At 49.6% G+C, this 57,671-nt stretch carries 52 protein-coding genes and 3 tRNA genes (2 of these 55 only partly in view); 5 read left to right on the forward strand and 50 right to left on the reverse strand.

The window, feature by feature from the left end; all coding sequences use genetic code 11:
- A protein-coding gene (locus ACWAU0_RS21400; RefSeq protein WP_033155185.1) for a GGDEF domain-containing protein crosses the window boundary here: on the forward strand, positions 1–717 show its 3' portion. The gene continues 321 nt to the left of window position 1, outside the view; 717 of the gene's 1,038 nt are visible here — the last part of the coding sequence; its start codon lies beyond the left edge, outside the window; its stop codon occupies positions 715–717.
- Positions 718–730: 13 nt separating this feature from the next.
- Here ACWAU0_RS21400 and ACWAU0_RS21405 read toward each other — a convergent pair whose 3' ends face one another.
- A complete protein-coding gene (locus ACWAU0_RS21405; protein WP_458137875.1) occupies positions 731–1,960 on the reverse strand; it encodes a dicarboxylate/amino acid:cation symporter in 1,230 nt (409 codons plus the stop codon).
- A 165-nt stretch (positions 1,961–2,125) separates the two neighbouring features.
- Between ACWAU0_RS21405 and ACWAU0_RS21410 the strand changes: the two genes are divergently transcribed.
- Positions 2,126–2,620, forward strand: coding sequence for a YchJ family protein (locus ACWAU0_RS21410; protein ID WP_458137876.1), 495 nt, complete (start codon positions 2,126–2,128; stop codon positions 2,618–2,620).
- A gap of 12 nt (positions 2,621–2,632) precedes the next feature.
- On the opposite strand, the gene trmL is transcribed toward ACWAU0_RS21410, so the two are convergent.
- The 3 genes from trmL to secA all read right to left on the reverse strand — a co-directional run bounded on the left by trmL (position 2,633) and on the right by secA (position 8,494).
- On the reverse strand, positions 2,633–3,100 hold the full coding sequence (gene trmL, locus ACWAU0_RS21415; RefSeq protein ID WP_458139246.1) for a tRNA (uridine(34)/cytosine(34)/5-carboxymethylaminomethyluridine(34)-2'-O)-methyltransferase TrmL: 468 nt from the start codon (positions 3,098–3,100) through the stop codon (positions 2,633–2,635).
- 4 nt (positions 3,101–3,104) lie between these two features.
- Positions 3,105–5,609 (reverse strand): glycogen/starch/alpha-glucan phosphorylase, encoded by a 2,505-nt coding sequence (locus ACWAU0_RS21420; RefSeq protein ID WP_101055453.1) that lies wholly within the window; start codon positions 5,607–5,609, stop codon positions 3,105–3,107.
- A 137-nt stretch (positions 5,610–5,746) separates the two neighbouring features.
- The gene (secA, locus tag ACWAU0_RS21425) at positions 5,747–8,494 is read right to left on the reverse strand and encodes a preprotein translocase subunit SecA (RefSeq protein ID WP_458137877.1); all 2,748 of its coding nucleotides are present in this window, start codon (positions 8,492–8,494) and stop codon (positions 5,747–5,749) included.
- Positions 8,495–8,791: 297 nt separating this feature from the next.
- Here secA and trkA point away from each other — a divergent pair, with 297 nt between their 5' ends.
- Entirely contained in the window at positions 8,792–10,147 is a 1,356-nt protein-coding gene (trkA, locus tag ACWAU0_RS21430) for a Trk system potassium transporter TrkA (RefSeq protein WP_033155191.1), read from the forward strand.
- Here trkA and ACWAU0_RS21435 read toward each other — a convergent pair.
- From ACWAU0_RS21435 to ACWAU0_RS21485, 11 genes are all read right to left on the reverse strand, one after another.
- Positions 10,144–10,686: a hypothetical protein gene (locus ACWAU0_RS21435; RefSeq protein ID WP_523070834.1), complete on the reverse strand. Its 543-nt coding sequence runs from the start codon at positions 10,684–10,686 to the stop codon at positions 10,144–10,146. The two genes, trkA and ACWAU0_RS21435, sit on opposite strands and share 4 nt — an antisense overlap.
- Complete coding sequence (locus tag ACWAU0_RS21440; protein WP_458137879.1) at positions 10,673–11,206, reverse strand: hypothetical protein; 534 nt, start codon at positions 11,204–11,206, stop codon at positions 10,673–10,675. Before ACWAU0_RS21440 ends, ACWAU0_RS21435 begins: the two co-directional genes overlap by 14 nt.
- A 5-nt stretch (positions 11,207–11,211) precedes the next feature.
- Positions 11,212–11,586 carry a VOC family protein gene (locus ACWAU0_RS21445; protein ID WP_458137880.1) on the reverse strand — a complete coding sequence of 125 codons (375 nt, stop codon included), beginning with the start codon at positions 11,584–11,586 and terminating at the stop codon, positions 11,212–11,214.
- A gap of 43 nt (positions 11,587–11,629) precedes the next feature.
- Entirely contained in the window at positions 11,630–12,412 is a 783-nt protein-coding gene (locus ACWAU0_RS21450) for a hydroxypyruvate isomerase family protein (protein ID WP_458137881.1), read from the reverse strand.
- The gene (locus ACWAU0_RS21455; protein ID WP_458137882.1) at positions 12,412–13,290 is read right to left on the reverse strand and encodes an NAD(P)-dependent oxidoreductase; all 879 of its coding nucleotides are present in this window, start codon (positions 13,288–13,290) and stop codon (positions 12,412–12,414) included. The genes ACWAU0_RS21450 and ACWAU0_RS21455 overlap by 1 nt, the downstream gene beginning before the upstream one ends.
- A 14-nt stretch (positions 13,291–13,304) precedes the next feature.
- Positions 13,305–13,799, reverse strand: a complete 495-nt coding sequence (locus ACWAU0_RS21460; RefSeq protein ID WP_458137883.1) for a nucleoside triphosphate pyrophosphohydrolase family protein — start codon at positions 13,797–13,799, stop codon at positions 13,305–13,307.
- Positions 13,800–14,000: 201 nt separating this feature from the next.
- Entirely contained in the window at positions 14,001–16,241 is a 2,241-nt protein-coding gene (locus ACWAU0_RS21465) for a TonB-dependent receptor family protein (RefSeq protein WP_458137884.1), read from the reverse strand.
- A gap of 234 nt (positions 16,242–16,475) precedes the next feature.
- Positions 16,476–16,751, reverse strand: a complete 276-nt coding sequence (locus ACWAU0_RS21470; RefSeq protein ID WP_458137885.1) for a GIY-YIG nuclease family protein — start codon at positions 16,749–16,751, stop codon at positions 16,476–16,478.
- Positions 16,752–16,773: 22 nt separating this feature from the next.
- The gene (locus ACWAU0_RS21475; RefSeq protein WP_458137886.1) at positions 16,774–17,055 is read right to left on the reverse strand and encodes a hypothetical protein; all 282 of its coding nucleotides are present in this window, start codon (positions 17,053–17,055) and stop codon (positions 16,774–16,776) included.
- Between the two features lie 23 nt (positions 17,056–17,078).
- Positions 17,079–17,519, reverse strand: a complete 441-nt coding sequence (gene rnhA, locus ACWAU0_RS21480; protein WP_458137887.1) for a ribonuclease HI — start codon at positions 17,517–17,519, stop codon at positions 17,079–17,081.
- Positions 17,512–18,234, reverse strand: a complete 723-nt coding sequence (locus tag ACWAU0_RS21485; protein ID WP_458137888.1) for a class I SAM-dependent methyltransferase — start codon at positions 18,232–18,234, stop codon at positions 17,512–17,514. The genes rnhA and ACWAU0_RS21485 overlap by 8 nt, the downstream gene beginning before the upstream one ends.
- Positions 18,235–18,319: 85 nt before the next feature.
- Here ACWAU0_RS21485 and ACWAU0_RS21490 point away from each other — a divergent pair, with 85 nt between their 5' ends.
- Complete coding sequence (locus ACWAU0_RS21490) at positions 18,320–19,918, forward strand: LysM peptidoglycan-binding domain-containing protein (protein WP_033155204.1); 1,599 nt, start codon at positions 18,320–18,322, stop codon at positions 19,916–19,918.
- A gap of 274 nt (positions 19,919–20,192) precedes the next feature.
- On the opposite strand, the gene ACWAU0_RS21495 is transcribed toward ACWAU0_RS21490, so the two are convergent.
- The 5 genes from ACWAU0_RS21495 to ACWAU0_RS21515 form a co-directional block, all read right to left on the reverse strand.
- Positions 20,193–20,268, reverse strand: a tRNA-Glu gene (locus tag ACWAU0_RS21495).
- A 65-nt stretch (positions 20,269–20,333) separates the two neighbouring features.
- A tRNA-Glu gene (locus ACWAU0_RS21500) sits at positions 20,334–20,409 on the reverse strand.
- A 21-nt stretch (positions 20,410–20,430) separates the two neighbouring features.
- A tRNA-Ala gene (locus tag ACWAU0_RS21505) sits at positions 20,431–20,506 on the reverse strand.
- A 41-nt stretch (positions 20,507–20,547) separates the two neighbouring features.
- A complete protein-coding gene (gene gltX / locus ACWAU0_RS21510) occupies positions 20,548–21,954 on the reverse strand; it encodes a glutamate--tRNA ligase (protein WP_033155205.1) in 1,407 nt (468 codons plus the stop codon).
- A gap of 6 nt (positions 21,955–21,960) precedes the next feature.
- Positions 21,961–22,404 carry a tetratricopeptide repeat protein gene (locus tag ACWAU0_RS21515; protein ID WP_458137889.1) on the reverse strand — a complete coding sequence of 148 codons (444 nt, stop codon included), beginning with the start codon at positions 22,402–22,404 and terminating at the stop codon, positions 21,961–21,963.
- A 168-nt stretch (positions 22,405–22,572) separates the two neighbouring features.
- Here ACWAU0_RS21515 and ACWAU0_RS21520 point away from each other — a divergent pair, with 168 nt between their 5' ends.
- Entirely contained in the window at positions 22,573–23,757 is a 1,185-nt protein-coding gene (locus tag ACWAU0_RS21520) for an OmpA family protein (protein WP_033155207.1), read from the forward strand.
- A 188-nt stretch (positions 23,758–23,945) separates the two neighbouring features.
- On the opposite strand, the gene dnaE is transcribed toward ACWAU0_RS21520, so the two are convergent.
- From dnaE to ACWAU0_RS21670, 30 genes are all read right to left on the reverse strand, one after another.
- On the reverse strand, positions 23,946–27,434 hold the full coding sequence (gene dnaE / locus ACWAU0_RS21525; RefSeq protein ID WP_458137890.1) for a DNA polymerase III subunit alpha: 3,489 nt from the start codon (positions 27,432–27,434) through the stop codon (positions 23,946–23,948).
- Between the two features lie 6 nt (positions 27,435–27,440).
- Complete coding sequence (gene rnhB / locus ACWAU0_RS21530; RefSeq protein ID WP_458137891.1) at positions 27,441–28,031, reverse strand: ribonuclease HII; 591 nt, start codon at positions 28,029–28,031, stop codon at positions 27,441–27,443.
- The gene (gene lpxA / locus ACWAU0_RS21535; RefSeq protein ID WP_033155209.1) at positions 28,006–28,776 is read right to left on the reverse strand and encodes an acyl-ACP--UDP-N-acetylglucosamine O-acyltransferase; all 771 of its coding nucleotides are present in this window, start codon (positions 28,774–28,776) and stop codon (positions 28,006–28,008) included. The genes rnhB and lpxA overlap by 26 nt, the downstream gene beginning before the upstream one ends.
- The gene (gene fabZ, locus ACWAU0_RS21540) at positions 28,777–29,226 is read right to left on the reverse strand and encodes a 3-hydroxyacyl-ACP dehydratase FabZ (protein WP_033155210.1); all 450 of its coding nucleotides are present in this window, start codon (positions 29,224–29,226) and stop codon (positions 28,777–28,779) included.
- Between the two features lie 105 nt (positions 29,227–29,331).
- A complete protein-coding gene (locus ACWAU0_RS21545; RefSeq protein WP_020485707.1) occupies positions 29,332–29,832 on the reverse strand; it encodes an OmpH/Skp family outer membrane protein in 501 nt (166 codons plus the stop codon).
- 83 nt (positions 29,833–29,915) lie between these two features.
- Positions 29,916–32,252, reverse strand: coding sequence for an outer membrane protein assembly factor BamA (gene bamA / locus ACWAU0_RS21550; protein WP_425257495.1), 2,337 nt, complete (start codon positions 32,250–32,252; stop codon positions 29,916–29,918).
- Between the two features lie 203 nt (positions 32,253–32,455).
- Complete coding sequence (locus ACWAU0_RS21555) at positions 32,456–33,754, reverse strand: FCSD flavin-binding domain-containing protein (RefSeq protein WP_458137892.1); 1,299 nt, start codon at positions 33,752–33,754, stop codon at positions 32,456–32,458.
- Entirely contained in the window at positions 33,754–34,050 is a 297-nt protein-coding gene (locus ACWAU0_RS21560; protein WP_458137893.1) for a c-type cytochrome, read from the reverse strand. The genes ACWAU0_RS21555 and ACWAU0_RS21560 overlap by 1 nt, the downstream gene beginning before the upstream one ends.
- A gap of 5 nt (positions 34,051–34,055) precedes the next feature.
- Entirely contained in the window at positions 34,056–34,799 is a 744-nt protein-coding gene (gene rlmB, locus ACWAU0_RS21565) for a 23S rRNA (guanosine(2251)-2'-O)-methyltransferase RlmB (RefSeq protein ID WP_458137894.1), read from the reverse strand.
- Complete coding sequence (gene rnr, locus ACWAU0_RS21570) at positions 34,796–37,120, reverse strand: ribonuclease R (RefSeq protein WP_458137895.1); 2,325 nt, start codon at positions 37,118–37,120, stop codon at positions 34,796–34,798. The genes rlmB and rnr overlap by 4 nt, the downstream gene beginning before the upstream one ends.
- A gap of 62 nt (positions 37,121–37,182) precedes the next feature.
- Positions 37,183–38,775 carry a cyclic-di-GMP receptor FimW-related protein gene (locus tag ACWAU0_RS21575; protein WP_458137896.1) on the reverse strand — a complete coding sequence of 531 codons (1,593 nt, stop codon included), beginning with the start codon at positions 38,773–38,775 and terminating at the stop codon, positions 37,183–37,185.
- A 110-nt stretch (positions 38,776–38,885) separates the two neighbouring features.
- Positions 38,886–39,209, reverse strand: coding sequence for a hypothetical protein (locus tag ACWAU0_RS21580; protein ID WP_033155216.1), 324 nt, complete (start codon positions 39,207–39,209; stop codon positions 38,886–38,888).
- Between the two features lie 72 nt (positions 39,210–39,281).
- Positions 39,282–39,728: a hypothetical protein gene (locus ACWAU0_RS21585; protein ID WP_026604268.1), complete on the reverse strand. Its 447-nt coding sequence runs from the start codon at positions 39,726–39,728 to the stop codon at positions 39,282–39,284.
- Positions 39,729–39,822: 94 nt separating this feature from the next.
- A complete protein-coding gene (locus ACWAU0_RS21590) occupies positions 39,823–42,765 on the reverse strand; it encodes a DUF748 domain-containing protein (protein ID WP_225892863.1) in 2,943 nt (980 codons plus the stop codon).
- Positions 42,766–42,787: 22 nt separating this feature from the next.
- Positions 42,788–44,578 (reverse strand): hypothetical protein, encoded by a 1,791-nt coding sequence (locus ACWAU0_RS21595; protein WP_033155218.1) that lies wholly within the window; start codon positions 44,576–44,578, stop codon positions 42,788–42,790.
- A 234-nt stretch (positions 44,579–44,812) separates the two neighbouring features.
- A complete protein-coding gene (hslR, locus tag ACWAU0_RS21600) occupies positions 44,813–45,211 on the reverse strand; it encodes an Hsp15 family ribosome-associated heat shock protein (RefSeq protein ID WP_033155219.1) in 399 nt (132 codons plus the stop codon).
- Positions 45,204–45,560 carry a rhodanese-like domain-containing protein gene (locus ACWAU0_RS21605; protein WP_033155220.1) on the reverse strand — a complete coding sequence of 119 codons (357 nt, stop codon included), beginning with the start codon at positions 45,558–45,560 and terminating at the stop codon, positions 45,204–45,206. The genes hslR and ACWAU0_RS21605 overlap by 8 nt, the downstream gene beginning before the upstream one ends.
- A gap of 25 nt (positions 45,561–45,585) precedes the next feature.
- Positions 45,586–46,542, reverse strand: a complete 957-nt coding sequence (gene ispH, locus ACWAU0_RS21610) for a 4-hydroxy-3-methylbut-2-enyl diphosphate reductase (protein ID WP_033155221.1) — start codon at positions 46,540–46,542, stop codon at positions 45,586–45,588.
- Between the two features lie 37 nt (positions 46,543–46,579).
- Positions 46,580–47,065 (reverse strand): ribonuclease E activity regulator RraA, encoded by a 486-nt coding sequence (gene rraA / locus ACWAU0_RS21615; RefSeq protein ID WP_458137897.1) that lies wholly within the window; start codon positions 47,063–47,065, stop codon positions 46,580–46,582.
- A gap of 14 nt (positions 47,066–47,079) precedes the next feature.
- Positions 47,080–48,435: a prephenate-dependent tRNA uridine(34) hydroxylase TrhP gene (gene trhP / locus ACWAU0_RS21620; protein ID WP_458137898.1), complete on the reverse strand. Its 1,356-nt coding sequence runs from the start codon at positions 48,433–48,435 to the stop codon at positions 47,080–47,082.
- A 43-nt stretch (positions 48,436–48,478) separates the two neighbouring features.
- Positions 48,479–49,249, reverse strand: coding sequence for a glycosyltransferase family 2 protein (locus tag ACWAU0_RS21625; RefSeq protein WP_458137899.1), 771 nt, complete (start codon positions 49,247–49,249; stop codon positions 48,479–48,481).
- A 12-nt stretch (positions 49,250–49,261) separates the two neighbouring features.
- Positions 49,262–50,545, reverse strand: a complete 1,284-nt coding sequence (locus tag ACWAU0_RS21630; RefSeq protein WP_523070835.1) for a glycosyltransferase — start codon at positions 50,543–50,545, stop codon at positions 49,262–49,264.
- Positions 50,529–51,269: an FkbM family methyltransferase gene (locus ACWAU0_RS21635; protein ID WP_458137901.1), complete on the reverse strand. Its 741-nt coding sequence runs from the start codon at positions 51,267–51,269 to the stop codon at positions 50,529–50,531. Before ACWAU0_RS21635 ends, ACWAU0_RS21630 begins: the two co-directional genes overlap by 17 nt.
- On the reverse strand, positions 51,266–51,421 hold the full coding sequence (locus ACWAU0_RS21640) for a hypothetical protein (protein ID WP_458137902.1): 156 nt from the start codon (positions 51,419–51,421) through the stop codon (positions 51,266–51,268). The genes ACWAU0_RS21635 and ACWAU0_RS21640 overlap by 4 nt, the downstream gene beginning before the upstream one ends.
- Positions 51,422–52,513 (reverse strand): glycosyltransferase family 4 protein, encoded by a 1,092-nt coding sequence (locus tag ACWAU0_RS21645; protein WP_458137903.1) that lies wholly within the window; start codon positions 52,511–52,513, stop codon positions 51,422–51,424. It abuts the gene before it with no gap.
- The gene (locus ACWAU0_RS21650; protein ID WP_458137904.1) at positions 52,510–53,430 is read right to left on the reverse strand and encodes a glycosyltransferase family 2 protein; all 921 of its coding nucleotides are present in this window, start codon (positions 53,428–53,430) and stop codon (positions 52,510–52,512) included. The genes ACWAU0_RS21645 and ACWAU0_RS21650 overlap by 4 nt, the downstream gene beginning before the upstream one ends.
- A 7-nt stretch (positions 53,431–53,437) precedes the next feature.
- Positions 53,438–54,427 carry an acyltransferase family protein gene (locus ACWAU0_RS21655; RefSeq protein WP_458137905.1) on the reverse strand — a complete coding sequence of 330 codons (990 nt, stop codon included), beginning with the start codon at positions 54,425–54,427 and terminating at the stop codon, positions 53,438–53,440.
- Between the two features lie 2 nt (positions 54,428–54,429).
- Positions 54,430–55,377: a glycosyltransferase family 2 protein gene (locus tag ACWAU0_RS21660; protein ID WP_458137906.1), complete on the reverse strand. Its 948-nt coding sequence runs from the start codon at positions 55,375–55,377 to the stop codon at positions 54,430–54,432.
- Positions 55,378–55,394: 17 nt separating this feature from the next.
- Positions 55,395–56,723 carry a lipopolysaccharide biosynthesis protein gene (locus tag ACWAU0_RS21665; protein WP_458137907.1) on the reverse strand — a complete coding sequence of 443 codons (1,329 nt, stop codon included), beginning with the start codon at positions 56,721–56,723 and terminating at the stop codon, positions 55,395–55,397.
- On the reverse strand, positions 56,723–57,671 hold the 3' portion of the coding sequence (locus ACWAU0_RS21670) for a GDP-mannose 4,6-dehydratase (protein WP_458137908.1). 71 nt of this gene lie beyond the right edge of the window; only the last 949 of its 1,020 coding nucleotides appear in the window; its start codon lies beyond the right edge, outside the window; its stop codon occupies positions 56,723–56,725. Before ACWAU0_RS21670 ends, ACWAU0_RS21665 begins: the two co-directional genes overlap by 1 nt.

Below are 57,671 nucleotides of genomic sequence, written 5' to 3' on the forward strand. Positions count from 1 at the left end.
ATTAACGAAACCTACAACAAGGCCGAAGAAACCAATGACAGCTTTCAGAAAAAATCTGTCATCTTGGAAACTTTCTCCGCTTCAGACGGCTTGAAAACCATCTTGGAAGAAATCATTCAGGAAACCAAAGCGCTGGCGATGACCAGTCAGGCCATGCAAACCAAGCTGACCGAAGCCAACCAAGAAATGGAGCAATTGCGCACCGAGCTGGCTCAAGCCAGACAAATCGCCACCACCGACGGTTTAACCGGCTTGTTGAATCGGCGCGCATTCGACATGACCCTGGCCGAAATCATCGAACAATCCGCACCCGATACCGCGTGCCTGTCGATGCTGGACATAGACCATTTCAAACGCATTAACGACACTTACGGCCACACTATCGGCGACAATGTCATTAAATATGTAGCGAATTTAATGAAGAAACACGCTGAAGAACATCATCACGTTGCGCGTTACGGCGGTGAGGAACTGGCGATTATCATGCCCAACACCAGCCACGAAAAGGCGGTAGAAATCTCCGAAAATATTCGCACCGCGATGGCAGCCAGCCGCTTGCAACGCAAAAACGACAACCAGTCGCTGGGCAAAATCACCTTGTCGATAGGCGTTGCCAGATTGCAATCCGGCGATAATCCGGAAAGCTTTATCGTCCGCGCAGATAACGCCTTGTATAAAGCCAAGCAAAGCGGCCGCAATCGGGTAATCCATTCATAAACCGCAGAAAAAACTAGCGATCCGTCAAGCGCTGTACCACTATGCAACCCACCATATCGCCCTCGACGTTGACCATGGTCCGCACCGTATCCAGTATGCGGTCTATGGGTAACAGTATCGCAATGGCTTCGGTTGGGAGACCAACCGATTGCAACACCATCATCATGGTCACCATGCCGGCGCTGGGGATGCCCGGCGCGCCCATGGCGGCGATCATCGTGGTAAAACACACGATCAATTGTTGCGCCAAATCCAGCTCTATGCCGGCTAAATTCGCGACAAATAACGCAGCGGCAGCTTCGTAGAGCGCGGTGCCGTCCATATTGACCGTGGCACCCAGCGGCACCACGAAACCGGCAATACCGGGTTTGACGTGCAAATGCTGTTCAACGCAACGCAAGGTGACGGGCAATGTGGCAGAGCTGGAACTGGTGGCAAATGCAGTGATTAAGGCTTCCCTGGCGCCCAGGAAAAACTTCAGCGGCGAAACCTTGGCAACTATACCTAACAACAAAGGCAACACGACCAAGCCATGCAGCAAAGTGGTACCAATGACCACCGCGACAAATTCCGCCAAACTGCTTAACAAGGCCAGATTTTGCGTCGCCAGCAACTGCGCCAGCAAAGCCATGATGCCCAGCGGCGCCAGCCGCATGATCCAGCCGACCAAGCGCAGCATCAACTCCAAGCCTTCCTGCAACAGCAGCAAGATATTGCGATAACGATCCCCTCCCACTACCAAAGCAATACCCAACAACAGTGCAAACATCACGATTGCCAGGATATTGGCCTGTGCTAGTGCCGCGAACGGGTTAACGAACAAGCCATGCAGAAAGCTGGCTACAAATTGCGCAAAGCTCATTTGCTTGGCGGCGAAGTTGGGAACAGCGTTATTGAACAAGTCCAGATTCAAACCTTTTCCGGGCTCGAATATATTTGCCGCCGCCACGCCCAGCAGGATAGCCAGAGCCATAGAGACCACAAAAAAAATCAACGTATACAGCCAGACTCGATGCAATTGGCCGTGCATGCGCAAATTCGCCACCCCAACCGCAATGGAGGTAAACACCAAAGGCACCAAGACCATTTTCAACAAATCCATGAATAAAGTACTCAATAGACCGCAAACGTAGATACCTTGTTTGCTAAGCGCGGCGTCCGGCCCCAATTTGGCGAATCCCATGCCCAACGCTACGCCGAATACGGCACCCAGAAAAATTTGTGTGTTTAATGCGACTTTCAATCCGGCCTCCTGAAAATACGCTGATCGTAAAACCCCAAAGCTTAGAGATTTATCATAACAAGCCCAGCCCCCATCATCTAAAAGCTCTGTCAATGCGCGGATACGTTCCGCCGAGAGCGGCTAAGATTGGCTTTTGGCTTGTCTATTTCGGTAAAATCCGCCGTTATGACGACAATCACCGACCCACTAGAAACTTGTTTATGCGGCTCCGGCCTAGATTATGCCGACTGCTGCGGCCGCTATCACAGCGGCGAACACTACCCGCCAACTGCGGAAGCCTTGATGCGCTCGCGTTTTAGTGCCTATGCCCGGCGCGACGTGGATTATTTATTAAATACTTGGGATACCAGCAAACGGCCGGCCGACATCGACTTTTCCAAGGAAACCGCGCAATGGCAAAAACTGACGATAGTCAGCACCAAAAAAGGCAGCGCCCACGACAGCAAGGGCATCGTCGAGTTTAAGGCGTTCTACCGAGAGGACGGCGAAGACTATTTCATGCACGAAATCAGTCGGTTCGTTAAAGCAGAATCCCGTTGGCTTTATCTGGACGGCGTCATCAAAGCCGCAGGCAAAGTCGCGATGAGCACGGATACCGGCAAAAATGCGCCTTGCCCGTGCGGCAGCGGCAAGAAATTTAAACGTTGCTGTGGGCGTTGATCTATCACTAAGTCAACGAGCCGCATCCACAAAATTCAATTGCTTCCAGGCTTCGTAGAGCACTATGGCCACGGTGTTGGATAGATTAAGACTGCGGCTTTCCTTACGCATCGGTAAATACAGTTGCAGCGCGGCCGGGTGTTGATTCAGAAATGCGGCCGGTAAACCGCGTGTTTCCGGACCGAATAATAAGGCATCTCCAGCTTTATAACGCACCTCGCTGTAGCCGGTGTGGCCTTTGGTGGTTAACGCAAATAAACGCTGGGGCTTGGCTTTTTCGACGTAATCGTGCAAGGAACCGTACTGGCGGATGTTCACCCATTCATGATAATCCAACCCGGCGCGACGCAGACGCTTATCGTCCAAATCAAACCCCAAGGGCTGGATTAAATGCAGATGCGCACCGGTGTTAGCGCATAAACGGATTATATTGCCGGTATTGGCCGGTATTTCCGGCTCGAACAAGACAATATCCAGCATTGCTTCAGTATTTTTCCACATCCACCGGCGACAGTTTCCAAATCTCGCGGTTGTATTCGCTAATCGTTCTATCGGTGGAAAACTTGCCGCTGGCCGCTGTATTGAGAATACTCATTTTGGTCCAGCGCTCTTGATCACGCCAAGTTTGCTCGACGCGCTTCTGTGCTTCCAGATAGCTGCGGAAATCGGCGATAGTCATCCAAGGATCGTGCGGACTTTTAATCGAGGCAATGATGTCGTCGAAAATCCCCGGCTCAAACTGATTGAAATGCCCGCATTCCAGCAAGCGCATCACGCCTTGTAAATCGCTGTCCTGATTGATGAACCATTGCGGATCGTAATGCGGCCGCATCGCCTCCACTTCGGTTTCGGTCAAGCCGAACAGGAAGAAATTGTCGGCACCGACCTCTTCACGAATTTCGATGTTGGCACCGTCCAAGGTACCGATGGTCAGCGCGCCGTTCATCATGAACTTCATGTTACCGGTACCGGACGCTTCCTTGCCGGCAGTCGAAATTTGTTCCGACAAATCCGCGCCCGGACAGATTTTTTCCATCGCCGATACGCAGTAATTGGGCATAAACACCAATCTCAGCTTGTTGCCTACTTCCGGATCTTCATTAATGACATTGCCGACATTGTTAATCAGCTTGATGATTTTTTTCGCCATGACATAGCCTGGGGCCGCCTTGCCGCCGATCAAGACGCAACGATCCACCCAGTTTTGCGTATCGCCACGTTTAATCCGATCATAGAGATGAATCACATGCAGCACATTCAAAATTTGCCGTTTGTATTCGTGGATACGTTTAACCTGCACATCAAACAAAGCATCGACATTGATTTCAATGTCATGTTCTTCTTTTTTGTAGTCAACCAAACGTTGTTTACTGGCCCGATTCAAGTCGTACCATTTTTGCCTGAACGCCGCGTCCTCGGCATAAGGCGCTAATTTGGACAGCTGAGATAGGTCGGTAATCCAGCCATCACCAATAGTTGCGGTGATAAACTCGGCCAATTCCGGATTACAGCCGGCCAGCCAGCGTCTGGGGGTCACACCGTTAGTTTTGTTATTAAATTTTTGCGGCCAGAGCTCATAAAAATCTTTAAACAAGCCTTCCTGCAACAACTTGGAATGCAGTTCGGCGACACCGTTGACCGAAAAACTGCCGACGATGGCCAAAAATGCCATCCGAACCTGTTTTTGATAACCCTCTTCGATGATGGACATCCGCGCCATGCGTGGATTGTCGCCAGGCCAACGCGCCGACACTTCAGCCATGAAGTGTGCGTTGATTTCAAAAATAATTTCCATCAAGCGCGGCAGCAAATGCTGCATCAGATTGACCGACCATTTTTCCAAGGCCTCGGGCAACAAGGTATGATTGGTGTAGGCCATCGTTTGCCGCGTGATGTTCCAGGCTTCTTTCCAAGGTAAACCGTGAATATCCATCAACAAGCGCATTAGCTCGGCCACCGCGATGCTGGGATGGGTGTCGTTGAGCTGAAAGCAGTTTTTCTCGGCAAATTTACTGAAATTATTACCGTGGCGCCCCACCCAGTTGGCGATGACGTCCTGCAAACTCGCGGAGGCCAGCAGATATTGCTGTTGCAGGCGCAAGGCTTTGCCGTTTTCGTTGGCATCGTTGGGATACAACACCATCGTAATGTTTTCGGCGGTGTTTTTCTCCGCCACGGCTTCGGCGTAATCACCGGCATTGAATTCCTGCAAATTGAATTCTTCCGTGGCGATGGCTTTCCACAAACGCAACGTATTCACCGTACCGTTTTTATAACCCGGCACCGGCGTGTCGTAAGGCATGGCGATCACATCATGAGTATCCAGCCAGCTGGTGCGCTTGTTGCCTTTTTCGTCGATGTGGGTTTGGGTGTGGCCGCCGAATTTGATGCGGTGCATGTACTCCGGACGTTCTATTTCCCAGACATTGCCCATCCGCAACCAATGATCGGGTTTCTCGACCTGCTCGCCATTGACGATTTGTTGCGAAAACATGCCGTATTCATAACGCAAACCATAGCCCGTGACCGGTAGTTGCAAGGTGGCACAACTATCGATGAAACACGCCGCCAAGCGTCCCAAGCCACCATTACCTAAACCTGCGTCCGGCTCGCTCTCGATAAGCTCCTCGGCTTCCAAACCCAAATCATACAAGGCTTGCGTCACAATATCGTCAACCCCGAGATTCAACATGGCGTTGCTCAAAGAACGCCCCATCAAAAACTCCATCGACAGATAGAAGGCTTTTTTACAATCGGAGTCGCGATAGACGTTGTAGGTTTTCTTCCAGCGCTCGACCAAACGGTCACTGATCGCCAAAGACAAGGCTTCGTAGGCGTAATGCGGAGAACGGCAATTTTCATCGCGCCCGAGCCGATGACTGTAGTAGTGTTTGAAGTCGGCGATGAAATGCTTTTTTTCCATGCCCAATTTGGGGAGCTTGGTAATATCGGCGGCGGGATTACTCTTATTAAAGACTCTATGCGGCATAGTACTTACCCTTGAGGACAGTGAAAATTAAAAGCCGTGGGCCGCTGGTTTTGCAAGGCTGAAAGCGATGCCAAAGGCCCTCTAAATCGAATTGTCGGGCAGCCGCGACGCCCGGTTTGGGGCGCCGCGGTTAAACATTAGTTCAATTTGCCGTGGCATTGCTTGTACTTTTTACCGGAACCGCAGGGGCATGGGTCGTTACGGCCCACTTTGTTGCCGAGTCTGACAAAAGGCTGCTCCGCGTTCTCCGGGTCTGAGTCTGGCTGAGCTGCTGGTGCCACGGGCTCTTCTTCAAAAATGGAGTGGGCCTCCGCGTGTTCATAGTGCATTTCCAACGGTGCTTGGCGTTGTTCATCGATCGCCTGCACGTCTTCTTCACGCGCCACCTGTACCTTGGCGAGTATACCCACCACTTCCTGTTTGATATGCGTCAACAGGCCGGTAAACATTTGGAACGACTCGCGCTTGTATTCCTGCTTGGGGTCCTTTTGCGCATAGCCTCTGAAATGAATACCTTGGCGCAATTGGTCCATCGCCGCCAAATGTTCTTTCCAGCTATTATCCAGCACTTGCAACATCACGGATTTCTCGAAATGCCTTAGCACTTGCACACCTACGGCCTCTTCACGGGCGCGGCTTTCTTGCTCGGCTTTTTCGATTATCAGCCGGCGCAATTTCGCTTCATTCAGGGTACGGTCGTGCTCCAGCATTTCCACTAGCGGCATCTGCAGATTAAATTCTTGCTGCAAATGGGTTTCCAATCCACGCACATCCCATTGCTCTTCCATGGTTTTCGGCGGAATGTATTCGGTGATGACGTCGTTCAACACGTCAGCACGAATCGCGTTGATAATGTCGTTGATGTCTTCGGCAGCCATCAACTCATTGCGCTGCGCGTAAATAACCTTGCGCTGATCGTTGGCTACGTCGTCGTAAGCCAAAATTTCTTTGCGAATATCAAAGTTACGATTCTCGACTTTGCGTTGCGCGCTTTCGATGGAACGAGTCACCCAAGGATGCTCAATCGCTTCGCCTTCTTCCATACCCAGTTTTTGCATCAAGCTGGCGACGCGCTCGGACGCGAAAATCCGCATCAAATCGTCTTCCAGCGACAGGTAAAAACGGGTCGACCCCGGATCCCCCTGCCGACCGGAACGGCCGCGCAACTGGTTATCTATCCGCCGCGACTCGTGGCGTTCCGAACCGATCACATGCAGACCGCCGCTGGCCAAGACTTTTTCATGTCTTTCCTGCCAAGTAGCACGCACCCGCTCTTTATCGGCTTCGCTGGCATCCGGTCCCAAGGCAGCCAGTTCGGCATTCAGATTGCCACCCAACACGATGTCGGTACCGCGACCGGCCATATTCGTAGCAATCGTCACAGCGCCCGGCATACCGGCATTTTCGATAATGTGGGCTTCGCGCTCGTGCTGCTTGGCATTCAAGACTTCATGGCGGATGTTTTGTTGTTGCAGCATCCGGGAAATCAATTCGGAGTTTTCGATCGACGTCGTACCGACCAACACCGGCTGGCCGCGCTGCACGCAATCCTTAATATCTTCGATGACGGCGTTGTATTTTTCCCGCGCGGACAGATAGACCAAATCACCTTTATCTTTGCGAATCATCGGTCTGTGGGTAGGAATAACCACCACTTCCAGGCCGTAGATTTTGTTCAACTCAAACGCTTCGGTATCCGCAGTACCGGTCATACCGGATAATTTGCTGTAAAGGCGGAAATAATTCTGGAAGGTAATCGAAGCCAGCGTTTGGTTTTCGTTTTGAATAGTCACGTTTTCTTTGGCTTCCATCGCTTGATGCAAACCTTCGGACCAGCGCCGACCACTCATCATCCGGCCGGTGAATTCGTCGACGATGATGACCTGACCGTCCTTCACTACATAATCCACGTCTTTTTGGAACAGTACGTGAGCTCGCAGCGATGCGTTCAAATAGTGCATCAAGCGGATGTTGGCGGCTTCGTATAATGTGGAGCCGTCGGCTATTAAGCCGTGCTCTGCCAACAAGCGCTCGACGTGCTCATAACCGGCTTCAGTCAGATGAATCTGCCGGGATTTTTCGTCCACGGCATAGTCGCCGGGCATTTGATCCTGTTTTTCCGGATCGTCGGCTTTTTCCTGTTTGGTCAGGTAGGGAATGATTTGATTGGTCTTCAGGTAAATATCGGTACTGCCTTCCGCCTGGCCGGAGATGATCAAAGGCGTTCTGGCTTCGTCGATCAGAATCGAGTCAACCTCGTCGACGATGGCAAAATTCAGGTCACGCTGGACTTTTTGTTCCAGGCTGAAAGCCATGTTGTCACGCAGATAATCAAAACCAAATTCGTTGTTGGTGCCGTAAGTAATATCCGCCGCATAGGCAACCTGGCGTTGCTCGTGCGTCAAATCGCTGACGATGACACCGGTGGTCAAGCCCAGGAAACCGTATAATTTGCCCATCCATTCCGCGTCGCGGCGGGCCAAGTAATCATTGACGGTCACCACATGCACGCCTTTACCCGGCAAGGCATTCAAGTAGGCGGCCAAGGTCGCCATCAGGGTTTTACCCTCACCGGTTTTCATCTCGGCTATCTTGCCGCTGTGCAAGACCATACCACCGATCAACTGCACGTCGAAATGCCGCATGCCAAATACACGGGTCGAGGCTTCCCGCACGGCGGCAAAGGCTTCTGGGAGTAAATTGTCTAAGTTTTCGCCTTGGGCCAGACGGTCGCGAAATTCCTGCGTCTTGGCTTGTAACGCCGCATCGGATAATTTTTCGTATTCGGCGGCCAGAGCATTGACTTTCTTGACTAGCTTGCGTTTCTTCTTGACCAGCCTGTCGTTGCGGCTGCCAACTACCAATTTAACCAGCTTACCCAGCATGATATTTCCAGAGTGAGAGTGAACCAAAGTTTGCGATTATAAACGCTATGGGGCGGCTGTGACCAGAAAACAAGCCCGGCAAGCTGAGACTATTCACCAGCCGGTTTTTGTAAATCAGCCATTTAAAACAGGATTTTTGCTTGGCAGCCGCAGCCTAACGGCATCATCCGGCGATTTCCAAAGCCGCAAAGTTAGCACTCGCTGGATCATGGACAAGCCTATCGATCAGCGTATAATTCGCCGGCTTCGGCCCTTGTGGCGGCAAGCATTCGACATCATTACTGGCTTTAACAATTTATGAAAATAGTGATTCTCGGTGCCGGTGTGACCGGCTCTTCGGTTGCCGGCGCATTGGCCAGTGAAGAAAACGATATTGTCGTTATCGATAAAAATGCCCACTTGCTCACCGCATTAAAAGGCCGCCTGGATATAGCCACCGTCGAAGGTAACGCTGCCCATCCCAGCGTGCTGGAACAAGCTGGGATTCAGGACGCCGACATGGTGATTGCCGTTACCGACCGCGACGAGACCAATATGCTGGCCTGTCAGGTGATCAACACCCTGTATAGCAAACCCAAAACCATCGCCCGAGTGCGCGCCATCGATTTTCTCAACCATCCGGAATTATTTGCGCCGGGCGGCATTGATATTGTCATCAGCCCTGAGCAGGTTGTCACCGAATCCATCCACAATCTGATCAAATACCCCGGCGCGCTGCATGTGTCCGAGTTTGCCGACGGCTTGGTCAGGCTGTTTTCGATTCGCGTGGTACCGACCGGCTTTCTGACCGGCAAACGCATCCACGCCGTCAAAGAAAAACTGGCCGACAGCATGATCCGGGTCGCGGCGATTTTCCGCGACGGCAAAGCCATCGCGGTAAACGGCGAGGCGGTGATCGCCACCGGCGACGAGGTATTCTTTGTCTGCCCGCGTGACAAGGTCCGTAAAACCCTGGTGGATCTGCATAAGCTGGAATCGCCGATCAAGACCATTATGCTGGCCGGCGGCGGCCATGTCGGCAAGCGGCTGGCAATTGCCTTGGAAAAAAATTACCACGTCAAAGTCATCGAACAAGACATTGAGCGCGCGCGGGAGATCTCTAACGATTTACGTAACACCCTGATTTTGCATGGCGACTGCACCGACGAATCGCTATTGCAAGAAGAAATGATCGAGGACATTGATTTGTTCTGCGCGATTACCAATAACGACGGCATCAACCTGATTGCCGCTGGTCTGGCGAAAAAACTCGGCGCCAAAAAGGCTATCTGCCTGATCAACAATAATTCCTACCTAAAACTATTGGACGGTACCGAAATCGATCTGGCGATTCAACCGAAACTGGAAACCTTGGGCGGCATCCTGAAACACGTGCGCAAAGGCGATGTGGTCGGCGTCAGCTCGGTGTGCGGCGGCAGTGCGGAAGCGATCGAAGCCATTGCTCACCGCAGCAAGAACTCCAGCTCGGTGGTTGGCTTGCGTGTAGATCAGGTCAACTTACCGGACGGCGTGATATTAGGGGCGCTGATTCGCGAAAAGGAAGTGATTCCGGTGCATCACGACACCGTATTCGCGGAAGGTGATCACGTGGTGATGTTTGCGCTGAACAAGAAAATGGTCAGAGACATCGAAGGCTATTTCCAGCCGATCTAGTCCGCCAAATCCGCATCCATAAAGGCTAGCGCCCGCTGCGGCAAACCGTCTTTGCCCTCGCCTTGCAAAGAAGCCTGGCTGTCTTCATGCACCGCTGTCATGAACTGCAACAACTGCATTTCAATTTTCATTTTTTCCTGCGGCTCTTGGGTATCCCACATCCGATTCAATAACTGCTTGGCGTGATGATGAATCGTGAACGCCACCGCTTCCGGCAGATGCGCGTAACTGGTGCGCAAAGACTCCTTCAGCTTATCCAGCGATTGCAGATATTGCTGATAGTCTTTTAAATCCTGCTGACATTGGGTTTTCACCATCGCCAGCTCATTGCTGTTACGGGCTTTGTTGACGGCCAGCTCGTGCGCCAATTGCTGCGACTGTTTTTTCAGTTGCGCCACCAAGGCCTGCTCCGCCAGCGCCTTGGTTTGCCGCAGTTCGGCGACATCTTCGTGCCTGGATAAATGCCATTGCAAATTGTCGTCGCGACTGCGCCGCAAAAACGCCAGTGCTTCGCCCAGCCAACGGCTAATCGACGACATGCAGTTGTTGGCGTAAAGCCAGCATTGCCGCAGCATCGGCTTGTTTACGATAGGTACGCAAGGCTTTGCGCAGATTTTTATATCGAGTGGCCGGCAGTTGCGCCCGCACCGCTTGCAATTCATGGCTAATTGCCGCGGATAAGGCCCAGGCCTGTTTGCGGTTATCGGCTACCAGCAGGCGTTGCCGCTTGAATCTGCTCAGATAGCTCAACTGCCGGCATTCCGCAGCCTGGCGCCGCTCCACATCTTGTCGACGAATCTGCAAAGACACTAGCTGCCGTAACGCCGCCGATTCGCGACTGAAATACCCGCGCAGCTCGCGGTAAACCGCTTTAAATAAGGTCATCACGCCCAGCAAAGCCAGCAGACCCAAAGCCAACAACATCACTTTACTGGCCAACAGATAAAACAGCCCCATCAACAAAACCAAGCCAAACTGCAAACACACAAACCCCAGCACAAACAGCAGCATCGCCAGGCTGCCTATCAGTAGTCCGCCATAAAAAAGCCGTCCGAACATGACTCTCAAGGCCGCTCGATAAACTCCAGCGCATTGCCGTCTCTATCCCGGCAAAACAGCGCCTTGCGGCCGGAGATACTCAGCGTGTAAGCCGTACCGGCCCGCTCCAGATCTTCGCGTAGAGCTTCAACCGAATCGATATGCATCGCCACATGCCGATCACGGCCGCCATGCGCCGGCCTGCCGGTGGTGGGATCTGGATTTTCCAATTCCAGCAAATGAATTTGCTGCGCGCCGATTTGCAGCCAAGCGCCTGGGAACGGTAGACTCGGCCGTTCGGTCTGCTCCATTCCCAACACATCGCGGTAAAAAAGCAGCGATTGCTCGGTATCGGAGACGATCAAACTGGCGTGATGTATCGTGAAATTATGTTTGGACATGGCAATTAACAGGTGAGTAAGGCCAAGCGATTATACCGCCCGATTATTTTATCGAGTAGGTTTTCAACCATTCCAAACTGACAGCGGTCTCAACCGTCGGCCGGTACTCGGCACCCACCCAACCTTGGTAATCCGAGTTTGCGATAACATCGAACAAAATTTTGAAATCTACGGCACCCGTACCCGGCTGGCCGCGGCCTGGAGAGTCGGCAAATTGAATATGCCCGATTCTATCTAAATGTTGGCGCAAAAATCCGGCACAATCTTCGCCCATTCGGCTCATGTGATAAATATCGTATTGCATGTATACGTTCGGATGGCCGATTTGCCTTAGCACATCCAGCATCTTTTCGCCGGTGTCAACGATAAAGCCCGGCATGTCGTGGCTATTGACCGCCTCGAATACGGTTTTGATACCCAACTCGGCAAACGCTGCGGCGGCGTAAGCCAGATTCTCGCAAAAGGTAGTTTGATATTCGCCCAAGCGTTGCGGGTCGAAACAGCGACCCGGTAACACGTTAATATCACGGGGCTTTAATCGTTCGGCATAAGCCAGCGTCTGCTCCACCGCGGCTTTAAATTGCTCGCGTTTTTCCGGAACCGCCGCCAAACCCTCGCCGCCCTGCAGCAAGGTATCGGCATCGACATTGAACAACACCAGCTTTAAGTCCTGTTGAGCTAATAGGTCACCGATTTGTTCGACTCGCAGCGAGTAGGGAAACTGGATTTCCACTGCGTCGAAACCGCACTGTTTAGCAGCCTGAAACCGTTCCGGCAACGGCCGTTCGGTAAACAATAAACTCAGATTGGCGGTAAAGCGCAGCATCAGTCTTGGCTGTAAAGCTTGATCAGTGTCGAGGGGTCTTGGTCCAAAAAGCCGCTACTGCCGTGCAATTGCATGAGTTGCGCAGCCAAGCCCGACATGGGTATCGCACTGCCCTGCTTGCCGGCTAAATCGACGGCCATATTTAAATCTTTCAATAAAGTTTTCACGCGCCACTTTACCGGCTCGAAACGCTTGTCCGCCATTTCCGGTCCGACAATTTGCAGAGGCTTGGAATCGGCAAAGCCGCCGGCCAGCGCTTCGGGAATTTTTGCGGCGTCGACGCCGGCCGAATTGGCCAGCGCCATCATTTCCGCGATTACCAGCACATTGCAACTGACGATCATCTGATTGCAGATTTTAGTGGTCTGCCCACTGCCGACCGGTCCCATATGCGTCAAACGGCTATACAGCGGCCGCAATACTTCACGGGCAATTTGAATGTCTTGTTCCGCACCGCCGGCCATAATCGCCAGACTACCCTGCTCTGCCCCGGCCGTGCCACCGGATACCGGCGCATCGACCCAGCGCATGCCGCAAGCAGCCCGCAATTGAGATGCCATGCGCCGGGTAGCTTCCGGATGAATGCTGGATAAATCAATCAACAGTTTTTCGGCAGCGCCGTTGGCGATAATGTGTTCCGTCACCACCGCTTCAACGGCCATGGTGTCGGCGAGACACAAAATCACTACATCGGAGGCTTTTACCAATTCACCGACACTGCCGCAGACCTTAGCACCGGCACCAGCTACCACAGCCAATTTTGCAGTGGTGCGATTCCAGACATCCACCTGAAAACCCGCCGCCAGAAGCCGCAAGCTTAGCGGTTGCCCCATCAGGCCTATGCCGACGAAGCCCAGCGTATAGCGTTGTTCTGCCATAGTGACGCTCTCTGTTATTCGAATAGCGCCGGACTTAAATCCAAACGCTCGGCATCGCCGCGCCCGCTCATCAGATGTTGATAGACGATTTGAAAAGCTTCGTCGAAATCGGCATTCACGAAACGCTGGGATAAATGCGCACAAATCGCATATAAGCCCGAATAATGCACGGTCTCGCCGGAAGTACATAAATTGATTTTCTCGGACAGCACCCGCATCACTGACAGCACTGAACCATCTTGCCGCCAATTAGCAGACACACTGACCAACTCATCGCCCCGGCTAGCGATAGCCGCCAGCGCATTAAAGGATAAATCCACCAAACCGGCCAAAATTTTGATGAGGTCGCCGCTGGCAATGGCTTTAAAGGTCTCGCTACCGCAATCCAATAATAGCGCTTGGCGCAGCACAATATCCATATCGGACAAGTGCCCAATCTCGCCGTCATCAGGCTGCTTGATCGCGAATTTCCGGTGAAAATCTCTAACTTGTTGTAAATGTTTGTTCATAAATCCCCCGCATGCGCTAATTGTTCGGGCATATTACAGGAGGAAAGAGAAAGCGCAAAGAGAGGTCCTTAAGGCGCTGAAAAACCATTTAGGTTTAACTCAGCGCCCCAGTGATTACATTAAACAAGCAACGGCAATTTCAGAATAATGAATCGCGCATTACCAGTCGTAAGTCCTCGACAACGGAGGCTACCACGGGAATTAAATATCGAAATCCAATTCGAAGCCTCCATAAGCGAAAAGCGGCATACCCGGACGTGGCCCATAAGGCTGACGCGAGACAACATACTCTTCATTTGAGGCGTTTTGCACTCCACCCAAGACTTTTACGCCTTTCGCAACTTTATAATAGGCCGACACATCCATAATCACGTACTCGTCAGTGACACCAAAGCGCGAGTCTTTCCTGGCCACAGGGGTGTTTCCATCCAATTGCTGTTCCGTGTTGTTAGCACTCGTGAAGGTCTCGCTGACATAGTTAGCAGACACTTCCATACCCCAGCTTTGAAAATGCAACCCACTGCCAAAATTAAGTGTGTATTCAGGAATATAAGGCACTTTATTACCTTTGCGTCCGTAACTGAAGATCGACTCAGAGTTACTGGATCGGGCGTTGCTGGTTTGCTCAGCATTGGTGTAAGTGAAAGCCAAGAAGTACGGATTGCGAAAGCCCCAGGCAAATGCTTCGCCGGCGTCGAAATTCATCGCCAACTCAACCCCGCGACTGTCGACGCTGCCAAAGTTCTCCGCAGGACCGCCGCCACCGCCGATGTTGTTGACTACCAGCAAATTGTTGAACTGCGTATAAAAACCCGTCAGCTCTGCGTTGAATGCTCCATGCGTATAGCGTCCGCCCAACTCGTAAGCATCACTTGTCTCCTCTCCGTAATTGTTGACTATTGCGCTTTCGGGATTAGGCGGCGAAAATCCTCGATGAGCACCGGCAAATACCATAACATCGTCGTTAAAACGATAATCGACACTGCCGCCGCCCGCATAAATATCCAGCCCGGAACTCGCCAATCGTCTTGAAGCAGGTCTGCGATCCTCGTAGACTTGGTTCAAATGCTCGTAGCGTAGACCCGGTGTGAAGCCAAACTTACCCAGTTCGATCCTATCTTTCAAGAAGAATGCATAGGCTTGAGTAAACCCGGTCCGGTCGTCTTGACTACCTGGCGCACCCACTACCTTGTTGGTTATTGCGCCACTCGGATTCTGGGTGTAGGTGGTATCGTGCTGGAAGCGCGTTTCGGCGTCTTCATGGTATCGGAAACCGCCGTTCAACTCGTGATGAGTGGGTCCTAGATTGAAGCGGTAAATTGCGGCAGTTTCGACACCCGCCGAGTAATACGTACGATTATTGTCCCGAACGTTAAAACTGCAAGCTCTAGTGCCTTTGAGACAGGCGAGATCATTCAAGTTATTCCCTGCTAACGCACGAGACCATTGCTCACCGTCCAACTTACTCCAATTACGATCAAACTCCCGGTAATAGGCCGTGGTGACAATATCAAGATTATCGGTCGGTGCGATCAAATAGCGTGCATAACCGCCGATTTGCGTGGTATCGATATTGTCAAAGCGCGAAGCCGCGTAACGACGATAAGGAGTATTCCGAAAATCTTCCTCGGTAAGCCCTAAGTAGGTTTCGTCGGCATCCATAGATGAATAACCAAATTTAACGTCCAGCTTTTGGTACATCGCGGTATTAGGTTCCCAGGACATACGCAACATAGGTTCAACTTGCTGGAAACCTGTTTGATCACCATTTTTAAAGTCCGGGGTACTATCGATGGTTTTAAAACCATCGGAGCCGCGATAAAAACCTTCTAGCAAATAGCCCACTTTACCGTGTGTGGTATCTAGCGTATCACCGACAAATCCGTGCGAGCGGAACTCACCGTAACTACCATAAATGGTTTTTAAATAGGCCTTCCCCTTCGTAGGGATGGGCGTAGAAAGATAGTTCATCACGCCACCGGTAATGTGGGGGCCGTATTTTATTTGACTACCACCTTTCAAAACCTCGACGCCACTCATACGCCCGCCAGCGGGATTAAAATAGGCCGCTGGGGCAGAATATGGCGCCGGCGCAATCATTATACCGTCCTCCATAACTGTAATCTTGGCACTACGAGTGGTATCAACCCCACGAAAGCTAATATTCGGGAACAAGCCAAAACCGTCTTCTTCTCGAATATTCACCCCAGGCGCTTTGCGCAAAATTCGGTTTACATCACTGTAACTTTGATCGCGAATGTCCTCAGTTCTTATATACGTAGCGGAAGCAGGCAAATCTTTAACATCCGCCGGATCGCCCAACACACTCACCACATCCAAAACATCTTCTTCAGCTTTTTCCGCAGCTTTCAGGAGAGACATAGTCCCCATCGAAAGACAAACGAGCGATATAGCTCGAACAAGTGGCTTTATTTCAAACATGACTTCACCCCTGGATATTGACTATATTTTACGAAATGTAAAATCTTGTAAAAGATGGGGGTATGTTACACTTGATATTAATGAGAATCTATATCATTTTTAATGAACTAACCGTGCCATACCGTGGCACTATTTTTGGATTCAGACGATTAGCTTTAATCACAATGAACAATAGAAATTCCGTTTACACAAAATTCAGGACACCCTCTGACTTGGACAATTACGCATATTCGTTTAGCGTTTTTCCACCTTTATACGAGTAGCGATCAGTTTAAAATCCTCACCCGCAATCAACTCCATCTTTTGAACTCTTGACAACTTTTTTATTACAGACTCTCTTCGACTAGCACTGGCGCGGCTATGACCAACTTCCGTATAAATTAATTCTTTTGGTCGCTTAGCTCTAAAATATTTCGCCCCTCGTCCTTCTATGTGTTGTTTAAAACGTCGCTCAACATCTGTGCTGATTCCGGTATACAGACTGCCGTCATCACACTGAATGATATACACCGACCAATTCGACACTGGCGCACTATTCAGAGTCGGTGGATTTATTCAACCAACTGTTCAACAAAATCGCTACCAATACGCCAAACCCGATATAGGCATAGCGAACGATGAAGATCAGTGCGGCGCTTTGGCTGTGACTTGCAGCATCTTTGACACTTGGCGTGATAGCCAAAGTCCAGAGCAGCGCCGCCAAAAAATAGACCACCACACCCGAGACCGCCCATGAAACAGCCGGACGACCTGATCGTGCCGCAGTGTTGTAAAACCAGATGCCGACTAATGCGGCTGCTATCGAACCTAACATGTGTTTCCCTGATTTTAAGTGGTTTAACGGCGAGACAATTGCTCGATTCCTAGATTGGCCAGCTGATCAGCACGCTCGTTACCTACATCTCCGGCATGTCCTTTCACCCATATCCAATCGATGTTGTGACGCTGGATAGCAGCATCCAAACGTCGCCATAAATCTTCGTTTTTCACTGGTTTATTTGCCGCGGTTTTCCATGCCCGCTTTTTCCAATTAGCCATCCATTCGGTAATACCTTGCAAAACATATTTAGAGTCAGTGTGCAATTTGACGCTACACGGTTTTGTTAGTGTTTCCAGAGCCTGTATTGCGGCCACTAATTCCATCCGGTTATTCGTCGTTTCAGGTTCACCGCCGCATAGCTCCTTTTCTTTATTTCGGTATTCCAAGCGCACGCCCCAACCTCCTGGCCCAGGGTTGCCCTTGCATGCACCATCCGTATAAATAATGACTTCAGTCATGGCCCACCTTTCTATGTAAGTTCGATTTCAATCCCAATCCAACCGCAGCTAAATTGCTGCGGCGTTGCTGTGCCGCAGTCAAAGGAATCAATGTGTATTGCCTTTTCACCGCCTTAATGCCGTAAGCCATCGCAAACAAAGACGCAAAGCTGAACTCGAATTTACCGTGAGCAATGGTGTAACTGTCTAATCCAAACTCGGCAGTGGTTAGCAATTCGAAATTCATCAGTTTCAACCAATCCAAAACCCGAGCTTTGGTAATCAAATGCGCCCGCCAGGATTCCGCGAGCTTCCAGTCCCATAAAAACTGAAAACGTACCGACATACTGAACGGATTGAAATTCAACATGACCAATTCGCCACCCGGTTTTAACACGCGATTGACTTCGCGTAGGGTTTGAAATCGACGCGCGTCGAACTCCAAAATGTGCGGAAGTATGACTAAATCCATCGATTCAGTTTGAATAGGCAAGCTGAATGCCTTAGCAGTCACCTTCAACGCGCCAGCATCACCCAAGGCCTTGCCGTCCAGAATTAGATAATTCTTATATAAGGAAAAATCGACGAACTCATTTTCCCAACCTAAGCCACCGATCTGGAGTTGTCGTTGTTTACAACTCACCGTTATTGATCTTCGCAGATAGTTGGCCTCCATGGTTTGCAGCAGCTTGCCCCTTGGGGTTTGGTACAACGCAAACAGAAATTGTCTCTTCATTTAACCGCCGCTAAGGGTATGTTTTTTTGGCTATTTTAGAAAGCCATGCTAGGATCTAATTTTTTTATTTTAGCGAGTTCAGACAATGCCCCGCTCAATTTCCAAAAAATCAGGCCGTCATCTGTCTTATCTACTACCTATTTTGCTGGCAACCGGTTGTAGCCAACATGCGCAAAAAGACCATCTAAGCCAATCATCAACCAGCAAGTTTTCCGTATTTACCCGGAATGGCAATGCCGGAAAAATCCATAACAAACAGGTAGAAGCAAAAGAGCACGCCACCATCTGGGATAGGATGCTGTCTCTTTACGCCTTACCGGAAATCGATAATGCCAGAATCGACCGCGAAGTAAACTGGTATCTCAGAAACCCTGAATATCTGACCAGAGTACAACAACGCGCTGAGCCTTATTTATACTTCATACTCAACGAAATCGAAGCGAAAAACATCCCCGGAGAATTGGCCCTGTTACCTGCAGTTGAGAGCGCTTTCAGACCTGACGCAATGTCGCCAGCTCAAGCATCCGGTCTTTGGCAGTTCATTCCGCCGACCGGGCGTCTTTACGGGTTGAAGCAGAATAGCTGGTATGACGCGCGACGCGATGTGGTGCAATCGACTCAGGCAGCCACTACCTTTCTGAAAGAACTGAGCGAGACTTTCAATAACGACTGGTTACTGGCGCTCGCTTCATACAACGCCGGCAAAGGCAATATCAAAAACGCCGTAGATAGAAACCTCGAACGCGGTCAGCCTACCGACTTCTGGTCTCTGGATTTGAACAACGAGACCTCAGCTTACGTACCCAGGCTGCTGGCAATCGCCAAGATCTTTGCCAACCCGGAAAAATATAACGTCAATCTGCATCAATTCGCCAATCAGCCTTACTTTGAATTGGTGGATGTAAAGTCGCAGCTCGATTTGGGTAAAGCCGCCGAAATGGCGCAAACCCCACTGGACGACTTCTTAAAGCTCAATCCCGGCTACAACCGCTGGAGCACCGACCCGAACGGTGCGCAACATCTGTTGATTCCGGTAAGCAAAGCCGATTCCTTTAAAGAGAAACTCGCTGAACTGCCACACGAAGAAAGAATCAAGTGGGAACACCATACAGTTGGCAAGAAAGAGACGCTGAAAAGCATAGCCAGCAAGCACAGCACCAGTGTAGAAGAGATTATTAATGTCAATCATCTTGACGACGATACGGTTGCCCAAGGCACAATCCTGCTAATTCCAGTGTCTTATCATTCACAGAAAGGCGAACCAACCACATCGGCTGTTGCCGCAGTGTCACAACAATCCACGCCAACCCCCGCCCAATCAAGCAAACAGCAATATACGGTTAAGAAAGGCGATACCTTATGGGATGTCTCGCAACGTTTTTCTGTTGATAAAGATGATATTGTGAGTTGGAATAAATTGCCCAAGAAAGCGGCTCTGAAACCCGGTCAAAAACTGACTATCAAGAAAACCAGCGGCAGTATAACCGTGGCATCTACCGCGCCTTCCGTCAAGCAAATCAGCTACACAGTCAAACCCGGCGATACCTTGGCGCAGATCTCCAAAAAATTTAACGTTAACGTCACCGAGCTCCGCAAATGGAATAACGTTCCCAAAAACAAGGCGGACATCAAACCGGGCTCTAAGCTAAAAGTGATGATTGAAGCCGGTCATCCGTCTACCTAAAGCTTCAGACAACAAATACGTAAGTTCAATATGGATCTACGACACTAGATCTTTCTCATCGCCGCAAGAGTAAACTTAAATAAGCGATTTAGGTTTACTCTTATGCTTCGCGAGATCAAACCGCCCCAGTAAAGCGATCAGCATAGGAGACGCTAGTCGCCACATCACCACAGAAATAGTGATTGGACTTAAAATACTGAATTAAAACAGACGATATAGCAAACTTTGCACAGCATTATTTCCGCTGCGCAAGAGCTATAAATTTAAGAATTGATGGCGTCCCCACGGGGGTTCGAACCCCGGTTACCGCCGTGAAAGGGCGGTGTCCTAGGCCACTAGACGATGGGGACTAAGACTATTTTTTCAGAATGACTTCTTCAACAAGAAGTGCCGGTTTAACCGACTTTAGCCAAGTTGGCGTCCCCACGGGGGTTCGAACCCCGGTTACCGCCGTGAAAGGGCGGTGTCCTAGGCCACTAGACGATGGGGACTCAGGACTAAATCAACTACTTTGGTGGAGCCAAGGAGGATCGAACTCCTGACCTCTTGCATGCCATGCAAGCGCTCTCCCAGCTGAGCTATGGCCCCGTAGTTGAGTTCTCGTATTATACGGATTTTCAGAGCTTTGTCTAGGAATTTTCTACATTCTTTATGTATCTGATCGCTCGCTCTATTCTGTGCAAGGTTTTCTCTCTGCCTAATAGAGCCAAAGTCAGATCAATAGCCGGCGATACGCCGCTGCCACAAACCGCAACGCGCAAGGGCTGCGCAACCTTACCCAGATTAAGTTGCAACTGCTCCGCGCTGTCCAATACCACTTGATGAAGGCCTGAAGCTTCCCATTCGCCGATAGAGCAAAATTGCACCAGTAAGTGTTGCAATACATCATCCACGCCCGCTTTGAAATTCTTCTTGGCGGCTTTTTCTTCGTAAGCATCGAATTCCTTGTAAAAGTATTCGCTCTCGGCAGCCATATCCACCAGAGTTTTGCATCGCTCGCGCTGCGCTTTAACCACATCCGCCAGCGCCGGGCCGGTAGTCGGATCGATACCGCGCTCCCCCATATGCCAAGCCAAGTGCCGAGCGACGTGCGCCGGATCGCTATTCATAATGTACTGATGATTCAACCACACCAGCTTCTCGGTATTGAACGTGGACGCGGAAACGTTAACTTTTTCCAACTCGAACAACGCCACCATTTCTTCCAAGGAAAACAATTCCTGATCACCGTGCGACCAACCCAACCGCACCAGATAGTTCAACAAAGCTTCGGGTAAATATCCGTCATTACGATATTGCATCACGCTGACCGCGCCGTGGCGTTTGGACAATCTTGCACCGTCGGAACCTAAAATCATCGGCACATGCGCATACACAGGCAATTGCGCGCCCAAGGCTTTCAGAATATTAATCTGCCTGGGCGTATTGTTAACATGATCGTCACCCCGTATTACATGAGTAACTCCCATATCCATATCGTCGACTACTACCGTCAGGTTATAGGTCGGGGTGCCGTCGGAACGGGCAATGATCAGGTCATCCAGTTCCTTGTTAGCAACGACGATACGACCTTTTACTAAATCGTCGATAATCACTTCGCCCTGCTCCGGGTTCTTAAAGCGCACCACCCGCTCGCCTTGCGGATTGTCAACGCCATGCCGGCACTTGCCGTTGTAACGCGGCTTTTCCTTGTTGGCCATTTGCTGCTCGCGCAAAGCTTCCAACTCTTCGCGACTGCAGTAGCAATAATAGGCATCTCCCTGTGCCAGCAATTGCTGAATGACCTCTTTGTATCGATCAAAACGATGCGTCTGATAGAACGGACCCTCGTCATATTCCAAGCCTAACCAAGTCATGCCTTCCAGAATTGCATTCACCGACTCCTGGCTGGAACGTTCAAGATCGGTGTCCTCGATTCGCAAAATAAATTTGCCACCGTGTTTGCGCGCATACAACCACGAAAACAGAGCGGTTCTGGCACCGCCAACATGTAAATAACCGGTGGGACTGGGGGCAAAGCGGGTTCTAATACTCATCGTCAATTATTTAGTTGTTAAAAATTTCTTGGCATATTCGCCGGGAATGGAGCGAGAGGCGTTTAAACGCATCGCCTGGTAATTAAATTGCACGCTGCCTTTCGCTGCATCGTTTCTGCCCAGAATCGCCAGCGAGGTGGCATGTCCTTGTTTGGCAGCTTTTTCGTACCAATCGGTAGCCTTATCTCTGTCGCTATTCACGCCCATGCCTCGATCATACATCGCACCCATGACCACCTGAGCATCGAGCAAACCTTGATTCGCCGCCTTTTCCATCCACTCCGCGGCCTTGCGCTCTTCCTTCTCGAAACCCTCTCGGCCCAGTAAATACAGCGATGCCAACTTGGCTTGAGCCTGCGCATTCCCCTGCTCAGCCATTTCTTTCACGCTGTCAGCCTTTACCGCACTGGCAAGTAAAAACATCGCACAGAAAAATAAAATCTTGCCCATTACATTCTCCAAGGAAGCCTAAGGATTAAAAACAAACCGGCATTATTTCACGGCGCCCGGCTAAGATGAACGCACTATTTAAAAATAAGGGATTGATGTTAGACTTAAGACACCAAGGCGGTACGCTAGGCCTTGTCGATGCAGAACAATAACCTGGAGAATCAATACATGAAAAGAAACCTTTTATTCACGGCCACTCTGGCCGGAGCGCTGCTTTCCGGTTGCGCGACGCAGTCGAGCAATAATTTCCAGGCTTTCCAGCCTGAAGACCTTAACGCGCTGGTTAAATCCGGAAAACTGGTACAAAAAACCAACAGTTTTTTCGTGATTAATGATTCGTCTTCATCCATGAGCCGTACCTATGTAAATTCTGCGGATTACAGCGGCACCAAGCTGGATGTCGAAAAAAATCTGCTCAACAAGTTTAACAAATCCATTCCGGTTATGCCGCTGACATCCGGTTTGCGCAGCTTCGGTTTTGGCCCATGCCTGTCTTGGGGCTCAACTTATCTCAACCAAGCCGTGCAAAATTACACTCAGGCCGGTTTCGAAACTGCAATTACCTCTCTACAATGCTCTAGCGGCGGCACCCCACTGGCCACGGCGCTAAGCGAGTCCGGCAAAGACATCACCTCTGCTCCCGGCAATATCGCCTTAATCGTTTTAAGCGACGGTATCGAGGAAGTCTCGCCCCTACCGACTGCCGAAGCGCTTAAATCCCAGTACGGAGACAAGCTATGCATTTACACAGTCTGGGTCGGTAATGACCAAGATGTGGCCGGACAAGCGGTGCTGCAAGACCTAGCCAATGCATCGGGTTGCGGATTCTCGACTACTGCCGAAGCGATCACCAGCGCCAAAGGCATGAGTGATTTCGTTAAAAACGTCTTCTTGAAAGCAGGCACACCCAAAGTGGCCGATTGCTCAACCCAAGACGACGACAAAGACGGCGTAAGCAACTGTGCCGATAAATGCCCTGACACCCCTAAAGGCGCTATCGTCGATAAAGACGGTTGCTGGGCGTTCCGCGGCCTACTGTTCGATTTCGACAAATCCGACGTCAAAGCCAAATACGGCCCGCTGATCCAAAACGCCGTGGAAGTCATGAAAATGAACCCTGGTTTGACCATAGAGATTCAGGGCCACACCGATAGTTACGGTAAAGATGCTTACAACCAAAAGCTTTCCGAGCGCAGAGCCAATGCAGTTAAAGCCGAGCTGATAAAACAAGGCGTGGAAGGCAAACGCCTGACAGCGGTTGGCTTCGGCGAGTCCAAACCCGTCGATACCAATGAAACTGACGAGGGCCGTGCCTACAACCGCCGTGTCGAATACAAACGTACCGACCGCTAAACGATAAGCTTCCAGCTTAACGAAACCAGGGAGGCCCAGGCCTCCCTTTTTTATGTCCAGATCAATCAAATGGGCTCAGCATCGTTCGCGCTTGTTGCGGTCCGTAAACTCAATACACACTCGATGTGTGCATTTAGCCGAACCCCGCCTATCCCCGCTCCCAGAAATACAATGCGTCAAACGCCAGTTCAATATCTGACCAGCACCGTTTCGCTAGACAGCAAGCGCCGCAGGCGGATCAGGAGTTCATCGCTCGGGCGCACGCGCCAGTCGTCGCCCAATTGCAGGGTCGCTTTGTCGGTGCCAGTGCGGTACTCGATTTGGATTGGACATTGACCGCCGCAGAATGGCGTCAGCGTGGCCTGTAGGCTTGCCAGCCAACCGGACGGCAGGCCGCTATTGGCCAGATCTATCGTTAATGTAATGCCGCGGGCATATAATTCCCGCGCTTCTTCCATGCTGTAAAGCTTCTCGGCAGTCATCCTCAGACTGTTGGTAAAGTCGTCCATTGCCAATGAGCCTTCGGCAATCAGGATCGTGTCTTTGCTGAGCAGGTTGCGGTATTTGTCGTATATATTGCTGAAGGCCGCCACTTCCAGCCGGCCGGTACGGTCGTCCAGCGTTGCGAAGCCCATCATCTTGCCTTGCTTGGTTTGCCGGGTACGCATTTCCACGATCAGGCCGGCAACACGCGCTTCCATTTTACCTCTGGAGCGGCCGGCATCGACTTCCAGACTGGCTAACGAGCCGTGGGTGATATGTTTTAATTCCGGCAGATATTCGGCGATGGGATGGCCGGTCAGAAACAGACCCAAAGTCTGCTTTTCCGCTTCCAGCTTTTCTTTTTCGGTCCACGGCTCGACCACGGTGGAATAAGCTTCCGCTTCACCGTCGCTGACTTCCACTTGTACCGCCAAACCGAATAGATCGTTTTGACCGGCCAACGCCATTTTTCCGTGTTGTTCGGCCACTCGCAAGGCGGTAGTCAATTCAGCGAGATGCGCCGCACGATTAGGATCGATGGTATCCAGCGCTCCGGCTCTGATCAATGCTTCCAAAACCCGGCGATTGACCTTGCGCAAATCGACACGCTTGCACAGATCGTACAAGCCCGCAAACGCGCCGTTGGCAGCCCGTTCCTTTAATAAATCTTCAATTGCATTTTCGCCAACACCCTTGATCGCGCCTATACCGTAAACAATCTGCCCCTGGTCGTTTACCGTGAAACGAAAGTCGGAAACATTAATGTCCGGCGGGCAAATCTCCAGCTTCATCTCCCGGCATTCATCGATCAACACCACCACTTTGTCAGTGTTATCCATATCCGACGACATCACCGCCGCCATGAACGCAGCCGGAAAATGCGCCTTCAACCAAGCCGTTTGATAGGCCACCAAGGCGTAAGCAGCCGAATGCGATTTATTGAAACCGTAGCCGGCGAATTTTTCCATCAGGTCGAAAACATAGGTGGCTATCGACGCATCGATTTGGTTCGCTACCGCGCCCGACATGAATTTTTCCCGCTCCTTGGCCATTTCCTCCGGTTTCTTCTTACCCATCGCCCGCCGCAGCATATCGGCACCGCCCAGGGTATAGCTGGCCAATTCCCGGGCAATCTGCATCACCTGCTCCTGATACAGAATAACGCCATTGGTAGGTTTTAGAATCGGCTCCAGCAAGGGATGAGCATATTCGGCCTTGGCACCATGTTTGACGTTGATGTAGTCGTCCACCATCCCCGATTCCAGCGGTCCGGGCCGGAATAAAGCCACCAGCGCGATGATGTCGTCGAAGCAATCCGGTTTCAGCTTTTTGATCAACTCCTTCATGCCCCGCGACTCGAGCTGAAACACGGCCGTGGTCTGGGCGTTTTTTAATAATTCATAGCTGGGCAGGTCATCGCGCGGAATCTGGCTTATGTCCACCGGCTCTTCACCGCGCTGCGCGCGTTGGCGATTAATGGTTTGCAGCGCCCAATCAATGATCGTCAAGGTCCGTAAACCCAGGAAGTCGAATTTAACTAAGCCAACCGCTTCGACATCGTCCTTATCAAACTGCGTGACCAGATTGCCGCCGCCCTGCTCGCAATACAACGGGCTGAAATCGGTCAGCTTGGTCGGCGAAATCACCACGCCGCCGGCATGCTTGCCGGCATTTCGGGAAATCCCTTCAAGGGAACGCGCCATATCGATCAAGGATTTAACTTCTTCCTCGGTTTCGTATAACGCCTTCAATTCAGCGCTGTCTTGCAAGGCCTTATCCAGCGTCATGCCAATTTCAAATGGAATCAATTTGGCCAGCCTATCCACAAAGCCATACGCATGACCCATCACCCTGCCCACGTCGCGAATCACGGCCTTAGCGGCCATCGAACCGTAAGTAATAATCTGCGATACATGATCGCGGCCATAATGACGAGCGACGTAATCGATCACCTCGTCGCGGCGCTCCATGCAAAAGTCGATATCAAAGTCGGGCATCGACACCCTCTCCGGGTTCAAAAACCGTTCGAACAGCAAATCGAATTCGATGGGATCGAGATCGGTAATCTTCAACGCATACGCCACCAAGGAACCGGCACCCGATCCCCGCCCCGGCCCTACCGGTATCGCATTGTTCTTGGCCCACTGGATAAAGTCGGCAACAATCATGAAATAGCCGGGAAAACCCATCTGGGTGATCACGTTCAGCTCTACTTCCAATCTATCGTCATAGACTTTACGGTTCTCCGCGAAGCTGCCCTTGCCAATCGGCGGATACTGGATTAAACGCTCTTCAAGCCCTTGACGCGAGGCGTGCTTGAAATAGTCGTCCAGCGTCATACCTTCGGGGACCGGAAAATCGGGCAAATAATTTTCGCCCAGAGTCAGCTCGACATTACAGCGTTTAGCAATTTCCACGCTATTGGCCAATGCCTCCGGAATATCGGCAAACAATTCGGCCATTTCCTCGGCAGTACGCAGGTATTGCTGAGCTGTGTAATTTTTCGGCCGGCGGCTGTCGTCCAGCACCCGGCCCTGATGGATACAGACCCTCACTTCATGCGCATCGAAATCGTTTTTACTGATAAAACGCACGTCGTTGGTGGCGACGACCGGCAAATCCAGTTCGGTAGCCAAATCCGCCGCTAATTTGATGTAACGCTCTTCGTCCGCTTTACCAAGCCGCTGCAATTCCAGGTAAAAACTGTCTTCGAACAAATCCCGCCAATATTCGGCACAACGTTTAGCTTGCTCGGCATTTTCTGCCAACAAAGCCTGACCGACGTCACCATCCATCGCTCCCGATAACACGATCAAACCCTCATGATTCTCGGAAATCCAGTCTTTTTGCAGCATCGGTATCCCTTGGTGCTGCCCTTCCTGGTAGCCTCGGGAAATCAGCTCGGTCAACGTCACATAGCCTTTTTGATTGCGCGCCAACATGGTCAGGCGAAACGGCGAGGCCGGCTCGTCAGGATTGAAAATCAGCGCATCGGCGCCGATCAAGGGTTTGATGCCGGCGCCTTGTGCGGCTTTATAGAATTTAACCAGCGAGAACAAATTGCTTTGTTCGGTAATCGCCGCGGCCGGCATTTGATACTCAGCCAGTTTCTTTACCAAGGGCTTGATTCTGACGATACCGTCAACCAGGGAGAACTCAGTATGAATACGAAGATGAACGAAACTCGGCGTCATGGCTGTTTAAACAAGATACTTTTTAACAGGAGCAAACGATTTTCGATGCTGCGGGCAAATCCCAAGTTGTTGTAACGCCGCTAAATGCTGCTGGGTAGGATAGCCTTTGTGAATAGCAAAAGCATAACCGGGATACAGCCTATCCAGCGTCTGCATTTCCTCATCGCGGGCGACTTTGGCTAGGATCGAGGCGGCGGAAATTTCCGCAACCAGCAAATCGCCTTGTACGATAGCTTCGCCAGGCACATCCAGTGCCGGCAGTCGATTGCCGTCCACCTTGACCGCATCCGGGCGATAGTTCAATTGCGACACTGCTCTTTGCATCGCCACCATCGTCGCTTGTAAGATGTTGATAGTGTCGATTTCGCTGGCTTCGGCGCGAGCAACGGCCCAGCACAAGGCATTGGCCGTGATTTGCTCGGCCAGCAGCTTGCGTTTCTTTTCGGTAAGTTTTTTGGAATCTGTTAAACCCGCGATGGGTCTGAGTGGATCGAGAATCACCGCAGCGGCAACCACCGGCCCGACTATGCAGCCGCGGCCAACTTCGTCGATACCGGCTATGCGTGGGGGGTTATCGGAGGATACCGCGTGTGACATTACGTAGAAAGCTGACCATATTGGAAAGTTCGTTGCTTTCGCCGGCCATATCTTCCATTTCTTCGATGGCGTCTTCCAGACGCAGATTGTTTTTATAGAGGATTTTATAGGCTTTGCGAATCTGCCGAATCACTTCCGGCGGCACGCCGTTACGCTCCATACCCACCGAATTGATGCCGTGCGGCCGAGTGGGCCTGCCACCAACCATCACATACGGCGGAATATCCTGAGTGATTGCACTACCCATCGCCGAAAAACTGTATTCGCCGATTTTGGTAAATTGATGCACCAAGGTAAAACCGCCCAAAATAGCATGATCACCCAAATGCACATGCCCGGCAATCGAGGCGCCATTCGCCATGATCACATGATCGCCAATTTCGCAATCGTGCGCCACGTGGGTGTAAGCCATGAACAAATTATCGCTGCCGATCAACGTCAATCCTCGATCTTGCTGCGTGCCACGGTGCATCGTACAAAATTCGCGTATTACATTGCGGTCGCCGATTTCCAGACGGGTGATTTCATCGGCGTACTTTTTATCTTGCGGGTCTTCGCCTATCGAGGTGAATTGGTAGATCGTATTATCCTTGCCGATGGCGGTAGGACCTTTAATCACCACATGCGGCCCAATCTCGGTACCTGAATCTATCTGCACATCCGGGCCAATAACCGAGAACGGACCGACTTTAACATCGTCGGCCAATTCGGCATTGATATGCACAACCGCTCTGGGATCTATCATTTATGCCTCTGCTGCCACAGCCGCACACATGATTTGCGCACTGGCGGCCAGTTCACCATCTACTTCCGCACGGCAATCGAAGGACCAGAGGTGACGCTTGTGTTTGATGTAAGTCACTTCCAGGCGCAATTGGTCACCGGGAACAACTTGCTTTTTGAAGCGGGCGTTATCGATGCCCGCCAAGTAATAAATCGTGCCTTTGCCCAATTGATCGTTGCTTTGCGACGTCAGTAGCGCAGTAGCTTGCGCTAGGGCTTCCATGATCAACACCCCAGGCATAATAGGTTGACTCGGAAAGTGGCCTTGAAAAAACGGCTCGTTAAAGGTCACGTTTTTCACAGCCAGCAAACGCACGCCCGGCTCGCAGTCAAGCACCCTGTCTACCAGCAAGAAAGGATAGCGATGTGGCAAGAGTTCCTGAATTTGTAAAATATCGAGTGTGCCGGCCATGAGTATTCTGTGCGAAATGAGGGGAAGCGGGAAGTTCGCTTAGACTAGGAACTCCCCAACTTAAGTGCTGCATGCTCCCTCAATCAGGAAGCATTGGGGAAAATCTTATTGCGACAAGTTTTCCAGTTTTTGCTGAACGCGGCTGGTAACATCAATTTGATCGTTGGCGTAAATAACACCGTCGGTCAGCAACAGATCAAAAGACTCTTCTTTGGCTAACGCTCTTACTGCTTCTACAATGCGTTTTTGCAGATTGCCCAACTCTTCGTTTCTACGCATGTTGAAATCTTCACTGAACTCTTGTTGTGCACGAGCCGCATCGCGTTTTTTGTCCAGAATGTCTTTTTCGATTCTATGACGCTCTTCTTCGCCCATCACCGCAGTGTCACGGCCCAATTTTTCTTCCAGCGATTTAATCTCTTTTTGCTGAGAAACCAGCGCTTTGTCTCTTGGTGAAAATTCAGTTTCCAAGCGAGTTTTTGCTTTGGCGGCTTGTGGTGCTTTTTCCAAAACTTTGGCCACATTGACAAAACCGATTTTCAGCTCTGCGTGACTCACGCCAGCAAAAATCATCAGCATTAGAAACAAAGAAATTCTATTTTTCATGGTCAAAACCATCTCCGGTTAATTTTTTTGAGTTTAAGACAGAACGCAAAGGCGATTATAGGGCAAAACAGGCTCAAACTAAACTAAAATCCCGAGCCGAAGGTGAACTGGAAGGCTTGAGTTCTATCGGTACTCTCCGAATTCAAGGGCTGGGCGACACTCACTGCCAAGGCCCCAAAAGGAGACAACCATTCCCCCGACAAGCCCACCGAATAGCGAAAATACTTGCGCAAATCGCCGGAATTAAGTCCAGGGGCCAGCGTGCCGGCATCAACAAACGAGCCAATCCTCACCGATTTCATATCGCTTAAGAACGGCACAGGGAAAAACAGCTCGGCCTTGCCAATCAGCTTGGTGGAGCCCCCGATGGGTCGATTGTAGGTATTGGCGGTATTGATTTCGTTTTGGTCAATGACACCCAAGGTATTTTGCATAAAACCGCGAACGTCACCGGTACCACCGGCAAAATAGTTTTCAAAAAACGGCAAGCCGGAACTACCACCGTAGCTACCGCCATGCGCCACCTCACCTAACAAGCGGAAGGTAAAGTCGTTGGACAAGGGAAAATAATGCTGATGCTTATAGCCGACTTTGAAATATTCCAAATCACTACCGGGTACGGTAATCAATCCGGAAAGCCTTTGCTGACCACCGCTATGTGCGAATGTGGCTCTGTCTAAAGTATCGTGAGTCCAGCCCGCAGAAGTTGAGAGCGTATCGAAGCTTTTCGACCGGATTGCAGAAATGTCGTCGCCCTTTTTAAACCCTAGGAATTTTAGAATCGTGTCCGAAGACAAGGTGGTGTTTTCGATCTCGGTGCGCTTTAGATCAATATCAAAACCGATTCTGTCGAACTCGTTCAACGGGATACCAAAGTTGATACCGGCGTTTGTAATGGTTGTATTGTAAGCCGCCAAGTTAGCCGCGTAGGCATTTCGGGAGGTGTAACCCAGGTTGTAGCCCATCGCCACGCCATCCAGCGTGTAATAAGGATCTGAAAAGCCCAGGTTGTAGCGCGTCAAAATACTACTGTTGTTGAACGCGAAATCGACCCGTTTACCGGTACCAAAGATATTGTCTTGCGACACGTTGGCGTTAAAGATAATCCCTTGCACCTGGGAATAACCGACACCGGCCTGCAAGTTACCGGAGGCTTTCTCCTTGATCGTGTAATTGACGTCGATCTGATCGGCCGAACCGACCACAGGCGGCGTTTCCACGCCCACTTCCTCAAAATAACCCAATCTATCCAGACGGGTCTTGGTCCGTTCAATCTTGCTGCTGGCCGCCCAACTGGACTCCATTTGTCTGGCTTCCCGGCGAATCACTTCGTCACGGGTCTTGGTGTTACCTTTGACGTTGATGCGCCGCACATACACACGCTTGCCCGGATCAACAAAAAAGGTCATCGCGACGGTTTTTTGCTGCTCGTTAATCTCCGGCACCATATTCACGTTGGCAAAGGTATAGCCTTCGTCACCCAGGCGATCCGAAATGGATTTGGACGTTTCCGTAGCGTTCTTCCGGGAGAATATCTCGCCGGGACCCACCTTAACCAACTTGATCAACTCTTCCGGCGGCACGATCAATTCACCGGACAATTTGACCTTTTCCAAGGTGTACACGTCGCCTTCCTTGACGTTGATGGTGATGTAAATTTCCTTCTTATCGGCCGTAATATCAACCTGAGTGGATTCAATGGAGAAATTGATATAACCGCGATCCAGATAAAATGAACGCAGCTTTTCCAAATCAGCAGACAGCTTTTGTTTGGAATATTGGTCGTCTTTGGAATAAAAAGACAGGAAGTTGGTGGTGCTTAATTCGAACTCTTTCCGCAAGACATCGTTAGCAAAGGATTTGCTGCCGACGATATTGATTTGCTTGATCTTGGCAACCCGGCCCTCGGAAATATCGATATGAATGCCGACCCGGTTGCGCGTCAATTCCGAAACTTCGGTTTTAATTTTCAGGCCGTATTTACCATGGCTGAAATATTGCCGGCGTAGCTCTTGTTCGACCTTGTCGAGGATTTGCTTGTTGTAAACCTTGCCTTCCGCCAAGCCGATTTTTTTCAAGGCTTCGGTCAAATCTTCCTTTTTAATGTCTTTGTTGCCTTCGATAACCACTTTCGCTACCGAAGGCCGCTCGACTACATTCACCACCAGCGTGCCGCCATCGCGTTCCAGCGATATATCCTTGAAAAATCCGGTATTGAATAAAGCCCTGATCGCCGCGGCTTGCTTGTCTTCGGAAAAGGTTTCGCCAACATTAACCGGCAAATAGTTGTAGACGGTACCGGCGGAAATTCTTTGTAAGCCCTTGACCTGAATATCCTCAACTACAAAGCTGCTTGCATGAGCGGCCTTGCCGGACAGCATACTCAGCAACAGTATTTGTAATAGTGGGTTTTTCTTCACGCAGTCAACCATGGAAAATGAACAGGCGCGATTGTAACACGCTGTTTTCGGATTCCCGCGCCTTCAATGGTAAATACTCGTAAATACTGGCCGAAAAATTGCTTTCTTATTCAGTTTCAATTGCAAGGAAAAACAATTCAAAAAAAATTACAAAAATCCAATGCAAGCTATTGAAATAAAATATTTTTGATCAAAACATCAAGTTAACCAAACGTATCAGCAATCAAGTTCCGATAAACGGCTCGCGTGTAATCCGCTTCCGCAGCGGCAACTTGGGCATCGGCTCGCGCACTTACTCCACCGGCGCCTTTCACCGGAGCAATCGCATCGGCTGCATCCAGTTTGTAAACACCGGCCACGGAGATACCGTGGTCAGGCGCGATTAGGCTATAGCAGGTATTCAGCCAATGTGCTTCGGGGACGGGGGTCTGATTAAGCAAGCTCGTCACCGCCAACGCACACGCTTTAGCTTCGGAATTAGCGGCAAAAGCAGATTTAGGGATAGGCGCATAATGCGCAGCGTCGCCAATGACATGGATAAAGTCGTCAAATAACGATTGGCCGGTCAGCGGCCGAACCGGACACCAACCGGTGCTATCGGCCAAGCCCTGCTGCAAAGCGATGTGCGCAGCCGTTTGCGGCGGAATGATGTTCAACACGTCGCCTCTGATTCGGTCGCCGAATTCGCTAGTCAGCACCCTATTCGGCTTATCCAGTTCAAGTAAAGGATTATCCGCCAAACTATGCCACTCGATCAGGCTATTGGCGGTGCCGTAACCGTAATGCTTGGTCCAGCCGGCTTCGAATAGAGCCTGCTTGGAAAAGCTGCGTTTAGCATCGAGGATGAGTATTTTCGAACGCGGTTTATGCTTTTTCAGCCAATACGCCATCATACTGGCTCGCTCGTAAGGGCCGGGCGGACATCGATAAGGATCGGCAGGCACCGCTAGCAACACTACGCCACCGTCGGGCATCGCTTGCAGTTGCCGCGCCAGAATTAAGGTCTGCGAACCGGCCTGCCAGGCGTGCGGAAATTGCTCCGCGGCTGCCTGATCGTAACCAGCCATCGTATCCCAACGAAAATCTATACCGGGCGACATGATTAACCTGTCATAGCTCACGCTCTGCCCGCCGGCCAATCGCAATCGCCGTTGCCCAACATCTAAACTGCTGACGCGATCAATTAACAGTTTGATTCCATATTTGTCTTGCAAAGCCTGGTAATCGACCGTCAACTGGTCGAGGCCCGTCAAACCGGCAAACAACCAATTACTGCCAGGACAAGTGATATATTTGGCTTTGGGTTCGATCAGCGTGACTTGAATATTCGCATTCAATAAACGCAAATATTTCGCTGCAGTCGCGCCACCGAAGCCGCCACCGACCACTACGACATGCGCTTTGGCACCCCAAAAGAACGACAATCCGCCACAACCGCTAAGAACACCAGCCCCAACTCCGGCAAGGCCTTGTAAAAAACGTCTGCGGGATAATCCGGTCATTAATGGCGACTCAAATACTCGGCAACCGCCGCCAGCTCGGTGTCGCTGTAACCTTTAGCCAAACGCGGCATCAATGTGGCGGGCCTTTTGTCGTATTTAAAATCCAGCAAGGCCTGCTGGATCTGCTGAGCGGATAAACTTTTTAGCGAAGGGCTTGAGCTTTGGGCACCCAAGCTCGACTCGTTGTGACAATTACGGCAATTAAAGGCGATTGCTCTCGCATCGATTTCAGCATAAGCCATCGAGCTCAATGCGCTGGCAAGCAACGCCGCCGAAACATAGCCCATGCGCTTCATGCCGTTTAAGCAAGCAGTTTCTGCCGAAACACTTCGTACAACAATACGCCAGCAGCCACCGATACGTTCAGGCTTTCCACCTGTCCAGCCATAGGAATTTTCACCAGAAAATCGCAATGCTGACGGGTCAGATGGCGCATGCCAGTACCTTCCGTACCCATCACCACCGCCAAAGGCATATCCAGTTCCATCTGAAACACAGTTTGTTCAGCTTCGCCGGCCGCGCCCATGATCCAGATATTCTGCTCTTTCAACCAGCGCAGTACCCTGGCCAAATTGGTAACCTGATACACCGGCACTGTTTCCGCCGCGCCGCTGGCTACTTTACAAACCGTCGGCGTGATACCGGCGGCATTATCTTTAGTAACGATCACACCATGCGCGCCCACGGCATCTGCGGTACGCAGACAAGCGCCGAGATTGTGCGGATCTTGCACTTGATCCAGCACCAGATAAAACGGCATAGTGGTTAGCGCTTCGACATCGTGCTTGAGTTGGTCTTCGCTGCGCATCGCCGGCAATTCCACGGCCACCACAATCCCTTGGTGATTTTTGCCGTCGGCCATCTTTTCCAGCTTTTTACGCTCGGTTTTTTCCGGATTGATACCCAGCTTGACGAGATCGTCTATCACTTGCTTCAGGCGTACATCCTGGCGTTGACTATCCACCCAGGCACGGCGAATTTTTTGCGGTGAATAATCCAGCGCGGCTTGCACCGCGTGAATACCAAACAATTGGGTTAAAGTCATGAGCGACGGCGTTTTTTGGCTTTTGGCTTACTTGAGGATTTCTTATCTTTATTCGACTTCGTCGCTTTAGCGCCGGCTTCGGCTTTTTTGCGGCTCGAAGAGGATTTGGTCTTAGCGATTTTTTTACCCGACTGTAGCAACTCAAAATCGATTTTCTTGTCGTCCAGATTAACCCGCACCACGCGAATTTTCACCATATCGCCCAAGCGGTAACGTACGCCGGTGCGCTCGCCGTACAACTGATGTTTACTGGCGTCGAAAGCAAAATAATCCTGTACCAGGGAGGCGATATGCACCAAGCCTTCCACGTAAATCGATTGCAATTCAACGAAAAAGCCAAAACCGGTCACGGCGGAAATCACGCCGTCGAACTCTTCGCCGATCTTATCCATCATGTATTCGCATTTCAGCCAGCTCACCACATCGCGGGTGGCGTCGTCGGCGCGGCGCTCGTTCGCCGAACAATGCTCACCCAACAACACCATGTCAGGATGCGTGTAATAAAAACTATCAACCGACTTACCGGCCAGACAATGCCTGATCGCCCTATGCACCAGCAAATCAGGGTAGCGCCGGATCGGCGAAGTAAAGTGCGCATAGGCATCCAGCGCCAAGCCAAAATGGCCTTTGGTTTCCGGGCTGTAAACGGCTTGCGACATGGAGCGCAGCAAAATCGTCTGAATCAAATGCGCGTCGGGACGTTCCTTTACCGACTCCAGCAGATGCATGTAATCCAATGGTGTGGGTTGCGCCTTACCCCCCAGAAATAAACCCAGTTCGCCTAGAAAGGTTTTCAGTGCCAGTAATTTTTCCGGGCCGGGGCCATCGTGGATCCGCAGCAGGCGCGGCATTTTTTTCTTATTAAGAAACTTCGCCGCTGCCGTGTTGGCGGTAATCATAAATTCTTCGATCAGCTTATGGGCATCGTTGCGCTGCAAAGGCACGATTTCAGCGATTTTGCGCTCCGGCCCAAAGACGATTTTGGTCTCCTGGGTGTCGAAATCCATCGCCCCGCGCAACTCGCGCTGCTTACGCATCACCCTGTACAAGTCATACAGAGTCTGTAAATGCGGCAACAAAGCGGCGTATTTTTTTGCCAGTTTCTGATCGCCGTCCACCAGCATTTTTGCTACGTCGGTATAGGTCAAACGCGCATGGGAGCGCATCACCGCTTCAAAAAACCGCGAACGCAGGACATTACCTTCATCGTTGATCAGTAATTCGCAGACCATGCATAAACGATCCACTTCCGGGTTCAACGAACACAAACCGTTAGACAGTATCTCCGGCAGCATCGGAATGACTTTTTCCGGAAAATATACAGAAGTACTGCGGTTTTTGGCTTCGGCATCCAAGGCTGTATCGACTTTTACATAGTGCGAGACATCGGCAATCGCTACCAACAGTTTCCAGCCTTTTGGGGTTTTCTGCGCGTAGACGGCATCGTCAAAATCGCGGGCATCTTCGCCATCTATGGTTACCAAAGGCAACTTGCGAATATCTTCCCTGCCCTGCTTGGCGGACTCCGGCACTTGTGGAGTTAGTGCCTTGATTTCTTCCAGTAACTGGTCCGGCCACTGATTGGGCAAATCGTGCGAGCGAATCGCCATTTCAATTTCCATGCCAGGTGCCATATGCGCGCCCAGCACTTCGGTGATGCGACCCAAGGGCTGGCAATGCTGGCTAGGTTGCTGAATGATTTCGGCCACCACGATCTGACCTTGCTTGGCATGACCAACGTCTTCCTTGGCAATCAACACTTCGTGAGCGATTTTTTTGTTATCCGGCACCACATAAGCCACGCGGCCCTCGGTAAAAAACCGGCCGACCACTTGATGCGTATTGCGTTCGCTGATTTCAATCACTGCCGCTTCACGGCGGCCACGTCTATCAATGCCGGCCACGCGCGCGATGACTCGGTCATTAGGCATCAGCGGCTTCATTTCCCGCGGCGACAAAAACAAGTCTTCGCTACCGTCATCGGGTTTCAGGAAACCGAAGCCTTCCGGATGTCCCAGCACCCGTCCGGCAATGGTGTTATCCCCGGAGCCCAGGCTATATTTTTGCCGGCTGTTAAAACTTAACTGACCGTCACGCTCCATGGCGCGCAGCCTGCGGCGCAGCGCTTCCAAGGCATCGGGAGTTTCCAGAGCAAATTGTTGGGCGATTTGTTGGCGGCGTAACGGCTTGCCGACTTCTTGAATAAGCTGGAGGATCAGCTCGCGACTGGGTATGGGGTTCTCGTATTTTTCGGCCTCACGCTGGGCGTGCGGATCGACGAGTGCGTTAAAATCAGCTGTCTGATCGGTATTTGCTGTCATTGAATCTGCTTGCTGGGTTCTGCCGCCTATTCCCTGTCGGAACCGGCCGGCAATCGTCTTTGTTATATAAAATCATAGCCTTTCTTCTTGTTCTGCGTGGGAATGACGTCGTCCAGAATACGCCGGCATTCGAACTGCCAGTAGCCCAAGCCGATATTTCTGCGGCCGTTTAAAATGATGGGAAAATTCTCATGTCCCATAAACATTCGCAATAAATCGCCGTCTTTCAAGCGAAAAGAATCCATGATGATAAAGCTTTTTTCGCCTTCGTTATCTCTTATGCCATAGATTAAGGCTTTCTTGCGCTCCGCGTCGGTGTCCGCCTCCAGCGCCTGATAAGCCACCGGGAAGGCTTGGGCGGCGATTACCATCACCTCGAATATCAGCTTGGAATCCTGCTTGGGGAGCAGTATTTTGCAGACCACGCCAAGCGAGCGTTGTTGCGGCATCGCGTCTATCTTGCGGAAACTCACCAAGCTGCCGATAGACAGCACGCCTTCCTTTTGGAAATTACAAGACAAGGCGCGCTCGGAGTCAGTCTCGGCCCGTATTTCCAGACCGGTTTCCAAACCCGGCCTACCGGTTTCCAATAGATCATAGGTCGTTTCCAAACCAATAGCCACATATCTATCCAGCCGATCAGCAAAATATACCGTCCCTTGCGGCTCCTTCCCTTGCCAGCGCTGCATCAGATAGTCGAACAGTTCCGCCGAGAGCTTTTGATGATTATTCTTATCGACTTCCAGCGAACTAAAACGCGCCTCCTCCTTGCTGCACAGTTTGTCCGCCTGTTTGATGACTTTACCCAACTTGGTCAGATTCAGGTAAAGCATGGCCGAATCCGACCGGCGATCCGTCTGTGTGCCGCCGAGCAAAAAAGCCGGCGGCAGGTCTTCGTCCATTAAAATCGCGCATTGCACGGCTTGTTCGGCTACCGGTTTGGTTTCGATTTGCAGAAAATCGCTGATTTTCTCGAGAAACTCATAAACCAGTTGAAACTCTTTCTGCATCAAGCCGGATGGATAAGCCAAACTTAACAGCAATATTTGTTTATAGCTGTCTTCGACTGACGACAGTTTACTGAATATACCGCCCTGGTCGGCCACCTTGGAGCCCGCCTTATCCAACTTCACGGCGAGTTTATACAACGAGTGCAAATCGATCCAGATCCAATCCGGCACCGGATAGCTCATCATGTAATGACTTATCACGATGCGGCTCAAGCCCCGGATAGTCCGCTGTATCGCCAAGGCCGTGGATTTACCCTGCAACCAACCAATTTCTCGGCGGGTCAAATCCTTGACCACACTCCAATAGCCGATGGTAAATTGTCTTTCGATTGCACAGGCCAAGCCGAATATTTTTTTTTCGCTTTCGCCCTTTGGGAAACCGAACTTGATTAACCGCGAGCGCAAATAATCGTCGATCAAGTAGAAGCTGTCTCTGAGTAACTCCAATGCATGCAAGCGCTTTGCCGCCGGCATTTCCACCGAAATTAATTCACCTAACAACTCGTAAAACAAACGGGCGGCCAGACCGGGATTGGCAGTCGGCAGTTCCGTAATCCATTGCCGTAGCGCATCGTCGGTAAACGACGCCGACAATTGGGGATCATTTTTTTGCTGGGGTATGACCAGAAAAAACGAGTTTTTCACAGAGCATCCATTATTGATGAACGTGCTGCGAATCGCTCACTATTCAGGATGACATCCCAATAGGCGACAAAACCAACAGCGCGCTGTGTTGCTAAGCCCTCAACCATTGCCTAGAACAACCCTTCATCGTCTACCATCAAATTTTGCAAGGCATTCACATCCTTTCTGAGTTGCTTCCTTGCCAACAACTTGGTTTGCACGCGCTCAGGAAGCTCGGTAAAAATCAGCACCTGATTGGCTACCAGTAAATCCACCAAATCGTCTATGACCCTGACCATGTCGTTATCGGTAGCTGACAAGGCTTCCCTTGCCTTATCACTTGGGACCTGCTGCAAGAATGCAACTACTTCAGGGTGGTCGACATCGAGCCACTCATCGCTACTGTCGCACAGTTGCACGATTGCCCCTGTCTGATCGCGGACTACAAACGGCACGGGTCACCTACCATCGACATAATCAGCAAAATCCCAGACCTTATCGGTAAGCAACGGCAACGCAAAAACCGATCATCTAGGTGAGATAGTCAAAGCGCCCAAGGTCACGCCAATGTCTATACCACGACCCTTGCCGGACAGCGCCAAAGAAATTTCGCCTCGGGTTAACAATTGCCCGTCTATCGATTTAGTGGCACCGGCATGGCCTTCGAAGGCGACAAAGCTGCCGTAGATTTCATTCAGATTTCTAACTTCGGAAAACACCCCGGTCCCCTCGATTTCCGATTTACCGATGGTAAAACCTATGCTCTTGGACGCCAGTGCAACTTGCGCCCGCTGTCCGTTACTGCAGCTGATATTACCCAGGCCATCGTATTGCTTATAAACGAGTGACCAACCGCTCAACTTGTAAGTCATCGTGCAGGATGTTAGCGATTGCGCAGCCGCCGGAGACACGAAAAACAGTCCGCCTAGGCTTAGAGCCAACAGTGGAATAAATCGAAAAAACTGGGTTGACATTAGAATCTCCATTTTTATAAAACCTTAAATACAAATCGATGCGCCACTATCGCTGCGTAAACGCCATTATATTACAAACAGTGTAAGCTTCCGTTTACTGTGAAACGCTCAACGATAGCACCGATTTAATCCCATCGGCTGTTTCAGCCTGATTCAACTCGGTCGCCATCAGATACAGCCTATCTTTGCTAATCCCGCCCGGTTCGGCCAGATACTGCGCGATATGATTGGCTCTGGCAATCGCCAGATCGTTAAGGCGCTGCGGATCGGGTGGAAAAATGCCTTCCAGTTTCTGTTGCGCCAACGGGTAAAAGTCAGAGTCCGGATTAGCCTTGATCCGCGGCTTGCCTAATAAGGATCTATCCATCTCCTGCGGGAAGACTTCGCCAAAAAACTTGGCCAGCAAGCGCTTGTAGTCATCGTCGGTCAATTCAATGTATTCGTGCCGAACTTTCTCACCTTTGTCGCGCAATTCGCCGGACTTCATTTTTTTCAATACATCCTTTACTGCTTCAAAGCGCATCGCCGGCCAATCCATGTTTTGGTAAGCAATACCTTTGATTTCCAGGGTCAACTCGGGTTTGCTGAGCAAGGCTTTATTAAGCTGATCCAGTTTGGCGGATTCTTCGACAGCCAATTCAGCACTACCCGGTGCGAAAGCCACCGCGCTAAAGTCCTTGTCATCATCGAGCAGCGAACCCAGCGCTTTGAACGGCGACATCGCCACTTTAGAGATCAGATTAACCAACACATCGGCCAGCAAGGAACCAATACTGAATTTCGGATCTTCCAGACTGCCGGTGATGGGAAAATCCAGATTAATTTTGCCGTCCGCATCTTTCAGCAAGGCAATCGCCAAATGCAAAGGCAAGGACACCGCATTCGGATTTTCCACATGCTCACCCAAGGTCAACTGATCAATGAGCAATTTATTCTGCACTGCCAACTGCGCCTGCTTGATGGTGTAGCGCAAATCCAACGCCATTTGGCCTTTCTCAATCCGGTAGCCGGCAAACTCAGCCATATAAGGCGTAATCAACGGCAAAGGCATGTTGGTAAAATTTAGGGCAATGTCCGAATCCCCCGTATCGAATTGATATTTGCCTTTGATACCGACCGAGGCCATCTCGTAAACCTTGCCTTTTAAAGCCAACTTGGCCTCGGCATCTTTGTCCGAGGAAAACCCGCTGACTTCGCCGTTGAGACTGTTCATCGCCGCTACGAACGGTAATATCAAGGAGTAGTCGGAGAAATCCGACTTACCCTCTTTCAGTTCGATTTTACCGATACTGACCCGCGGCTCGGTGGATTTGGCGGCCGCCGGTTTTGCAGGAGGTTTAGCTGCCGGAGCTGGTTTTGCGGGTGTTTGCGGCAGCATTAGATCGTCGATATTGGTTTTACCATCCTTTTTGATATTAAACCGCAGGTAAGGACGGTCAAACATTACCTTGGCGAATTTGAAATCCTGTTTCGCCAAATCGATATCTATTCCCGACACCTCCAGATTGGACCATTTCAAGAAATCCACGTTCTTGAGCTGATCCCGAGTCACCAAACCTTCTAAATTGGCGTCGCCCTGAAAAGTGAGTTGCAGCTGCTCAGCCACCGCTAATTGCAGATTGCCCTTACCACTGAAGTCGCCATCCACCAATTCCAGTTTTAAAAAGGGGTCCAGATAAGGTTGGAACACTTTCAGGTTAATATCGTGAATATCCAGCGCCCAAGACCCCGCAAATGGCTGCAAACTCATCTCGCCGTCCACTTTCAACCCGCCGGTATTATTGAACTTGCAGCTCAATTGCACCGGCAATTTACCACTGTCCTGCGTGCTAAATTTTTGCACCTTGCCACTCAACTCGCTCAGTTGCAGCTCCAGCGGCTTCGGCAAACTGTAATCGGTAAAATGAATGTTGTAGTTGTTGAATGCCAACTCATCCACTCTAACCAGCCAGGGCTTGCTTTCCTCGGCAACCATCGGCGTTGCAGGTGGTTGATTAACGTCTTGAGCCGCGGCATCTCCGGCAAACAAAGCCTGATAATTGACAATACCGTCAGCTTGCAACCACGCGCTAATCCCCGCATCGCTGCTGGATACCACTCCAATCTCAACTTGCTGCTGATTAACATCGACATTAATGCCGTTGACCGCCAAGGCCGGCAGACTCACTAACGGCTTACCGTGATTGTTCTCGGTGATCTCCAGCTGTTTGATCTCGACATTGCCGTTGCTTAGCTTTGTGAGCATCCCATCCGCTGCTTGGGCAAGCGTGTAATCGACTTGCAAACCCAGCACGCCGTTGACGATTTCCACCGGCAGGATTTGTTGCAAAAATAATTGCCAGCTTCTGGCCAGACCTATTTTTTCCAACTGCAACTGACCCTTAGAAGCCAGCGGTGCAATCGAGAAATCGCCATGCCATTGGATAGTGCCGCCCGATTCCAAACCCACACTCAATTCGCCCGGCGCACTGCTTGCCGCCTGAGTGCTGAATTCGTTGAGTTTTAGATTAAGCCGTAACAGGTTTTCCGATAGCACTTGACCGCTGGTAGCATCCCGCCAGCCTATGCGTCCTTCTGTGACCGCGATTTGATGAACCCACAGCGCCAAGCTTTTGCCGTCACTGTCTTTTGTGTCAGGCTGCGACTCTGATTGCTTGGTTTTTATATCCGCAAAATTGAATGCGCCGTCGGCGCGACGTTCGATATTGACTTGCGGATTATGCAAATCAATGACGTCTAAAACCACACCGCCCAGCTTTGCCGACTCGACGGTGTCCAAATCGACAAATAAACGCTCGAAACCCGCCAGATCTTTGCCGTCTTTCGCCGCCAGGGCAAAGCCTTCCAAGGTCAGTGTGAATTTGAAGGGGTTAAAGCGAATTGCCGAAAGCCGGGCTTGCTGTCCGGTTTCTTCCTGAATTAAAGCCGGCAGTTTTTTTAAGGCCAGGGCCGGCACCAGGTAAAACCCCAAGAAGGCGTAGATCGCCAAAAGCGCAATAAGCCCCAATCCTGCGATCAAGCCTTTTTTTCGATTCATTGTCACCACCACACGCTGGGAATTAGTGCAGCTTATTCAACAAATCGGCATCTATCCGGCATCCACCGAGATCCGGATAATCGGCCAGGTTTTGTTCGAAATCTCGAAAGGACGGATGTTGAAAAGCCAGGCGGGCAATCTTGCCTTGCACTAACTCAAACTCCAAAGCCCCGCCTTTTTCACGCGGACTGCCGGGTTTGGTGACAAACAGCATGATGCCGATATTCGCCAAAGGCTGGCCTTGATCTTGAGCCGGACGCGCACAAGTGTAAGTCTCGACATTGAGCCCGCTAAACACACCCGCCAGCTGAGCGGCGTTGATCAGCACGCCTTCGTCAGCAACCGTCGGCACTTGCAGTAGCGCTTCCAAACCAAAGTTGCCCAAATGGTTTTGCAGTAGCACCGTGCCGTTCCCGCCTTTTTCGGTATTTAATAAAGGGTATAGCTGCCGAGCGGCTTCGTCTTTGTTGGGATTTTGCAAAGCCGACAAAAATTGCCGCGCCGCCGATTGAATTGGGTTGATGACGCCTTCTTTTTTCTGCCGGGAGTTGGTCAGCGCCTCCCAATCCTGCTCGGTGTTAACCGCTAGCTTCATGCTCTTCATGACGGCGTAGTCTTCGCTCGCCAGACAGCCGGCGAAGTCCTTAGCCCGATATTGTTCCAGCAACTTGGGGCGGATTTCGTCGGTCATGGCCCGCTGCGCGGAGATATTAAAGTTTTTCCAATCCGGCGAGGTTTTGCTCAGGAAATAGTACAACACCGCATTGCGATCAAATTTATTGAAGCCCAAATCTTTCATCGCCAGCTTCAAGCGCCGGCATTGGCTTTCCACATCCGGGTAATTCTGCCAATCCGGTTGCAGATTGGGTTTCGCGGCCGGGTCGACTTGATCGATCAACTGCCGCAAACTGACTTCGCCATTGGCCGTTTGAATCGGTATCCGCCACAACTCATCAAGTGACAAATCATGCGCGTCGGGCGGCAGGTCACCCGAGGTTTTCAACAGTAATGAGGAGACAATTTCCGGGTATACCCGCAATTCGCCCAGCAGTTTGCTTTCGGAAGACCAAGCACTCAAGCCACCTTCAACCACCTCATAAACGCCAAGACGGATTTGATTGAAACTACTGCTGTCCCCCGCAAGTACCACACTGGCAGGCAAAGAATGCGTCTCGGAACTGTATTTACCGTTACCAGAAGTACCGGCTGCGGGAGTTTTGGCCACCACTTGCGGATTGCTCTCCACCCAGTTGCCGGCCAGCTTGCCCATCACCGCCATACCCGCGCCGACACCGGTGAATGCGAACAAACTGCTGGCGGCATTCACGTCGTTAATTAATTGGGAAAGATTGGCTTCGTGGCTGTTACTGGTCAGAAAGTTGTATTCGATCAGGGTGTCTTTGCTGGAATCGAGCCGTAACCAAGGGGTCAGATAAGATTTTTTGGTTTCCAGCTTGAAATTGCATTTGCCGGTTGTGGCTTGGTACAAAAAGCCGCTGGCTTCGCGCTTCAGTTTTAAGGCATCGTTATGCACACTGAATACTAGCGCCGCGGACAGGTCACCGTTTTCGTAATGACCACCGACATCGCTGCAACCGCCTTTCAGGGCGTTATCCCCTTTGAAATCAAAGTCGGAGACCAATTGTACATAGTAGTCGTCACCGCTCACCATAGATTGACCGCGTAGCGGCTTAATCGGTAAAGACTCGGTTTTGGGATAATCGACGGCAATTTGCCGGGTTGTGGCGCAACCGGCTAGGAAACCGCTGGTTAGCAATGCAGTAGTCAGGACTGAAAAACAACGTATCGACATTAAATATCCTATGGTGTCGCGAAACCCAGGCAGGCATGTGCCCGATGCAGTATCGTTTAAATGTAGAATCGAGTTCTTAGGCGCCGCTTAATCGTGATTCGATAAAATTTATCCTAAGGCATCTTGACGCCGCGGATAGACGCTATTCAAGCACTAATTCCATGCAAGTTAGCCGGGAATGATAAATTGAAGTGTGTTTTGTGGCTATTGTTTTGTTCGACGCGCCAATAGTGCTTAGAGCGCGTCCTGTTTGAAGCGATGGATTTGTCGGCGTTGTTTTTTGTTGGGTTTATGCTCGCGCTCCGACGGATGCAGCAAGGCTTGCTGCTGCTTGTGTAACTCGATTTGCTTAAGCCGCTTATCGATACTGGCTTGGTCTTCGCTGTAAAGCGCCACAGCCTCTTTAGCCGGACGGCGTTGATTATTCAAATCAGTCACCGTAAGCTCCCAAGTGTATTGGTCTTTGGTGACGCTAATCAAATCGCCGATTTTCACTTCCTTGCCCGGCTTGCAGCGCTGGCCGTTGACGTGCACTTTGCCACCGCTGACTGCATCACCGGCCAGACCGCGCGTCTTGAAAAAACGCGCGGCCCATAACCACTTATCGATGCGGACTTGGTTTAACTCACTCAACGCTTAAACCACTCTCCGTCCAGGCTTTAAAACCGCCCGCCATGCTAACCGCACCGCTATAACCCATTTGATTCAAGACCTGAGTAGCCAATGCCGAACGTCCGCCGGTCTGGCAATAAACCACTATGTCCGCATGTTGCCGACCTTGAAAATCCGGATGGGTATCGATCTTAAATTCCAACAAGCCACGAGGAATATTAACAGCCCCCGGCAAATGTCCGGCGGCGTACTCGGCTGGCTCGCGCACATCCAGCAATAAACTGCTCAAGCGCGCTTGCGCAGTCGCCACGTCGATTTCGGTAATCTGTTGTTTGGCGGCAGCCACCAGTTCTTGGGCAGTAAGGCTCATAAAAATTCTCCAGTCGGAAACGGAATTAAGCTTCCATATGTTTTTTCAATTCTTTCGGAATCGAGAAGACTACTTTTTCTTCTATACCTTTGTTTTCACGAACCTGGGTGGTTTCGCCGCCCCACTCTTTGAGTTGATTAATGACTTCCTGCACCAACACTTCAGGCGCGGACGCCCCAGCAGTCACGCCGACTACGTTGATGCCCTCCAGCCACTCTTGTTTCAAATCCTTGTAGGTATCGATCAAAAACGCCTGTTTACCCAGCTGTTCGGCGATTTCCCGCAAGCGGTTGGAGTTGGAGCTGTTCGGCGAACCCACCACTAAAATCAGATCCGAAATCTTTGCCAGATCGTGAACTGCGTCCTGGCGGTTTTGGGTAGCGTAGCAAATATCGTCTTTTTTCTGTTCTTTGATGGACGGAAACTGCTCACGCAATGCGTCGACCATTATTTTGGTGTCGGTCATGGACAATGTGGTCTGCGTGACGTAAGCCAAATTATCCGGATTATTCACTCTCAGGTTTTTCACATCATCCGGGGTTTCAACCAGATAAATATCGCCATGCTCGGTGCATTTGTCGTACTGTCCCATAGTGCCTTCAACCTCAGGATGACCGGCATGGCCGATCAGAATCACTTCTCTATCCTGTTTGGCATGTTTGGCTACTTGCATGTGCACTTTGGTAACCAACGGACAAGTCGCGTCGAACACGGTTAACTTGCGCTCTTCCGCTTCCTTTTGGACCTGCTTGGACACACCGTGAGCGCTAAAAATCAGGTACGACCCCACCGGCACGTCACTGAGTTCTTCGATAAAAATCGCGCCTTTTTCCTTCAAGCCATCGACTACCGTACGGTTATGCACCACTTCGTGCCGCACATAAATCGGTGCACCGAAGGTATCGATCGCTTGATCGACAATTTCAATAGCCCGGTCTACGCCGGCACAGAATCCACGAGGGTTTGCGAGTACGATTTGCATATTCTTGAGTATTTTACTTGGTTAAGACAAAACGATTTTAATCCAATTTTGTTTCCGAGACGATAATTCCGTCGCTATCGGCGTAAAGATAGTGATCTTTTTTGAAATTGACGCCGGCAAAAGTGATCATCGAATCCCGATGTCCATGTCCGTGCTTACTGCTGCAAAGCGGGTGAGTGTTCAGAGCCACCACACTAATCGGCATTTTGTTGATCGCTTCCGAACCGCGAATACTGCCGTAAACGACGATACCCTGCCAGCCATTTTCGACCGCCAAAGCAGTCAAAGTATCCCCCAACAAGGCGCAACGCTTTGAGCCGCCGCCGTCGATAACCAGCACCCGATCATTGACTTTTTCTTCCAGCACGGTCCGCACCAAAGTGTTGTCTTCGAACACTTTTAAAGTCGTGATTTGCCCGCTGAACTGGGTTTTACCGCCGAAATACCGGAACAATGGCTCGGCAATTTGAAAATTTTCTTGGGCGGAAAAACGATCACATAATGCGCTGGTAAGAAATGACATACAGCCTCCAAAGGCTAGTAATAACGCGCCAGCAGTCCGTACTGGCAATCAGCATCAGGCAGTGGAATTTTCACTTCATAACCGCCCCCAGACGCTTCCTGCATGGGCTGGCCGTATTTATCGACCATATTCTCCACAGTTATATCCCGATTCCCCTGCGGCAGGATTAACTCCAACTTGTCGCCCAGCGAAAACTTGTTTTTGACGCTAATGTCCGCCCAACCCGTTTCGGTGTCGTAATGGGTAATTTCGCCGCAAAATTGCTGCTGGTGACTTTTGGAATAACCGGATAGGTAGTTTTGATGTTCGTGGGTATGGTGGCGCTGATAAAAACCGTCTGTATAACCGCGATTCGCCAAGTTATCCAAAATCCCCAACAACTCGGGCTGAAACGGCCGGCCCGCCAATGCGTCGTCTATCGCTTGCCGATAAGTCTGCGCAGTGCGCGCTACGTAAAAATGCGATTTGGTACGGCCTTCGATCTTCAGGCTGTCGATACCGATTTCCACCAAGCGCTGCACGTGCTCTATCGCCCGCAAGTCTTTGGAATTCATGATGTACGTACCGTTTTCGTCTTCCATCACCGGTAACAACTCTCCCGGACGTCCCTCTTCTTCCAGGAAATAGATATTGTCGGCCAAAGGATGCCGGTCGGCGCCGCCGCAACTGGCGGTATTGAGCCCGGCATTCAAATCATTCATCGAAATGACCGCACTATCAGCCAGCAAATAATCGCCTTCCGCATTTTCCACAGCCGGCTTAGTATCGTATTTCCACCGGCAGGAATTGGTGCAGGTACCTTGATTCGGATCGCGATGATTGAAGTAACCGGACAGCAAGCAGCGACCGGAATAGGCAATACACAACGCACCATGTACAAATACTTCGAGCTCCATATCCGGACATTGTTGGCGGATTTCGGCAATCTCATCCAGCGATAACTCCCGCGACAAAATCACCCGCTCCACACCCATACTTTTCCAGAATCTGACACTGGCATAATTCACCGTGTTGGCTTGCACCGACAAATGAATCGGCATCTCCGGCCATTGTTCCCGCGTCATCATGATCAAGCCAGGATCGGCCATGATCAGCGCATCAGGCTGCATCGCGATGATCGGCGCCATATCCTTCAAAAAGGTTTTGATCTTGGCGTTATGCGGTATGACGTTGGCAGCCAAAAAGAATTTTTTGCCTAGTTGATGCGCTTCGGCGATGCCTTTGGCTAAGTTGTCGGCCATAAAATCGTTGTTACGCACACGCAGGCTATAACGCGGCTGCCCGGCATAGACAGCGTCAGCGCCGAACGCAAAAGCGTAACGCATGTTACGAATGGTGCCAGCGGGGGAAAGGAGTTCGATGTGTTTCATGTCTGTACTTTAAATTGAGCTGACAGGCATTTTAACAAAGAATCTATTCGGTAACTTTTGGACGTTTGAAGAATTGCGGTACTCGGGATAGCATTTTGCGGATAATAAAGGGCAGCGGGGATACGCATAGGCCATTCTTTGTGCATGCTTTATACGCCTCGATATTACCTTCCAAAACGCCTCGGATACTATTATTGGAAACTCCGCCTATACGCATCTTTACCCAAATATCCGGCACATAGACTGATTTAATGTTTTGAACTTCCAAAAAACGCATGGTCAGATCAAAGTCCGCCTGGCGCGGAAAATTAAGATCGAAACCGCCGTATTGCTCGTATATTTTCCGGCGCACAAAAAAAGTGGGATGCGCAGGCATCCAGCCTTTTTCAAAAAGACCATGCTGAAAAGGCTTCGATTGCCAATAGCGCATAACTCGGTTGGTATTTTTCTGCTCTACATATAACAAATCGGCGTAACAAGCATCGACTGTCGCATCGGAAAACACGTTGGCTACTTGATCCAGCACCGTGTCGTCAGCATAAAAATCATCTGCATTGAGTATCCCGATAATTTCGCCGCTCGCCATTGCAATACCTTTATTCATGGCATCGTAGATACCGCGATCCGGTTCGGAAACCGCTCGCAATAAATCCTTGTATCGCGTTACCACATCCATGGTTCCGTCTGTCGAGGCACCATCGATAATGATGTGTTCCTTGTCCGGATATTTTTGATTGGCTACGGAAAGAATGGTGTCTTCGACAGTGGAAACGCTGTTGAAGCAAACTGTGATGATCGATATTAAATTAGACACAATTGGTTTTTTTTATTGGAAAACAATGCCCGATTGAGCATGTTCGCGATAAAGATTAAGCAGTTTTTCAACGACAACATCTTCGGAAAACGTCTCAAGCACGTGCTGTCTGCCATTTTTGCCCAATTGCCGTAAAGTGGGTAGATCGGTCTCCAGCATCCACAGCATGCCCTCGCACAATGAATTCGTGGAATATGGAGTGGCGAGATAACCGTTGATTTTATGAAATACAATGTCTTTTAGGCCTGAGCAATCAAAGGCGATGACGGGCGTTTCACAGGCCAAGCTTTCAGCGGCGACCTGTCCGAATGACTCGACTAGCGAGGGCACCACGGTAAAGTCCGCGCGGCTATAAAGTTTCACCAACCGCGACGGTTCAATCACATGGCCGATCTCGACATGCCGGAAGCCAAAATCCATGGCGTTTTTGCCTACCGTTCCTCCAAAACTGACCAGCACAATATTGTTTTTTTCATGCAGCCGAGCCGCCAACAAACGTAAAGCCTGGTACAACAAATGAAAGCCTTTCATGCCCATGTTCTTGCCATGCACGGCACCGAACAGAATGACTCTGTCTTTGGGAGACACGCCGTAATCCGCTAAAAAATCATTAGTCATCGGCCTATAAAGCTCTGTATCCAAACAATTGGGTATAAGCCGTATATCAAAATCTCTCAATAAAGGGCTTTCGGTTGCCCGATTTACCATCCAGGTAGAGGGAGCAGTAAAAATAACTCTGTCTTTGATGGCATTTAAGACTCGCTTCTTCCTAATCCAGGTGAATCTATCCAGATCAACTCCAGTCACATTTTTATTCGCGGCATGATAACCCTCTATAAATCGGGTGCTTTCTAATGCCAAATGCTCGCTTCCGCAATAAAACCATTCGTCATGCAAAGTAATAATTATCTTTCCATTTATACTGGGGATTTTTTCTAAAGCAATAGCTTCATTATTTATCCAATTCAAATGAACTAACTCTGAGTTTCGAATGATATTCAGAACGCTATCGCAACTAAATAAATTAAGAGAATGCTTGACGGAGTTTTTACTTAATTGGCATTTCTGCACAATAAAAGCAAACAATCTTTTAAGGAAATGCCAAAAGAACTCCAACCTTCCAGGCGCCATAACAGACTCATCGTTCGAGAATTTTTCCACGACAACATACTGAACAGAAATCCGCTTTTTCCGTAAGGCCAGAAAAACTTTTTGGGCGGCTTTTGCCGCGCCGCCGCGAGATTCCGAGAATGATACGAGCGAAATCAAGACGTAGCCCTTAGATTTCCCAACCATTATTGGTCGTAAATTTCGGTGCGGATGCTATTCGCTCAATCACTTGCTCGACGTTTCGAAGATAAAGCATATTTCCGACATTTTGGCTTTGCCTATTGTTGGGCATTAACTGGCGCGTAAGTGGATCGTATTTAAAAGTAGTAAAGCCATAATCGAGCATAACAGCATGTAAACTCGCCTCATCGAACCCATAACGACTTCCACTTCCGTTCAATTCCATAACAACGCCTAGCAACGACGGATTGGATAAGGTTTTTCTAGCCCCGGCTATCACATTCGTTTCAAATCCCTCCACGTCGATCTTTATCAACGTCGGCTCGAAGTCTTCTAAAATATCATCCAGCGTCTTTACTTCCACCTCAATCGTCTCTAAACCTTCTTCCGAAGCCGCAACAACATGATTGACGGTATCCAACGCAGCTGTAAACTTTAAAACACCGTGCTCACGACCAACACCAACATTAAGTGCCGATACCTTGCCGCCGATGGCATTTAAATGAATGTTATCCTTTAAATGCAAAAATGTACTTGGTACCGGCTCCATGCTGATCGAGTTCGCTCCAACCACACCGGAAGCCAATACGGTATAAGACCCGACGTTAGCCCCGACATCGACAAAACCATCCGCAGCCCTTAACAAATGCATGATAAAAGCCATATCTTCAAACTCATGCAATCCGGTGTAAATATTCCCGGTCGCTCCCGTCATGCCGTTAGCGGTCAAAAGGCGCGTTCCATTGACAAAGTCAAGGCTATGGGACTATCAATTAAACGACTGGCAACTTGCCATCGAATAAATCCTAGTATTGCATTTAATTTTCGTCCCCGATTAAGCGGATGACGGGTAACGGTTTTTAAAACATCGAATAATTCCATTTATGCCTCCATTTCCCTCAGAATACGGTAGGCGCCATCAAGTAAATTATTCGCCCATCTTTCCGGCGTGAATTGCAAAGACATTAAATAACTGTTCTCCGCCATGATCATTCTTTGACCTTCATGTAGCGCAGTGTATTGCAACATTGCCGAGGCCAACTCATCAACATCCCCGGTTTCGACCACATATCCGTTATAACCTGTTTGAACCAGATGCACAGAAGCCCCAACTTCCGCAGAGCAGATAAGCGCCAACCCAGCCGACGCCGCCTCGTGCAGTACTAGCGCCCAAGGCTCGAAAGTACTCGGCAGGATTAAACAGTTTGCCCGCAGTAATTCTCCAGGCAAATCGCCCGGCTGACAAAAACCCATCAGCTCTATACCCTCCACAGGTTCGAGCATGGCTTTCAACGGTCCAGTTCCATAACATTTTAACGGCCAAGGCTCTGCTACGGACTGTCTATAGCGCCGATAAGCCTCTACCAACACATCCAGACCTTTCTCCGCCGCGAGCCGACCGACGTATACAAAAGCATGAGACTCGTCTGACAAGTGTTGCCGTTCGAAATGGATGGCGGAAAACTTTTGATGGTCACAGCTTAATACGCCGCGCAAAATCCGACGCTGTGGAAATCCCAAGTGATGCGCAAAAACAGCCTGCCGTTCGCCGGCGACAAATAGTGCGTCACATATCGGCTTTAAATAAAAGCGGGAAATCATCCCCCCCAATCTTTGCTTGATAGTTCCTCGCCATGGATTATCGACGGTAATGATCCTAACGGCCCTACTCCGAAATTTTTTCAAGATATGTCTGTGTCCAGGCACATTCCATCCGGAAGAGACAATGATATTCGGTCTAAATTTTTCCAGCCTGCTAAGCAATTCAGTTTCGTCCAAGCGAACATCCCACTCATATCGCTCTTCAATCCAGGAAAACAGGCTATCATCATAGGGCGCATCTTTAGTAACCCGCATATTCGAAACAAAAATTTCCACGCCTTCAGTTTGCGCCAATTGCTTTAAACAGGCATTCATGTAGCCGGAGAGTTGGGTCCATAAAATAGCGACGCGCGTTATAATGGGTTCTGTCATTTCGCCACCTGGCTACGCGTCAAATATTTTTTAGAATAGTGCTTTAGAAAAATCCAGTATTCAATTAGCCATAAAACAAAAGCAGGCGCCACCCGATTCTTCATTTTGATTTGCCCATATTCCTTAAGCACTTCCAGCGTCCTATCTTGCCCCACACCACCTTCACGCCAAGCAGAAAAAATAATATTTTTCAATTTTACTGTCGGAAAATCGCTATAAGCGCGCAACAAGTGCTCATAGTCCATGCAAAAACGGTTATTGACGTCGAATAAGCCATAAAGTTCGAACATTTTCTTATGCGTAAACAGGGCTTGATGCGGCAGAGACATCCGGAACAATAATGATCGCTTATTAAATTTTGGGTTAAATCGCTTTGGCGCCACCCATAAAACTTGTTTGTCGTCTTGTTCCGAAACGCGCTGTACTCTGGCACCAATCAACATATCGCGTTCCGGATCGACACCCTCCATCATTTCACTGACGACATGCCTGGATAATAAATAGTCTCCGGCTCCCTGAAAATTCAAGTAGTCCCCCGCCGCCAAGGTAACGGCTTTATTAAATGCGTCGCTAATGCCTTTATCCGGCTCGCTAACCCAATAATCGATCACATGCTCGTAACGTTTGAGAAGATCCACGGTGCCATCGGCGGAACCGCCATCAATGACGATAAACTCCAAGTTTTCATAGTCTTGATCAAGAATGCTTAATATCGTACGTTCAATAAATTCAGCGCCATTAAAAACGACCGTCAAAATACTAACTAGGGGCATTTCGGGGCGCGACGATTTGAAGTGACCCTGTTTGCGCAACCCACCCTCGCCCTGTCTCTGACTTTTAGCGGGAAGAAAAAGCATTTGTTCAACCTTGAGCTCGGCATTACTTTTGAAATTTATCTGATTATTCGGCAACATCATTTAAAGCTCACAAAGTTTTCAGCAACAAGCTCAAGCTTTTGTTTTCAAAATATTTACCCTTGAGAGCAATCAACGAAGACAAAACCACTAAGGTACATAAAAATTTCAAATACCATTCTCCACTAAAATAATGCTCTATAATTAGATGAAAAATATTATTTAAATAAGGATGCAAAACCAAAACCAACATAGACTCCATTCCAAATACCATCAAGAATGAAGACTTTTGAACGAGAAAATCAAATTTAAAAAACAAGAAAATTAAAAAATAACCAATAAATAAAACGCAAGAAAAGGTAACATAAATATTTCCTACATTATTTCTTGCCATATCAAGCGACAACAATAGATTAAAATAATAAATCAGCCAAAACCCTCCCACAAAAAACAACAGCACCCACGCTGAATTATTTAACAAATTTTGTTTATACTTTGCAAAAACATAGCCAGACAATACCCATGGCAGAGCCGAAGCACCTTTATCCAAAGCCAATGGCAATACTGGATAATCAGTCATATAACTGTAAAAAATTAACGTAAATATCAACAACAATATTGAATTTACTTTCAGATATTTTATTAACAAAAAGACAGACGCTCTTGCCCAAAACAAAGCCGGCAAAAACCATAATACAAATCCATAATGCTGTAGATGATCAATATCCATCCACCAGAAAATCCCAACCAACTCATCGAAAACGCTTTCCCTGTCACGCCCCAATACAATCTCCTTTACTGAATTAACCACCAAACCAACTATTCCAAAAAGAAAGTATGGCAGGAGAATACGCCTAGCATTTTTCTTAAAGAACTCAATCGGCGAATTCTCGGGATTGATAAAAATCCCTCCTATAAAGAAAAACAAAGGGATATGAAATGAATAAATATAAGAGCCTAATGGCGATTGGATATGCCCCAGCACTACCAGTAAAATAGAAAATCCTTTGCAGGCGTTTATTGCAATACTAAATGACTGATTAAAGTTGCGACTGCTCATACCTAAGTATTGGCCCGGCGAAAGAACTCTAATATTTCACCAGCGGCAATGGAAAACGTTGTAGCCAACACAATTAACGCTTCAAAAATAGTCCCGCGTCCCTCGTATTCGGAACAATGCTTGGTTAATGAAATTATATTCCGTGTGCGCTGTATTCTTGACAACCAAGAACGGGCGGCATATTTGACCCAATGGCTTCTGCTCAATTTTTCAGCGAAAAACCATGCCAATGCAGCCCGATAACCTTTTTCTACTTCATTGTCATTATTCAGTGTGGTAAACGAATCTGGATGAGAGCGAAAAAACACATCCGCCGAGGGAAGCATTACCACAGATTTATAAGTTGTTGCAGTTAATGCAAACAACAAAACATCCGGCCCAGCCCCGTTCAATGTGAAGTCACGGGGAATACATGTCGGGAAAGACAGTTGCAGATTTTTCCTAATATCCGCCATACGAAAAATAGCGGCTCCCGGAGAGAATGGCACTCTGGCGTTTAATAGCAACTGAAAATATCGTGCCGTGGAAATGACTTGCTCAGCGCTGGATAACGAAAAATTGATCTTCCCACTTTCTGGTGAAATACCAATTGTTACGGCGGTTGAAACAAAACCAACATCTGGATTTTCAAGAAAAGGCAGTGTATTTTCAAGAAAATTTGGCGAGATCAAATCGTCACTGAACAGTATTTTCCCATATTCTCCTCGCGCTTTCTCCACGCAAGCCAGCCAATTTCTTACTGGTCCAATATTGCTATCGTTTCGAAAAATACGGACTCGCCGGTCTTTCTCCGCAAACTGTTGACATATCTCCCATGTTCCGTCGTCACTGGCGTTATCTACCACCACCACTTCAAAATCAGCAACTGTTTGGTCCAATGCAGACTGAATACAATCAGCGATAAAGTTTCTACGATTAAATACAGGAATTAGGATACTGACTCTTGGCATAAACTTCAAAACACCCACTATTTATCGACTACCCAAGCCTGGCGACGGATTATCTGCAGCACCTGAACTGGAAGCGCCACGCCTGCAAAAAGCAAACTTACGCAAGTTGCCAATACCACACCATATGAACCAAAGCCTAATTGGTTTGTAAAGAATAGGGCTAGTGGAATATTGATTAACATGGCTGCTATTGCTGTATATAGCTGAACAGAGATATTGCCGATACCGTTTACAAACATCGCAAAAATATTATTCCAACTGGAAATCACCACAAACAATCCCATTGCAACTATCAATGGCAATGATACAAAAAACTCAACACTTATCCATAAAGAAATAACAGATTTCGCTATTAAAGCCAAGATTGCCACTGCCATAGCAATGCCGGCTAAAAGCATTAACTGTTTTCGCAACATAGTGCGAATCCATGCAATATCATTTCTATGAAAAGCATCCGTATAAGCAGACCAAAGCGGCGCGGAAATTAACGTATGCGCAAAACTAATGATACTAAAAAGCTTAAACACAACCTCATATTCGGTGACATATTGAGGCCCAAAAATCTGGGCAATCAGAAACTTATCGGTGGTGAATATAACCAATACGGCAAGCTGTATTATAAAGAACTGCACTCCCACCGATAACAAAGGGCGCACATGAGATTTATCCCAAAAAAAATACGGAACCAAGCCTGGATTCTGTTGATAAAACCTAATACTCAACATCAAATTTGCAGCAATCATTGAAATGCCATAAACAATTGCCAAATTACTAATCGATGCGTCAGCGAACTTCGTCAAACCATAAATAAGAGTTAAGGTAAGTACGTTTGAAATCAACGGGCCCAAAGCAACCCATGAGGATTTTTGTACCGCGCCAAGTAGCGCACTGATCAAACCGATCCAAAAATTCAACAAGATAAAAAATGCCGAAATTTGCACGGTTATGCGCAACGTGTCTTCCGGAATTGCCTGGGAGTTAAACACTATTTGCCAAGGAACAAAAAATGAGGCACCAGTGACTATCACCCACACTATCAGCGCTATCACACCAATCAAGCTGTAACCCGATGAAATGTAATGAGCAGCTTCCACACTATCATTCTTCGCCAACGCTTCCGCCACCTTATTGCGAAGGCCATTGCCGATGCCTAGATCGAAAAACACAATCCATGACATTATGGTAAGTAATGTGGACCAAACACCAAACTGCTCCTGCCCAAGGCAATCGATCATCAAAGGAATCGCACAAAACGACGCTACCATGCTGATAGCTTTGTAAATCACCGATCCTTTTATCTGCCGCAGATAATTCCGGGTACGTTCGTTGGAAACTGCGTCACTCATTACGATTGGTCAACCCATTTCACCATGGCCGACACACCCTCCGGCGCTGTGACTTGTGGTTGCCAAGCAAGCAAGCGTTTAGCTTTGCTTATGTCGGCCACAAACACGCGTTGATCGCTTTCACGCACTGGCAATTGGTCGTAATTAAGGCGAACACCAACGATCGATTCCAACAACTCAAACAGTTCCAATAAAGACAGACTGTTTTCTATACCACCACCAATGTTAAACACTTGCCCTTGAGCTTTATCGATATTGCTCAATGCCGCACTATAAAGACGCTTCATGTCTTCGGCATGGAGTACGTCACGAACCTGTTTGCCAGTACCGGAAATAGTGAACGGCTCTTTACTTAGGCCTTTGGCTGTCTCTATCGCCTTTTGACAAAACCAGCCAACCCAGCCTTGATCATAGGTAGCGAACTGCCTGCCGCCATACATCGACGAATGGCGAAAAACCACGGTCTTAAGCCCGAATATTCTTGCATAATCAAGCATATATTGATCAGCAGCGCCTTTGGAGCAGCCGTAGGGTGAATGGAATTCCAAAGGTACATTTTCATCGAAGCCGTTGGGATGCTCTTGGCACTGGAATCGCGTTTGAGTTTCGGTATAAGAATACTGCTCCAAATCGCCATACACTTTGTTGGTGGAGGAATACACAACGATCGTTTCCGGCGAATATTGTCTGACAGCCTCCAGCAGATTGTGGGTCCCGACTGCATTGACCTCGAAATCCATACGTGGATTGGCAATCGACGTAGTCATAGCCACTTGCCCGGCCAAATGAAATATCGCGTCCGGTTTGGATGACTGGATGGCTCGGGTAATGTCATTCTGATTCCGAATGTCGCCATGCTCAAAAAGAAATTTCCCTTGTGTTTGTAACCACGTCAGGTTTTCGCGCGAGCCACTACGATAGAGATTATCAAATATCAATAACTCATCG

Source organism: Methylomonas sp. Uni0009, from assembly GCF_054188105.3.

Bases quoted from the DNA above. Each gene is read 5' to 3' on its own strand.
- ACWAU0_RS21560 (WP_458137893.1), bottom strand. From the start codon at position 34,050: ATGAAGCGCATGGGCTATGTTTCGGCGGCGTTGCTTGCCAGCGCATTG.
- ACWAU0_RS21650 (WP_458137904.1), bottom strand. From the start codon at position 53,430: ATGATGTTGCCGAATAATCAGATAAATTTCAAAAGTAATGCCGAGCTC.
- ACWAU0_RS21595 (WP_033155218.1), bottom strand. From the start codon at position 44,578: ATGTCGATACGTTGTTTTTCAGTCCTGACTACTGCATTGCTAACCAGC.
- dnaE (WP_458137890.1), bottom strand. From the start codon at position 27,434: ATGACGCCGAGTTTCGTTCATCTTCGTATTCATACTGAGTTCTCCCTG.
- ACWAU0_RS21420 (WP_101055453.1), bottom strand. From the start codon at position 5,609: ATGCCGCATAGAGTCTTTAATAAGAGTAATCCCGCCGCCGATATTACC.
- ACWAU0_RS21555 (WP_458137892.1), bottom strand. From the start codon at position 33,754: ATGACCGGATTATCCCGCAGACGTTTTTTACAAGGCCTTGCCGGAGTT.
- ACWAU0_RS21490 (WP_033155204.1), top strand. From the start codon at position 18,320: ATGCCCCGCTCAATTTCCAAAAAATCAGGCCGTCATCTGTCTTATCTA.
- rnhA (WP_458137887.1), bottom strand. From the start codon at position 17,519: ATGACTGAAGTCATTATTTATACGGATGGTGCATGCAAGGGCAACCCT.
- ACWAU0_RS21585 (WP_026604268.1), bottom strand. From the start codon at position 39,728: ATGTCAACCCAGTTTTTTCGATTTATTCCACTGTTGGCTCTAAGCCTA.
- secA (WP_458137877.1), bottom strand. From the start codon at position 8,494: ATGCTGGGTAAGCTGGTTAAATTGGTAGTTGGCAGCCGCAACGACAGG.
- rnhB (WP_458137891.1), bottom strand. From the start codon at position 28,031: ATGTCACACGCGGTATCCTCCGATAACCCCCCACGCATAGCCGGTATC.
- ACWAU0_RS21660 (WP_458137906.1), bottom strand. From the start codon at position 55,377: ATGCCAAGAGTCAGTATCCTAATTCCTGTATTTAATCGTAGAAACTTT.
- trmL (WP_458139246.1), bottom strand. From the start codon at position 3,100: ATGCTGGATATTGTCTTGTTCGAGCCGGAAATACCGGCCAATACCGGC.
- ACWAU0_RS21665 (WP_458137907.1), bottom strand. From the start codon at position 56,723: ATGAGTGACGCAGTTTCCAACGAACGTACCCGGAATTATCTGCGGCAG.
- gltX (WP_033155205.1), bottom strand. From the start codon at position 21,954: ATGAGTATTAGAACCCGCTTTGCCCCCAGTCCCACCGGTTATTTACAT.
- ACWAU0_RS21605 (WP_033155220.1), bottom strand. From the start codon at position 45,560: ATGAGCCTTACTGCCCAAGAACTGGTGGCTGCCGCCAAACAACAGATT.
- ACWAU0_RS21485 (WP_458137888.1), bottom strand. From the start codon at position 18,234: ATGAAGAGACAATTTCTGTTTGCGTTGTACCAAACCCCAAGGGGCAAG.
- ACWAU0_RS21460 (WP_458137883.1), bottom strand. From the start codon at position 13,799: ATGAACAAACATTTACAACAAGTTAGAGATTTTCACCGGAAATTCGCG.
- ACWAU0_RS21630 (WP_523070835.1), bottom strand. From the start codon at position 50,545: ATGGTTGGGAAATCTAAGGGCTACGTCTTGATTTCGCTCGTATCATTC.
- ACWAU0_RS21465 (WP_458137884.1), bottom strand. From the start codon at position 16,241: ATGTTTGAAATAAAGCCACTTGTTCGAGCTATATCGCTCGTTTGTCTT.
- ACWAU0_RS21455 (WP_458137882.1), bottom strand. From the start codon at position 13,290: ATGGCAGAACAACGCTATACGCTGGGCTTCGTCGGCATAGGCCTGATG.
- ACWAU0_RS21435 (WP_523070834.1), bottom strand. From the start codon at position 10,686: ATGTCGTCGATTAGCCGTTGGCTGGGCGAAGCACTGGCGTTTTTGCGG.
- ACWAU0_RS21410 (WP_458137876.1), top strand. From the start codon at position 2,126: ATGACGACAATCACCGACCCACTAGAAACTTGTTTATGCGGCTCCGGC.
- ispH (WP_033155221.1), bottom strand. From the start codon at position 46,542: ATGCAAATCGTACTCGCAAACCCTCGTGGATTCTGTGCCGGCGTAGAC.
- ACWAU0_RS21450 (WP_458137881.1), bottom strand. From the start codon at position 12,412: ATGCTGCGCTTTACCGCCAATCTGAGTTTATTGTTTACCGAACGGCCG.
- fabZ (WP_033155210.1), bottom strand. From the start codon at position 29,226: ATGGCCGGCACACTCGATATTTTACAAATTCAGGAACTCTTGCCACAT.
- ACWAU0_RS21515 (WP_458137889.1), bottom strand. From the start codon at position 22,404: ATGGGCAAGATTTTATTTTTCTGTGCGATGTTTTTACTTGCCAGTGCG.
- ACWAU0_RS21440 (WP_458137879.1), bottom strand. From the start codon at position 11,206: ATGTTCGGACGGCTTTTTTATGGCGGACTACTGATAGGCAGCCTGGCG.
- ACWAU0_RS21545 (WP_020485707.1), bottom strand. From the start codon at position 29,832: ATGAAAAATAGAATTTCTTTGTTTCTAATGCTGATGATTTTTGCTGGC.
- lpxA (WP_033155209.1), bottom strand. From the start codon at position 28,776: ATGATAGATCCCAGAGCGGTTGTGCATATCAATGCCGAATTGGCCGAC.
- ACWAU0_RS21520 (WP_033155207.1), top strand. From the start codon at position 22,573: ATGAAAAGAAACCTTTTATTCACGGCCACTCTGGCCGGAGCGCTGCTT.
- trhP (WP_458137898.1), bottom strand. From the start codon at position 48,435: ATGAAACACATCGAACTCCTTTCCCCCGCTGGCACCATTCGTAACATG.
- ACWAU0_RS21640 (WP_458137902.1), bottom strand. From the start codon at position 51,421: ATGGAATTATTCGATGTTTTAAAAACCGTTACCCGTCATCCGCTTAAT.
- ACWAU0_RS21645 (WP_458137903.1), bottom strand. From the start codon at position 52,513: ATGACAGAACCCATTATAACGCGCGTCGCTATTTTATGGACCCAACTC.
- ACWAU0_RS21590 (WP_225892863.1), bottom strand. From the start codon at position 42,765: ATGAATCGAAAAAAAGGCTTGATCGCAGGATTGGGGCTTATTGCGCTT.
- rnr (WP_458137895.1), bottom strand. From the start codon at position 37,120: ATGACAGCAAATACCGATCAGACAGCTGATTTTAACGCACTCGTCGAT.
- ACWAU0_RS21475 (WP_458137886.1), bottom strand. From the start codon at position 17,055: ATGTTAGGTTCGATAGCAGCCGCATTAGTCGGCATCTGGTTTTACAAC.
- trkA (WP_033155191.1), top strand. From the start codon at position 8,792: ATGAAAATAGTGATTCTCGGTGCCGGTGTGACCGGCTCTTCGGTTGCC.
- rraA (WP_458137897.1), bottom strand. From the start codon at position 47,065: ATGTCATTTCTTACCAGCGCATTATGTGATCGTTTTTCCGCCCAAGAA.
- ACWAU0_RS21445 (WP_458137880.1), bottom strand. From the start codon at position 11,586: ATGTCCAAACATAATTTCACGATACATCACGCCAGTTTGATCGTCTCC.
- rlmB (WP_458137894.1), bottom strand. From the start codon at position 34,799: ATGACTTTAACCCAATTGTTTGGTATTCACGCGGTGCAAGCCGCGCTG.
- ACWAU0_RS21655 (WP_458137905.1), bottom strand. From the start codon at position 54,427: ATGAGCAGTCGCAACTTTAATCAGTCATTTAGTATTGCAATAAACGCC.